Genomic DNA, 56988 nt, shown 5'->3' with positions numbered 1-56988 from the left:
GGTGGCCGCCCGGCGTATCCGACCGAAACGATGGTGCGCATCCTGGTTCTGAAGCGCCTGTACACTCTGTCGGACGAGCAGATGGAGTATCAACTGCTTGATCGCATGAGCTACAAGCGCTTCTGCGGGCTGGAGAGTGCGACGAACATCCCCGACCGCACCACGGTGTGGACCTTCGAGAACCGCATCGGCGAAGCGGGCGCGAAGGCGCTGTTCGACGGCGTCTCGGCGCAGCTGCTCCAGAAAGGCTTCATCGCCCGGGGCGGGCAGATCATCGACGCGACCCTGGTGCCGGCGCCCAGGCAGCACAACAGCCGGGGCGAGAAAGCACTCGTCGAGCAAGGCGCGATGCCGGCCGGCTGGAAGCCCGCCAAGCGGCGCCAGAAGGACCTCGACGCCACCTGGACGAAGAAACACGGCAAGAGCCACTTCGGCTACAAGCTCTCCATCAACGTCGACTCGAAGTACAAGATCATCCGCAAGATCGAGACCGACACGGCGAGCACCCACGACAGCCAGCACTTCGACAACGTGTTCGACACGGTGAACACAAGCCGGGACGTCTATGCCGACCGAGGCTATCCGTCGGCGGAGCGGGAAGCCTGGCTGAAGGAAAACGGCTTCCGCAATCAAATTCAGCGCAAGGGCCAACGCAACAAGCCCTTGTCCGACTGTCAGCAGCGGCGCAACACGCGCATCGCCAGGACGCGCGCGCGGGTCGAGCACGTGTTCGGGGCCATCGACCAGATGGGCGGCAAGCTGCTTCGCACCATCGGCCGAGCACGGGCGAACTTTGCGATGACGATGATGGCAGCCTGCTACAACCTGAAGCGGCTGGTTTATTTCCAGAAGGCGGGAGTCAAGGCTTTCTGACGCCCGAAATGGGCCGAATCGCCGCTGGCGGAGGGGATTCGAGGCAAAAACGGGGTGACACCGGCGAAGAAAGCGGTGATTTGCTGAAGAGATTGAACCGGACTCGGTCGCGATCATCGTTGCGCGACGGAATTTACTGAAAACATCGGGTTATTCGAGGCGCCCCCTTCTGGTTGTTGCCATCTCATTTTTTTCTCGGAAGATTACATCTCTCAAGATCAAGTCGAATGCCGCCTCTGTGTCGGCCGTTTTCATCGCTAGATTTGTCTGCTTTCTGATTCTGGTCGGCACCATATCTGCCACCTCAAGAATTTTCCTGTTCATTTTTGGCGAAAGCACCGAGATCTTTGTAAACAAGGCAGCCGTCACCATCTTCTCCATACTGTTCTTGATTCCAGCATTCATCTGCGCCTTCCTTGCGGTTGCCTGTGGTGTAGCCATGCACTTCTTGCTCAGTTTGAGATTGCAGAAATAGCGTTTGGCAGATGCCCGTCGAGGGCTGGTGTGGGCGGTTGGAGACACAGCACGGGGCACAGAGGACGCGCGTCCGAAAAAAGGCGCCGCTATCCACGGGCGGCCTGCTGTTCAAGATCGTTGTGGCTGCAGCCGCTATTGGCGTCGGAGTGCCGTTGAAGGTGGGCCTTTCGGCCCTGCTCGGCAAACCATTGGCGGATGCGGTGTTCGGCCTGTGGGTGCTGGTCTTCGTGTTGTGGATCGGGATCAAGGGCTGGCGCTGGGCGCAGCGGGGAGATGAGGCTTAGCCGACGGGAGCCAGTTGCATGAACAAGGCAGGACGACGCGTTCTGGTGGTCGATGACATGACATCCATACGGAGTGTCGTGATGGCGCTGCTGAAGAGCGCGGGTTACGAGGCCTTCGGTGCAGGCAACGGGCAGGCGGCGCTCGATCTGCTCTCGAAGAAGCAGTTCGATCTGGTGCTGAGTGACTGGAACATGCCAGAGATGAACGGCAGCGAGCTTGTCCAGCGCATCCGCGCCACTGACAAGAAACTGCCCATCATCATGGTGACCGCCGAGAACGACCCCGGGCGGGTGATGGAGCTGCGCGACCTGGGGGTGAATGGCTATCTCATCAAACCCTTCAAGCCGGCGGCGCTGATGGCGGTGCTGGACAAGCTGTTTCCGCCGGGCTCGAAGAACGCCGCGTAGGCGTGACAGCCAGGCACACCGGCACGCCTGATTGTCCGGGCGCTTACGGAATATTTCAGGACCAACGACTTAACTGGCTAAAATCTCAAATAACTGAGGCCACACCGATGCGGCATTTAGCTTGTGATATGCCCCATAGAGATCCCCAACGCAGCCATCCCCTTCATATCCGGGGATGTAGATGGTGTTTGGCCCCATCGCCGCGGGATCATGGGAAAAAAGTATCTTTCTAGGAAAATTAAGTTTATCGAACTCACTTGCTATTTCGGCAGAAAACCCATCCCGATCCGTCATTACTATAAGCACATTTTTTAGTGAAACGCGCGCAGCCCTTTTGCGCCATGCGGCCACTGCAGCATCGAACGAGGAGTAATGCTGAAAATAAATTCTTATTTCTTTCAAACGGCCAACAGGATAACCGAGCCGTTCCGTCTCCGCCGAATCAAAACTGATCTTTGCCCGTAAATTCTCGTCGAGATTACGACAAAACTCTATAAAATCCGATGACCTGAACCACAAGCCGACTGTGGGTGACGTATAGCGCCGCCCTTCAAGCTCGTAGAACCTTCCCCCCAAGCAGTTCTGTGAGATATAACAACGATCGCTATTACGTAACTTACGGCTGAATCGCCACTTGAGGGCTCTTCGGGAGCACGAGTTAATAAGCTTCATGATTCTTTTGTTTAGCACGGCAGCCTCAGTTATCTGAATCCACTTCAAGCACGCTGTCGTCCCACTTGGCGTGCTTCTCGAGCCCGACCAGATTGGCGACGGTGGCGGCGATGTTGGAGAGGCCGGCGGTTTCCGTCTGCTTGAGGCCCAGCTTGCCACCCGTCACCTTGTCGAACAGCACCAGCGGCACCGGGTTGAGGGTGTGCGCCGTCTTGGCCTTGAAGCTGCCGTCCTTGTTCTGGGCGGGCTGCTTGGTCTTTTTGTCCAGCTCGAACATCTCGTCGGCGTTGCCGTGGTCGGCGGTGATGAGGGCCACGCCGCCAGCCGCCTCGATGGCGGGCAGAAGACGCGCGAGGGCCAGATCGACGGCTTCGACAGCCATGGTGGCGGCGCGGAAGTTGCCGGTGTGGCCGACCATGTCGCCGTTGGCGAAGTTGCAGCGGAGCACCTTGTACTGGCCGGACTTGACCGCGGCGATCATCGCGTCGGCGATCTCGGCGGCCTTCATCCACGGGCGCTGCTCGAAGGGAACGACGTCGCTGGGGACTTCCTGCCAGGTTTCACCGTCGAACTTGCCGGAACGGTTGCCGTTCCAGAAGTAGGTAACGTGGCCGAACTTCTGGGTTTCGGAGCACGCAAACTGGGCGAGGCCCATCTTGCTGAACCATTCGCCGGACGTATCTTTGATGGCCGGCGGGGCAACGAGGAAGCGCTTGGGCAGCTGCAGGTCGCCGTCGTATTGCAGCATGCCGGCGTAGGTGACCTTGGGCGCGCGCACGCGGTCGAACTTGTCGAAGTCGTCCTCGACGAAGGCGCGGGTGATCTCGATGGCCCGGTCGCCGCGGAAGTTGTAGAAGACGACGGAATCGCCGTCTTCGATCGTGCCGATGGGCTTGCCACCGTCGGCGATCACGAACTCGGGCAGATCCTGGTCGATGGTGCCGGGGTTGCGTTCGCGCAGGCCGTTCACCGCATCGGTGGCGTTGGCGAACTGCGGGCCTTCGCCCAGCACGTGGGTCTTCCAGCCCTTCTCGACCATCGGCCAGTTGGCGTCATAGCGGTCCATGGTGATGTACTGGCGGCCGCCGCCGGAGGCGATGCGGGCGTCGAAGCCGTCGGTGCTGATCTCGGCCAGGAAGGCCTCGAAGGGCACCACGTAGTCGAGCGCGCTGGTCTCGGGCACGTCGCGGCCGTCGAGCAGGGCATGGATGCGCACCGTCTTCACGCCTTCGACCTTGGCCTGGGCGACCATCGCCTTGAGGTGGTCGATGTGGCTGTGCACGTTGCCGTCGGAGAACAGGCCGATGAAGTGGATCACGCCCCGGCCGGCCTTGGCCCCCGCCACGATCTCTTTCCACGCCTCGCCCGCCCAGATGGCGCCGTCGGCGATCGCGTTGGCCACCAGCGCAGCGCCCTGGGCATACACCTGGCCGGCGCCGATGGCGTTGTGGCCGACTTCGGAGTTGCCCATGTCGTCATCCGACGGCATGCCGACCGCGGTGCCGTGGGCTCGCAGCGTGATGTGCGGGCATTCGGCGAAGAGCTTGTCGAGGGTCGGCTTGCGGGCGGCGGCGATGGCGCTGCCGGCGTCGTTCTTGGGGATGCCGTAGCCGTCCATCACGATGACGACGACGGGGCCGGCGACGCCGGGGAAGGCGGAGAATTTCTGCAGCATGGCGGTTCCTGGAGATTGAATTCGGGGCCGGTGCGCGGACACACCCGGACGGCATCCGGCTAGCCCGTTATTTTCCCGCAAATCGCGGGGCGCTTACAGCCTTGTGTGCATGTCGGTGCGATGCGCAGCACGGCGCGGGCGGAACTGGCGGGTGTCGCGGTAGTAATCGGGCGATTCGCTGTCGGGCGTCACGCCGGGCACGCCAAGCAGCGGCAGCGGAAAGAGATCGGCCTTGCCGAAGGGTTGGCAGGTGAGGCGATCCGCCAGCCAGACGTCGGTTTCGCGCTGGCGATCGGCATCGGGCAGATCCAGCCAGCCGGGCTCGACGACGCGGTACAGCGCCTTGGCGCACAGGCCGACGAAGGGCGCGCGGAGCTGATCCCAGCTGCCGTGGCCGAAGATCAGGAAGCGGGTGGTGTCGGCGAGGCGCTGGCGGTGATGCCAGAAGGCGGCCTCCCATTCGTGCCCGGCGAGGAGCGCGGGGATGGCCGGGTCGGAGGACACGACGACGATGCCGCATTCGTCGAACTGGGTGAGCGCATCACGCAGCGGGCCGCGCCCGGGCAGGCCGGCGTCGAGTCGCGCCTGCTGCTCGCGCAGGTGCAGCCCATTGCAGGCCGCCTTGCTCGTCGGCCAGACGCACCAGGCAAGGGCGTTGAAGAAGTCGTGCCAGTCGTCGGCGCGGGTGGGCACTTGGCCGGTGGCGTGGATGTGCTGCTCGTAGGCGATGTCGCCGGCCGGCGGGAGCGTGAAGCGGATCGGCAGGCCGGAACCAGCGCGGGCGTTGGGGGCGACTTCGGCCAGCAGCGCGGAGAGCGCCGCAGCGTCGGGCAACTGCGGATACGAAAACCGGGCAAGCAGCCCGGTGATGGATTCGAACAGCGGGAGGCCGGCCAGCGCCGCCGGGCTCATTCGCCGGCAGGCTTGATCGGCGTGGCGGGCTTGTCGGCGGCGACGAACTGCAGGCGGTCGGCCTTGCGGGTGAAGGTGCCGACGAGCCGGCCCGGCGGATCGGCGGGCGCATCCTTCCAGACCTGCAGCTCGCAGCGCTCGGTGCCGGCGAGATACCAGTTCTTGCCCTGCTTGAGCGCCCACAGCATGTCGCCCGCCTCGAAGACTTCCATCTTCACGCTGCCTGCCACGCCGGGCTTGATGCTGTAGCGGCGCAGGCAGGTGGGCATCCGGGAGACGACGACGGCCTGGCTGACCTCGTCGTTCCAGAAGAACTGCTGCTCGCGGACAAGGGAGATCGACTGGTCACGACCGTCAATGAGAAAGGCGGCGCCCTCGTATTCGCAGGCCGTGAGCAACGGCAGGAGGGCAAGAATCAACAGTCGCTTCAGGGTCGGGCGCATCATCGGGTCACGGATATCGGATCAGCTCAGTTTCCAGCCAATGGTCTCGCCACCACGCAGGGGCACCAACGGATCGCCGGGCAGGTAATCGACCGCGGCCGGCACGCCCCAGCTTTCCTTGACCAGGGTGATGCGGTCGGTGTTGCGGGGCAGGCGGTAGAAATCGGGGCCGTTGAAGCTGGCGAAGGCCTCGAGCTTGTCGAGGGCACCGGCCTGCTCGAAGGCTTCGGCGTAGAGCTCGATGCCGGCGTGGGCGGTGTAACAGCCCGCGCAGCCGCAGGCGGCTTCCTTGGTGCTCTTGGCGTGGGGCGCCGAATCGGTGCCGAGGAAGAATTTGGGGCTGCCGGAGGTGGCCACGCGGACCAGCGCCTCCCGGTGGGTTTCGCGCTTGAGCACGGGCAGGCAGTAGTAATGCGGACGCACGCCACCGGTGAAGATGGCGTTGCGGTTGTAGAGCAGGTGGTGGGCGGTGATGGTGGCACCCACGTTCGGCCCCGCTTCGGTCACGAACTGCGCCGCTTCGGACGTGGTGATGTGCTCGAAGACAATGCGCAGGGACGGGTAGCGCGCTGCAACCGGCGCCAGTACGCGATCGATAAAGACGCGCTCGCGATCAAAGATATCAACGTCAGCATGGGTTACCTCGCCATGAACACAGAGAACGATGCCCCGCTCCGCCATCCGCTCTAGCACGGGGTAGATGCGGGCGATGTCGGTGACACCGGCGTCCGAGTTGGTGGTGGCGCCGGCCGGGTAGAGCTTGGCGGCGACCACGAAGCCGCTGTCGGCGGCCTTGTCGATCTCCTCGGGCTTGAGGGTGTCGGTGAGGTACAACGTCATCAGCGGGTCGAACTTGAGCCCTGCGGGCACCGCCGCGAGGATGCGATCACGGTAGGCGGCGGCCTGGTCGACGGTGGTCACCGGCGGACGCAGGTTGGGCATGATCAGCGCCCGGCCGAAGCGGCGGGCGGTATCCGGCACGACGGCGGCGAGAGCTTCGCCGTCACGCACGTGCAGATGCCAGTCGTCGGGGCGGGTGAGGGTCAGGGTCGACATGAGCTTCCGTCCAGAGAATCAATATTTAACGGTTGAAAGATTTTAGCAGCCCGACGACATCATTCCCCATCGTCAGCGCTCGATTTGACGCGCAGACCGTGGGCGTAGAGGTCGTTCTTGGGGGCGCCGGTGATTTCGGCGGCCAGGCGCGCCGCCGTCTTGAGGGGCAGCTCGGCCATCAGCAGGCCCAGCACCCGCTCGGCTTCGGGCGACAGCCCTTCCGTCGGCGGCGCAGCGGAGACCAGCAGCACGAACTCGCCGCGGGAGCGGTTCGGATCAGCCGCCAGCCAGGCGGGCGCATCGGCCAGCGGCATCCGCACGATCTGCTCGAAGAGCTTGGTGATTTCCCGGGCAACGACGATCTGGCGGGTCGGCTCGAGGGTTGCGGCGATGTCGGCGAGGGTCTCGGCGATTCGATGGGGCGCTTCGTAGAACACCAGCGTGCCGGGCACGCTGCGCAGGGCGTCCAGCGCGGCCTTGCGGCCCGCCGACTTGGTGGGCAGGAATCCATGAAAATGGAACTGCCCATCCGCCAGGCCCGAGGCCGAAAGCGCCGCGATCGCCGCGCAGGCGCCGGGCACCGGCACCACCGGATGGCCGGCCTCCTGCACCCGCGCCACGGCCCGCGCGCCGGGATCGGACACCGCCGGCGTGCCGGCATCGGTGATCAGCGCGACGTGCTTGCCCTCTTCGAGCATCCGGATGACCAGACTGGCGGCGGCCTGCTCGTTGTGCTCGTGGAGCGCGACGAGGCGGGTCGTGATGCCGAAGGCGTCGAGGAGGCGCTGGCTGTGCCGGGTGTCCTCGGCGGCGATGGCGTCGACGGCCTTGAGCACGGCCAGCGCACGCAAGCCCATGTCATTCATGTTTCCCAGCGGGGTGGCCACCACATACAATGACGGCGTCTTGGCAAGCGGAGATTCCGGCAGTGTGGGATGCATGGCGGGCGCGACGGGCGTCGCGGGAAATATCGGCGGAGGGCGATTGTGGGCGCGACGGCGCGCCGATGCAAGCCGCCCACCTGCGGGACGGCGCGGCCGCCGAGGCGCTGGCGGCCCGGCACCTGGAACGCCACGGCTTCACCATCATCGCCCGCAACGTGCGCTGCCGCGGCGGCGAGGTGGACCTGATCGCCGACGACGGCCGCAGCCTGGTGTTTGCCGAGGTACGCCTGCGCAAGAACGGCCGCTTTGGTGGCGCGGCGGCCAGCATCACCGCCAGCAAGCAGCAGCGGGTGATCCTCGCCGCGCAGCACTGGCTGGCCGGTGACGGCCGGCGCCACGCCAACCGGGCCTGCCGCTTCGACGCGATCCTCCTCGACGGCCTCGACGCAGCCCGCATCGAGTGGATTCGCGGGGCCTTCGATGCTTCGTGAAATCTTGTGTACGGCGATTCTGGCGTGCGCCCTCGCCGCCCCGGCCAGTGCCCAGCAGATGCGCATCCTGGTGCAGAGCTCGCCGCTCGCCGGCTTTCAGTATTACGGCGGCAAGATCCTGTGGGACGAGATGCGCGAAGGCGACCGCCTCGCCCTCGTCCGCGAGCCCGACAACCGCCACGACCCCTTCGCGGTGCGCGTCGAATGGCGTGGCGCCAAGCTCGGCTACCTGCCCCGCAGCGACAACCGCGACGTGGCCGAGGAGATGGACCGGGGCACGCCCATCGCCGGGCGCATCGGGCGCCTCACCACCGACCGGAACCCCTGGAAGCGGCTGCGGGTCGACGTATATGTCGGTTTGTAAGCGGATTTCTCCCGGCAACTGCGCATTTCGGCACGGATGCTAGAATCGTGCCGGCTTTCACCGTATCGCTTGCCCTGTATGCGCCGGCCTCTGGCGCGCCTTCCGGATACCCCATGGATCTCGTCGCCCGCATCGCCCAGCAATTTACCGACAGCGCCCACACCAAGCTGTCCGCCCTCGAATTCATGGCCGACCCCATCGCCCATGCCATCGAGGCGATGACCCACAGCCTGATGGCCAACGGCAAGATCCTCGCCTGCGGCAATGGCGGCTCGGCCGCCGACGCCCAGCACTTCGCCGCCGAACTGCTCAACCGTTTCGAGATGGAGCGCCCGCCGCTGGCCGCCTTTGCGCTGACCACCGACTCCTCCACCCTCACCTCCATCGCCAACGACTACGACTTCAGCCAGGTGTTCTCGAAGCAGGTGCGCGCCCTCGGCCAGCCCGGCGACGTGCTGCTGGCGATCTCCACCAGCGGCAACTCGCCCAACGTGATCGAAGCCATCCACGCCGCCCACGAGCGCGAGATGCGCGTGGTCGCCCTCACCGGCAAGGGCGGCGGCGAGATGGGCGCCCTGCTCGGCCCGGACGACATCCACCTGTGCGTGCCCGCCGACCGCACGGCGCGCATCCAGGAAGTCCACCTGCTCACCCTCCATTGCCTGTGTGACGGCATCGACTGCCTCTTTCTCGGAGTAGAAGAATGAAATTCCCCCGCAAGCTGCTCGCCTCGCTTCTCCTCGCCCTGGGCACCGCCTCGGTGATGCAGGGCTGCATTCCGGTCTTCGTTGGCGGCGCAGGCGTGGCCGTGGCGATGACAGCCGACCGCCGCAGCTCCGGCGCCTACGTGGACGACGAGAGCATCGAGTGGAAGGCCGGCAAGTGGATCAACGACCGCCTCGGCGACAAGGTCCACGTCAACGCCACCTCCTTCAACCGCAAGCTGCTCCTCACCGGCGAAGCCTTCAACGAAGCCTCCCGCGAGGAGGCCGGACGCATCGCAGCCTCTGTAGAAAACGTCCGCGAAGTCGTGAACGAACTCCGCGTGGCCCCCACCAGCACCCTCTCCGCCCGTACCAACGACACCTACATCAGCTCCAAGGTGAAGGCCCGCTTCGTGGATCAGAAGGAGTTCCACCTCCCCCACGTGAAGGTCGTCACCGAGGCCGGCACGGTTTACCTGCTGGGCCTTGTGAGCCAGCGCGAAGGCGACGCCGCCACCGAAGTAGCCCGCAGCACCAACGGCGTACAGAAGGTGGTGCGCGTGTTCGAATACATCAGCGAAGAAGAAGCCCGCCGCCTCGACGGCTCCAACCGCAGCACCGATTCCAGCACCAAATAATCTCAGGGAGAACCACCATGAACCGTCGTGAAGCCCTCTTCGCCACCGGCGCCCTGCTTGCCAGCGCCGGCGCTGCCGTCGCCGCCGACGACCACAGCCACCATCACCACGAAGGCGCCCACCCGTGGCAGGCCGTGCTCGACACCGCCGGCATCTGCATCGAGAAGGGCGAGATCTGCCTGACCCACTGCATCATGCTGCTGGGCGAAGGCGACAAGGCCATGGCCGCCTGTGCCGCCAGCGTGCGCGAGATGCTCGCCAGCTGCCGCGCGCTGATCACCCTGGCCGGCGCCGAATCGAAGTTCGCGCCCAAGCTTGCCGCCCTGTGCGTCGATGTGTGCAGGGCCTGTGAGGCCGAATGCAAGAAGCACGCGGCCAAGCACAAGCCTTGCAAGGAGTGCATGGAAAGCTGCGCAGAATGCGCCAAGGCCTGCAAGACGATGATCGTCTGACCTGCCGCGGCATCCCCACCGCCGCAACGGTGGCCGGGAAATCCATGATCCCGACCGAGACTGCCCCACTCCCATGAAGCGCCCGACGGAGCCCGACATGTCTTCACCCGCCAGGCCGGACGAGCCGTCCGCGAGCCCGATTCCGGGCTTCCCCGGCCCCATCGACGGCCTCGACATCTCCAGCGGCCTGCGGCGGATGGAGGGCGATCCCGAGCTGTATCTCGCGCTGCTGCGGGATTTCGTCGCCACCGAGCGCAACGCCGCCACGGTGATCGCCGACGCCCTTGCCGCCGACGACTGCCCTGCGGCAACGCGCTGCGCCCATACCGTGAAAGGGCTCTCGGGCACCTTTGGCGCTTACCGGCTCCAGCCCGTTGCCCAGAATCTGGAACAAGCCCTGCGTGACGCCCGCCCCCGGGCCGAGGTGGACACCCTCCTGGGGCACTTCCGCGCCGAACTGCAGGCGCTGATGGCTGCGCTCGACGCCACGCTCCCACCGGAGCCCGCCCCTACGCCGCAGCACGGCCCGGTGGACCGGGACCAGCTCACCGCCGTCTGCGCCGAACTGCTGCCGCTCCTGATCGATTGCGACATGGCGGCGATCCGGGTGGTCGAAACCCACGCGGGCCTCCTCGGCTGCGCCTTCGGCACCGACTTCCGCGCCATCGAGCACGCCCTGCGCAGCTTTGATTTCGAGATCGCCGAGGCGGCCCTGATCGCCGCCTGCCACAAGCACGGCTTTCCCGCGCCCTCCGCGTAAGCCCTCAGAAACCCGCGTCGGCCAGAAAACGCAGGCGGTCGGCCGGCTTGTCGATGTGCCCGGCCAGCGCCCGGCACAGGGCCTCGATCGAATCGACGCCCTTCGCCTCACGCTTCACCAGCACCTTCGCCATCGGCCCGATGTAGCGGGCGAAGAGCGTCTCGACCCGCGCCAGCGCCTCGTCGGCCAGCGCCGCGGCAGGCGCTTCAAGCGCGCGCTGCGCCTGCGATGCGCCCCCGGCCGGCATCGACACGGGCCGGACGGCGCTCACCGGCCGTGAGCCGGACAACACCTCGCCCGACGTCACCCCCGCCAGAAATGCCGCCCGCGGCGCCGGGTCGGGAATCATCTCGGCCAGCAGGCGGTGCAGCTCCGCCCCGTTGGCCGCCCGTGGCACGGTGCGGCGGACCAGCACCTTCGCCATCGGGCCGATATGCAGTGCCAGGCTGCGCTCCGCCGCCTCAATCACCGCCGGAGTGAGATCGGCGCCGGCCATCGGTCGCGGGATCGACGGATCGAGGGGCACACCGCCCGCCGCGCCCCCCTCGCCCGCGTAGGCAAAGACTTCGTGCTCGCGCGCCTCGGCATCCCGGCGCACCCCTAGATTCTGGAAGCACGCCGCCGCGTTGCGCTTGAGGTGGTGGATCACCTCGAAGTACGCCCGCGAAACCAGCACCCGGCCCGGCTCCGCGAGGCGCATCACGCGACAGGCGGTGGCGATGCCGTCACCCAGGATGCGCGAGCGCCCGCCGGCGTCCGACGCCACCCGCACCGGGCCCAGGTTGATCCCCATCTGCACCCCCAGGCCTTCGCCCGCCGCCGCATCGCCGATCTGGGTGGCGGCGCGCAGGGCGTCTTCCGGATCGCCCACGTAGCAGACGGCGCAGCCTTCCTTGGTGTTCAAGGCCAGCCGGCTGGTGGGCGGCAGGGGCGCGACCGCCTGGGTGAGCATCCGGGCCAGCCGGGTGCGGCCTTCGGTGCGCAGGGCGTCGTCGCCAAACGGCCCGGTGACATCGGCAAATAGCACCGCGGCGATGAAGGTGCGCGCCTCGGCCGCCGACAACCCCAGCGGAAACGGCGCCTCCGGCTGCGGCTCGGCGGGCCCTTCGCCGCCGGCCGGCGGGGCAAGACAGGCCCGGCGGAAAGCCGCCACGTCCCGCGGGCGGGCGTTCTCGTCGGGCTTCAGGGCCCAGTCGATGGCGTTGAGCAGGCCGATGCCGAACACCGCCACGTTGCCGATCCGCGCCGCCGCCGGCATGGTGTCCTCGCGCATGCGGGCGAGGGATTCCATCGGTAGGTGGCCGGTGACCATCCAGTACATCACCCCGGCCAGGGCGTAGAGATCGGTCCACGGGCCCTGCTTGCCGTGGCGGTGATACTGCTCGGCCGGCGCGAAGCCGGGGCTCACCACCGCGGTGAGCGACTGATCCACGTTGTCGGCCTCCACGCGCCGGGCGGAGCCGAAATCCAGCAGCACCGGCGAGCCGTCGTCGCGGATGTAGATGTTGCCGGGCTTGATGTCCCGGTGCAGGAAGCCGGCGCCATGCACCGCCTCGAGGCCGTCCAGCAGCGGGCGCACGATGCGCAGCAGGCTCGCCCGGTCGAGCGGCAGCCGGCCCACCAGCCAGCGCTGCAGGGGCTGGCCGGTCTCGTAGGCCATCACCATGTAGGCGGTGTCGTTGGCCAGGAAGTAGCGCAGCACCCGCACGATGCCCGAGTGGTGGAAGCTCGCCAGCGCCCGGGATTCGAGCAGGAAGCGCTGCAGGCCCCACTCGAAGGCCCGCCGGGCTTCGTCGGAGCGGGGCTCGACGCCAAAGTCGGGCCGGCGCACGGCGGCGTCCTTGGGCAGGTATTCCTTGATCGCCACCGGGCAATCCAGGTTGGTGTCGTGGGCCAGGTAGGTGACGCCGAACCCCCCGCCGCCGAGCACCCGCTCGATGCGGTACTCGTTGAGCAGGTGCCCTTCGGGCAGAACCGGCTGCTCGGTCATCGCAGCCCTCAGCCGTCGATCATCTGCATGGCCTTCTCGAGACTGCGGCGCATGCGGTTGAAGGAACTGGCCAGCACGGCCACCTCGTCACGCCCCTGCTCGGGGAACTCGGGCTGGTCGAAATCGCCGGTGCTGATCTTGTCGGCGGCCGCGGACATGCGCGACACCGGCCCCACGATGAGCCACGAGAGCATCAGGTTGAGGGCCACGAACACCGCGGCGAACACCGCCGCCAGCGACAGCATGAAGGTGCGGAAGGCCTGATCGGCGCTGGCCAGCGGCACCGACATGGGCACCGACACCACCTGGGCGCCAACCACCTCGTCGAGCTTCCAGCCGAAGCCGTTGGCCGAGCCATACACCTTGAGCATGCTGGCCGGCGCGGCGTCCGGTGTGCTGTGGCAGGTGAGGCAGGCGGCCGATTCGATGCGGATCGGGTGGGCGATGTAGAGCGCCGGGCCGGTGGGCGTGTCGCGCTGGCCGCTGATCTCGCGGTTATCGGCGCGGTTGCGGAAGACATTGACCAGATCCGCCTCCCAGTCCGCCGCCCGGTCGCGGGGGTTGGTGGGGTTGAGTGTGGCTTCCTTGTAGTCGTAGTCGGGGTACTTCTTGTGGAGCTCGGCCAGGGTTTCGGTGGCCGCGTAGGCGGGAATGGTCTGGGGCAGGAAGGTGGATTCCATGCGGTCGATCAGGTGCGGCTTGACCTGCCCGACGGTGTAACCACGGATCGCCAGCGCGGCTTCCATCACCAGCCGCGCCTCGCCGAGCACGCGCTCGCGGGCCTGGCGGTGCAGCAGATCGTGGGAGATGTAGCCGGCAACCGCAAAGCCGGCCAGAAAAACGGCGAGCAGCACCAGATTGAACTTGAAACGCAATCCCATGGGAGCCTCCCGGTCGAAGGCCCGGCGGGCCACAAATGAGTCTTATTCTTGCACAGCTCGCACCCGTTTCGGGTTATTGCCGTTGATTTCCTGGGCGGCCCCGCCGGGCGGCGGGGCCTTTGGGCTCAGTGCGGGAGCGCGGCCTTCAGGTCGCCCGTCGGATGCCAGCCCACCAGCAGCACCATCACCGCAAAACCCGCCACATAGGCCACCGGCACGAACCAGCCGTGGCGCAGCCAGTTACCCACCGACTTGGCCTCGGGGAACATGTTGGACAGGGCCACGCCGGCCGACGAGCCGAACCACAGCATCGAACCGCCGAAGCCCACCGCGTAGGCCAGAAAACCCCAGTCGTAACCGCCCTGCTTGAGGGCCAACGCGGTGAGCGGGATGTTGTCGAACACCGCCGACACGAAGCCCAGCCCGAAGGCCGTCTGCCACGACGCGGCGGGGAGCTTCTCGACCGGCATCATCGAGGCGCAGCTCACCAGCGACAGCAGGAAGATCGTGCCCATGAAGGTTTCGGGCAGCACCTCCCAGTCGGGCCGGCGGATGCCGACGGTGAGCAGGATCGCCGCCCACACCGCCACGCCCAGGAAGGGGAAGCTGTCGGCCAGCGCGGTGAAGTGAAGGTTGACCACCACGTTCATCGTGACCGCAGCGGCGAGGATCAGCACCACGATGCCGACCCGCGGGATATCCACGTGGGTGTGCTCGTGGGCGTGGCGGATGATCGGCGAGTGCCGGTGCTGGACCCGCGCGGCCGGGATGCCGAAGATCACCAGCGCCACCGCCGCACCGGCAAAGGCTTCGACCACCGCCAGCGGGCTCACGCCGGCGATCCACATCATGGTGGTGGTGGTGTCGCCCACCACGCTGCCCGAGCCGCCGGCGTTGGACGCCGCAACGATGGCCGCCAGGTAGCCCACGTGCACCTTGGCGCGGAACAGCGAATGCGCCATTGCGCCGCCGATCAGCGCCGCGGCGATGTTGTCGAGGAAGCTGGAAATCACGAAGACCATCACCAGCAGCACGAAGCCGCCTTTCCAGTCGGCCGGCAGGTAGCGCGGCAGGATCACCGGGATGCGGGTCTTCTCGAAGTGCCGCGCCAGCAGCGCAAAACCCATCAGCAGCAGGAAGAGGTTGGACAGCGTCACCCACTCGTGGGCGAAGTGGGCGGCCAGTCCGCCAAGCCCGGGGCCGGCTTGAAAGCCGGTAAACAGCAGCTTGTAGACGGAGATCACCGTCAGCCCCACCAGGCCGACCTTCAGCGTGTGGTCGTGGAACAGCGCGACACCCAGCAGGGTCAGCGCAAAGAGGATGAAATCCACCGGAATCCCGGCCACCGCCGGGCCTTCAACGCCCGCCGCCATCGCCACTCCAGACGCCAGCAACCCTGCCCCCCCCACTGCCAGACACCGGGCCAGGCTCCCCACGTTCGACTTCATACACGCATCCTCAAGACAAGATCCGGACCGTTCTGGCCCGACAATCCCGCATTGTAGGTGCGAAGACGCACTAAGGGCAGCACGTAGCTCAAACCCTTAGCCCGATTGCACTCCGCCAGCACCGGCGCGCGTGTTCTGGGGGGCGCGCAGGCCTTGAGCCAAGTCAATTTGACGCGCTGCGGAAGGCGGACAATCTGCGCTGCGCTGCAGGCAAAGAGGGAGTGTTTTGCCTGCTTCCGTTCAAGCAAACAAGAAAAGAAAGAACCCAACCGTGTCCCACGATCATTCACAAAAGCGCCTGGCCCCGGTGGTGATTGCGGCGATCGGTGTCGTCTTCGGCGACATCGGCACCAGCCCGCTCTACGCCCTGAAGGAAATCTTCAACGGCCATCACCCCATCGACGTCACCCCGGACAACATCCTCGGCATCCTGTCGATGGTGTTCTGGTCGATCATGGCGCTGGTCACCCTCAAGTACGTCACCGTGATCATGCGCGCCGACAACCGCGGCGAAGGCGGCTCCCTGGCGCTGCTCTCGCTGATCACCGAAAACTCCCGCAACCGGGTGGTGACCTGGGTGATCTCGCTGCTGGGCATCTTCGCCGCCGCGCTGTTCTACGGGGACAGCATGATCACCCCGGCGATCTCGGTGCTGTCGGCGGTCGAGGGGCTCGAGATCGTCTCGCCGGACTTCAAGACCTACGTGCTGCCGATCACCCTGGTGATCCTCACCGGGCTGTTCTTCATCCAGAGCCGCGGCACCGGCACCGTCGGGCTGTTCTTCGGCCCGGTGATGGTGGGCTGGTTCGGCGTGCTGGGGGTGCTCGGCGCCCTCGAGATCGCCCGCCACCCCGATGTGCTGGCGGCCCTCAACCCGTTCTACGCGGCGCGCTTCATCCTCAACCATCCGGGGCTCGCCTTCCTGGCGCTGGGCTCGGTGGTGCTGGCCGTCACCGGCGGCGAGGCGCTCTACACCGACATGGGCCACTTCGGCCGCTACCCGATCCGCCTCGCGTGGTTCGGTTTCGTGATGCCGGCGCTGGTGCTCAACTACTTCGGCCAGGGCGCCCTGCTCCTCAACGAGCCCGCCGCCATCGAGAGCCCGTTCTTCCACCTGGGCCCCAACTGGGCGCTGATCCCGATGGTGGTGCTGGCCACCCTGGCCACCGTCATCGCCTCCCAGGCGGTGATCTCCGGCGCCTTCTCGGTGGCCCGGCAGGCGGTGCAGATGGGCTTTCTGCCGCGGATGCTGATCATCCACACCTCCGGCAAGGAGGAAGGCCAGATCTACGTGCCCTTCACCAACTGGACGCTGTACTTCGCCGTTGTGGCGCTGGTGGTGGGCTTCGGCAACTCGTCCAACCTGGCCGCCGCCTACGGCATTGCGGTCACCGGCACGATGCTCATCGACACCATCCTGGTCGGCTTCGTGATGGTGCTGCTGTGGCGCTGGCATCCGCTGGTGGTGGCGCTGGTGGCGGGCGGTTTCCTGATCGTCGACATCGCCTTCTTCGCCGCCAACGCGATCAAGATTCCCCAGGGCGGCTGGTTCCCCATCGTGATGGCGATCGTGTCCTTCACGGTGCTCACCACCTGGCGCCGCGGGCGTCGGCTGGTGCGTCGCGAGCTGGCCAAGCAGGGCGTGCCGATGCCGGCCTTCCTCAAGATGCTCGGTTCCGACGTGCACCGGGTGAGCGGCACGGCCGTGTTCATGACCGGCTCCAAGGAAGGTGTGCCGGCCGCGCTGCTGCACAACCTCAAGCACAACCAGGTGCTCCACGAGCGCGTCGCGCTGGTGACCGTCGAGACCACCGACACGCCCTACGTGAACGACCTGCATCGCCTCTACCTGCACCGCATGGAAAAAGGCTTCCTGCGCATCGTGATCCGCTACGGCTTCATGGAAGACCCGGACGTGCCCCAGGCGCTGGAGCACTGCCGGCGCCTGGGCGAACCCTTCGAGATCATGGAGACCACCTTCTACGTCTCGCGCGAGACCGTGATCCCCGGCGTGCTGGGCCGCAAGATCCACCCGCTGCGGGCGCGCCTCTTCGCCTTCATGTCGAAGAACGCCACCAGCGCCACCGACTTCTTCAAGATCCCCAACAACCGGGTCGTCGAGCTGGGCACCCAGCTGGTGATCTGACCGCAATCCGCGACGGGCTGGCCCTCAGCCGCCCGCCGCGACGATCTGCCCGAGGCGCTTCAACGCCGCCTCGATGTTGGGGTTGAAGGGCGTCCCGCAGCTGATCCGCAAAAAGTGATCGAAGCGGCCGCTGTTGGAAAACATCAGCCCCGGCGCCACGCGGATGCCTTCCGCCAGCGCCGCGTCGAACACCTGGCCGGACGAACGCCCACCCGGCATCTCCACCCACAGCATCATCCCGCCCGACGGCATGCTGAGCCGCGTGCCGGCCGGAAAATGCGCCGCGATGGCCTCCGCCGTGGCCGCCCGCTGCGCCTTGAGCAACCGGCGCAGACGCACCAGATGGCGGTCATAGGCGTGGCTGCCCATGAACTCGGCAATCGCCAGCTGGGCCAGGGCGTCGTTGGCGCGGCTCTGGGCATGCTTGAGCATCCGGATGCGCGCCAGCCAGCGCCCGCCGAGCATCCAGCCGATGCGCATGCCCGGCGCCAGGGTCTTGTGCAGCGAGCCGCAGTGGATCACGTTGCCGGTCTTGTCCCAGGATTTGGCGGTGCGCAGCGGCAGGTCGTCGTCGCTGAGGGCGCCGTAGATGTCGTCCTCGATCAGCGCCACCTTCGCCGCGTCGCACAGGGCCACGAGGCGCGCCTTCTCCTCGTCGGGCATCACGCAGCCCAGCGGGTTCTGAAAGTTGGGCACCACCACCACCGCGCGGATCTGCGGGTGGGTGGAAAGGGCCAGCTCCAGCGCCTCGATGGACATCCCCCGGCTGGGGCTGGTGGGGATTTCCAGCGCGCGAAGGCCCAGGCTCTCGACCACCTGCAGCAGGCCAAAATACGTGGGTGATTCCACCGCCACGGTGTCGCCGGGCTGGGTGACCGCCCGCAGCGCCAGGTTGAGTGCCTCGGTGCAGCCGTGGGTGACGACGATCTCGTCCGGCGTCGGGCTCATCCCCGCCGCCATCGCCCGCCGCGCCAGCACCGCCCGGAAACCCGGATCGCCCTGGGGCGGCACCGGACTCACCAGCACCTCGGGCCGGCGCCGCAGGGCGCGCAGGGCGGCGTTCTTCAGCGCCTCCTGGGGGTAGCACTCGGGCGAGCCGAAGGCCAGCGCCAGGTTGGTGACCACCGGGTGACGCTCGCACTTCACCACGAAATCCGAGATGCGGTCGTGGATGCCCGAATACGGCGACGGCTCCAGCGCCAGCACCGTGGCGCCGGGCTCCGGCTCCTGCACCGGCTGGAGCACCGCCCGCCGGGGCGCCAGCACAAAGTAGCCGGAGCGTGGCCGAGCTTCGAGCAGGCCTTCGTCTTCAAGGCTGCGGCAGGCCTGCAGCGCGGTGGAAAGACTCACCCGGTGGGTGCGCATCAACGCCCGCACCGACGGCATCCGCGCGCCCGGCGCGAGCACGCCGCTGGCGATGGCCTGGCGGTAATGGGCGGCAAGCTGGAGATAAAGGGGGGTATCCAAGGTGGCGGCATCCATCGCGCCATGATCCCCGGGCCGGCCATCGACCCCAAGGTACAGATCGGCGCAAAACACACCATAACAGATGCGCAATATTCAATCTGTACCGATACAGGAAGCGTTTTCCTGTGCCTGTACCGATCACCCCCGCAACGCTTAGGCTGACGTCGTCCCCAGCAAGGAGCACGACCATGGACCAGCAACCCGCCGACGACGCTCGCCGCCTCGAACTTCAGCGCGGAGAACAGTGGATGAAACACCTCACGGCCGGCACCCGGCTCGTCGTGATCGACGGCGCCGCCCGGCTCGAAGGCCCGCCCTGCTGGCTGGGCGACACCTTGCACACGCCCCGCCAGCATCTCGCCGCCGGCGACGACTGGGTGGTGAGCGCTACCGGGTGGGTCAGGGTGAGCGCGGAGCGGCCGTGCGCGCTGGTGTGCATCACGCCCTCACACGCCAGCCCGGGCGGCTGGCTGAAGACGCGACTGGAGAAACTGCGGGAAAGACTGCGGGGATGGCTGCGGATCAGCGCGGCAGCAGACGGACGCCCGACGGCTCGCGGTTGCTGACCACCGGACGCGCGCCCAGCTCGGCCGGCGTGACCACCACCGGCACAACCGTGGCGCCCGCCTTGGCCGCCGGCGCCACGTAGGTGCACGGCCGGTCGGTGAACACGACATTCGCACCCTCGCCGCACTTGTAAACCGCGGCCTGGGCAGCCAGCGGCAACATCAGAACGCCCAGCACAAGCATCTTCATGATGACTCCCGAAACAGGGACGGCGAAGGACAGGAAGGAAACGGCGGAAAGACTCAGCGCTTCGGGCGGTTCAGCCCGTAGCCCCGCTCGAAATCCCATTCGGCGAGGATCTCCGCCGCCTGGCAGGCCAGCTCGGCGTTGGCAAACCCCTCGGGTGAAGGCACCCGCACGAAAGTCTGGATCGGACGGCGATCGGTCTTGTGCAGGACGTCGTACCACCCGTCCCAACGGTTCTGGCCCTGCCGCAGCACCGCGTAGGGCTTGAGGATCACATCCCGCTTGATCAACACCATCAGACTCTCCGTCCAGGAAGCGCCCTCGAAGCGGCGCGGTCACGGAACGTGATTTTAGAGAGACGGCGCGACCGGAAAGTTAAACAACATCAAAAAAGACGCCCACGAATCACATTGACACAAACCAACCCAACCATACCCATTCCGGGTCTGGACAACTCCGAAAAAGCCCAATATGGGTTGATGGATGATTCAACCATCGCTTCGGCGCACCCCGCTCCGGGCCGCCACCCGGAAGTAGATCCGGTAGGGCAGGCAGCGCAACAGCTTGAGCATCAGCGTGAAGCGCCGGGGAAAGTGGATCTCGAAGCGCCCCCGAGCCATCCCTTCGATGATCTGGCGGGCCGCGTCGGGCGCGCCGACCAGCGCCGGCATCTCGAAATCCACGCAGGCCATCAGCCGTGGCGTGGCAACGAAGCCCGGGTTGATGAGGAACACCGACACGCCGTGGGGCGCCAGCTCCAGGTACAGCGTCTCGGCAAAATTGATCAGCGCCGCCTTGCTCGGCCCGTAAGCCAGCGCCTCCGGCAGCCCCCGATAGCCCGCCACACCGCCGACAATGGCGATCGCCCCACCCCGCTGGCGCAGGAGCTGGGGCACCACCGCCGCCACGCCATCGACCACCCCGAGGAGGTTGGTGTGCACCGTCTGCCGGGCGGTGTCGACGGTGAGATCCCAGGCCCGCATCGGCATGTAGGTGCCGGCGCTCAGGATCACCACATCCACCCCGCCCCACGCATCGAGGATCTGCATCATCGCCAGGGTGAAGGCGCCGGAGTCGGTCACGTCGAGGGGTAGCACCAGCGCCTCGTCAAAGCCCTGCGCCAGCTCCCGCAGGCGGCCCCCGCTACGGGCCGACAGGGCGAGCCGCGCGCCCCGGGCGTTGAGCTCGGCAGCCAGCGCCGCACCGATGCCGCTCGAGGCACCGACGATCCACACCCGCTGGCCGCGCCAGTTGGTGATCGGCGTATTGAGGTGTCCCAACCAGCCCATGGCTCCCCCGCCCGCGCGAAACACCGGCACCCAGCCGGTGCCGGGCCGCCCTTCTTTCAGCGTAGTGCATCCGCCGACGCCTGCCAGTCGAGTTGTGTCGCGCCTGCCTCAGCCGTAACGCGGCGCCGGCACGAGCCGCTGGCGGGGCACCCGTTCCATCGACCAGTTGGCCCGTGCCCAGGCCCACAGGGCGTCGAGACTCGCGTCGACCAGCCCGTCCGGGGGCGCCTGCCCGAGAAAATCCAGCGCATCCGCCAGCACCTGCTGGGGCCGGGCGTCCTCCACCGCCCGGGCCAGGGTCTGCTTGGAGAGCTTCTCGCCCGCGGCATTGCCCGCCACCGGCAGGTGGGCGTAGCGCGGCGTGGGATAGCCCAGCGCGCGCTGGAGCAGGATCTGGCGGGGCGTGGAATCGAGCAGGTCGGCGCCGCGCACCACGTCCGTGACGCCGGCCTCGGCGTCATCCACCACCACCGCCAGCTGGTAGGCGAACAGGCCATCGGCCCGCAGCAGCACGAAATCCCCCACATCGGCCGCCACGTCCTCCTCCACGGGCCCCTGCACCGCGTCGTCGAAACTCACCACGCCGGGCGCAACCCGCAGCCGCCAGGCCCGCGCCTCGCGCCCTGCCGGCAGGCCATCGCGGCAGGTGCCGGGATAGCGCCGGGTGCCGTCCCGGGCGAGGGCCGAGTCGGCCATCTCCTTGCGGGTGCAGGCGCAGCCGAACACCCGCCCGGCAGCACGCAGGCGCTCGAAGGCCGCCTCATAGGCCGACGTCCGTGCGCTCTGCCAGACCACCGGCCCGTCCCATTCAAAACCGAAGCGCGCCAGCGTGCGCAGAATGCCGTCGGCCGCGCCGGGCACGCTGCGGGGCGCATCCACGTCCTCGATGCGCAGCAGCCACCGCCCCCCCGCAGCCCGGGCAGCCAGGCAGCTCCCCACCGCCGCAACGATGGATCCGAAGTGCAGCGGCCCGGTGGGCGAGGGCGCAAATCGTCCTACCGGCAGGCCCGCGCCGGCCGCCAGTTCATGACTGTTCACAAAAACATGCCTTAACAAATTTTGACATTGCCTTTTAAATCATCAAGTTACTGAAATAGCGCAGGAAACCTATGACTTTCGGCATATTTCACCAAACCCGCGGGCCCTTGATAATCGCGCTGGCGCTGCGTTTCGGTCTACGCCCGTTTTGCCCCACATCCCGCAGCATCTGCCCAACCCAAAGCCTCGTACCGACGCCCGCCGCATGAAACTTGGCACGCTTGCCCTTCTCCGCCAGGAATCGCCACGCAGCCCAGCTACCGGCACAGGCACATCCTCCCCCCATCGGGCGAGTCTCCCGCTGCTCCATCTGGGCATCCAGTTTGCCGCCATCGTAACCGTGCTGGCCCTGTGGCCCCACATGGGCAACCAGGACCCACTGCTCGCCTGGTGGCTCGGGCTCACACTCAGCCAGCTGCTGATGCTCGGCATGTCCCTGCCCGACGCCCAGGCCAGCCCGCAGCCCCGGCACGACGACGTTCCCCTGCGCAGCTACTTCTCTTCCGCCGGCCCGATCATCGGCGGCGCAGCCTGGGGCGCCCTCGCCCTGGTCGGCCCCTACGACGCGAGCCCCCAGTCCCAGGCGATCCTGTGCGTGGTCCTGTGCAGCGTCACGCTGGCCGGTACCGGGTTCAGCCGCAGCGTGAGCAGCTACTCGGCCTTCGCCGCCACGGTACTGCTGCCGCTGTTCATCCTGCTGGTGGCGAGCCCACCGGCGCGGGTGCCGGGCGCGGCCTTCTGGCTGCTGGCGTTCGCCGCCTTCGCACTGATCGTACGCAGCCTGCACACCGGCCGTGAAGGCCCTCCGCAGGATAGCCTGGCAGCGTTCGAAACCACCTTGATGCCCCACCAGGCCATGGTCGACAACGCCCGCGCCGCCATCGTGCTGTCCCGCGGCAACCGGGTCGAATTGTGCAACCGGCGCTTTGCCGAGATGATGCGCGTCGACGAGAGCGGCATCGCCGGCTCCCGCCTGCTGGATGGCTTCGAGAGCCGGGCCGACTGGCACCATCACGCCCGGGCCGCCGATACGGCGATCCGGCGTGGCAGCACCTATCACGCCTCGACGCGCCTCCGGCGCCGCGACGGCAGCGTGTTCTGGGCCGAGATCACCGGCCAGGCGATCGACCCGGAGAGCCACCCGCCCCAGGTGGTCTGGGTGGCCTTCGACGTGACCGAGAGGATGATGGACAGCGCCCGCGAGGAGCTGCTCGCCTCGCAGCTGCGCACGCTGATCGCCCGGAGCACCGACTGGTACTGGAAGACCGACCCCCAGCACCGCCTGATGCACGTCACCCACGAAGCGGAGCGCACCAACGACACCCTCAAGGCCAACCTGGGCCGCAAGTGGTGGCAGCTCCACCGCCAGGGCGGCAACGCGCGCCCCGGTCAATCCGACGTGCGCGCGGCCTTCGAAGGCTGCAATGGCTTTCGCGACCTGCTGGTTGAACTGCCCAACGGCAACAACCCGCCCCTGTGGCTGAGCCTGTGCGGCACACCGCGCTTCAACGAGCACGGCGCCTTCCTGGGCCACCACGGTACCGCCGTCGACGTGACCGAGCAGGTGCGCAGCACCGAACGGATCCGCCATCTGGCCTACCACGATGCGCTCACCGGCCTGCCCAACCGGCGCCTGCTGACCGACCGGCTGACCCTCGCAATCGCCCGCGCCCAGCGCTATTCCGAGCGGGTCGGGCTGCTGTTTGTCGATCTGGATGATTTCCGGCGCATCAACGACCTGGGTGGCCACGCCGCCGGCGATCAGGCCCTGCTGGAGATCGCCGACCGCCTGCGCACCTGCGTGCGCGCCTGCGACACGGTGGCGCGCCTGGGCAGCGATGAATTCGTGATCCTGCTGGCCGAGCTCGACGAAGCCGGCGACGCCAACCGGGTTGCGGCGAAGATCCTCAGCACCCTGCACGAGCCCCTCGCCGCCCACACCGCCTGCCATCCGGTCAGCACCAGCATCGGCGTGGCCACGTTCCCGGAAGACGCGACGAGCGCCGAAGATCTCATCAAGATCGCCGACACCCGGATGTACCGCGCCAAGCGGCGCGGCGGGCAGCGCATCGAAGGGCGGGACGGCGCCCATCCCGGCGTCGCCCCCAGCCTCGCCACGCTGCCCGTCTGAATCAGGCCGGCTCGGCGCGCCGCACCCGGCGCTGACGCACGGCCTCGGCCAGCACGTCGAGCACCATCAGGCTGTCTTCCCAGCCGATGCACGCGTCGGTGATGCTCTTGCCGTACTCCAGCTCCACGCCCGGCTTCAGATCCTGGCGACCTTCCTTCAGGTGGGATTCGACCATCACGCCCATGATGCGGTCGTTGCCGGCCGCCATCTGGCCCGCCACGTCCCGCGCCACCTCCACCTGCAGCTTGTGCTGCTTGCGGCTGTTGGCGTGGGAGAAATCGATCATCAGCTTGCCCTGCACGCCCGCGGCGGAAAGCTCCTTGCAGGCCGCATCGACGCTGGCCGCATCAAAGTTGGGGCCGGCGCCGCCGCGCAGGATCAGGTGACAGTCTTCGTTGCCGGCGGTGGACACGATGGCCGAGTGACCAGCCTTGGTCACCGACAGGAAGTGATGCGGCGCCTGGGCGGCCTTGATCGCATCCACGGCGATGCGCACGTTGCCATCGGTGCCGTTCTTGAAGCCCACCGGGCACGACAGGCCGGAGGCCAGCTCGCGGTGCACCTGGCTCTCGGTGGTGCGGGCACCGATGGCGCCCCAGGCGATCAGGTCGGCGATGTACTGCGGCGTGATCATGTCGAGGAATTCGGTGGCCGCCGACAGGCCCAGCTCGTTGATCTCGGCCAGCAGCTGGCGCGCCAGACGCAGGCCTTCGTTGATCGCGAAGCTGCCGTCCAGGTGCGGATCGTTGATCAGCCCCTTCCAGCCAACGGTGGTGCGCGGCTTCTCGAAGTACACCCGCATCACGATCAGCAGGTCGTCCTTCAGGCGCTCGGCCTCGACCTTCAGGCGGCGGGCGTATTCCATCGCCGCGGCGTAGTCGTGGATCGAGCACGGGCCAATCACCACCAGCAGGCGGTCGTCGGCGCCAAACAGGATGCGGTGGATCGCCGTGCGCGCCTCGAAAGTGGTCGCCGCGGCCTTGGGCGATGCCGGAAACTCGCGCAGCACATGGGCGGGCGGGGCGAGCTCCTTGATGGCCTTGATACGGACGTCGTCGATGTGGATTTTCGAGGAGGCGTGCATGGTGAATCCTGTCGGCTTTGCTTGAGGGAATCGGCAATTCTAGCCGATGCGCCCGGCCCGTAACACGACGCCCTTCCCGTCGGCATGACTTGCAGCGCATCTGGCACCGACGCGCAGCCTTGAACTGTATTTTTATATAGTCTAATCTTGGCAAGATGAAGCCCCCAAGCCTGCCCCGCGGCCGCGGCAGCCGCCTCAATCCGGGCGACCGCTTTGCCGACTGGCAGCGCGCCGCCTTCGACGACGGCTGGGCCGACGACGTAGCGGATGAGCCCGATCACGGCCCGGCCACCACCCTGCTTCTCGACAAGGCCCGCTCAGTGATCGTCCGCAACGCCTCGCCCGACGTGCCCTTCGCCCAGTCGATCAACCCCTACAAGGGTTGCGAGCACGGCTGCGCCTACTGTTTCGCGCGCCCGGGCCATGCCTATCTGGGCCTCTCGCCGGGGCTGGATTTCGAGACGAAGATCGCCTGGAAACCCGACGCGCCGGCGGTGCTGCGGCGGGAGCTCGCCGCCCCCGGCTACCGCTGCCAGCCCGTCGCGCTGGGCATCAACACCGACGGCTGGCAGCCTGTCGAGCGGCGCCTGGGCCTGACCCGCCAGCTGCTGGCGATCCTCGCCGAAACCCGCCACCCGGTGTCCATCGTCACCAAGTCGGCGCTGATCGAGCGGGACATCGACCTCCTCGCCGATCTCGCCCGGGACGGGCTGGTGCAGGTGATGTTTTCGGTCACCACCCTCGATCCGCGCCTCGCCCGCCAGCTCGAACCCCGCGCCGCCAGCCCGGCCCGGCGTCTGGCCGCCATGGCCCGGCTGCACGGCGCCGGCGTGCCGGTGGGCGTGCTCTTCGCGCCGCTGATCCCGGCGATCAACGATCATGAGATGGAAAAGGTGCTCGAAGCGGCACAGGCAGCCGGCGCCGAGACGGCCGGCTACGTGCTGCTGCGCCTGCCACGGGAGCTGCGGGAATTGTTCGAGGACTGGCTCGTCACCCATTACCCGGACCGGGCGGGCCATGTGCTGAGCCTGCTGCGCCAGCTTCGGGGTGGGGAACTCAACGACAGCCGCTTCGGCCACCGGATGCGCGGCGAGGGCGTGTTTGCCGATCTGTACAGCCAGCGCCTGCGGCGCTGCTGCGAGCGGCTCGGGCTCAATCGCAACCGCCGTCAGCTGGTCACTACGGCCTTCCGGCCGCCGGGGCGAGACGACGGTCAACTCGCGCTGTTCTGATCAGCGCGTCAAACAGCCGGAGCAACAACCTTTAGCGGCGGATCTGCACGCCCCACCCGAAGCCGCCGCCGTAGCCACGGCGCCCAGGGTAGCCGTAGGGCCACATGGGGTCGGCGTAGGGCGAGTAGTAAGGAGAGTAGGCCGGGCCATAGTAGGCGCGACGGCGGCGCTCCTCTTCGGCCCGGGCGCGGTCTGCCGCCTCGATCCGGGCGGTGTCGGCACGCACCTTGTCGGCGGTGGCCTGGTCTTGCGCCCAGCGCGCCTGGGCGGCGGCAAGCTCGTCCAGCACCGCCGGGGCCACGCCCTGGCCGGCAAAGCGGGCACGCTCTTCGGGCGTCACCGCAAGATGAGTGCCGGTGCGGCGGATGTCCTCGATCAGCGCGGCGGGCGATTCGCCCGCCCTGGAGCGCTGGATGATCTGCTCGACCGTCAGCGGCCCGGCGCGTCTTGCTGCGGCGATGGTCTCCAGCTCGCCCGGGCTCAATCGATCGGCGGAAGGCGCCACCCGCGGCGCAGCACACCCGGCCAGCACCGCCACCGATGCCGCAGCCGCCGCAAGCCATCCAAGACGCTTCATGGGCTCAGCTGGCGATCTTTTCATAGAGCGACACGACCGCGTCCATCTGCTCCAGGATGCGCTCGCTGGTCGTCGCCACATCGGCCGCGGCTTTCTTCAGATCGCCGGATGCGCGCAGGCTCAGGGCATTCTGGAAGAAGAACCACTGCTGCTCCACCAGCCCCAGCTCGGACTTGATCTGAGCGGTGTTCTGGGGCGCGGTCTTGAGCTCGTCCAGGGCCTTGGCGAACTCCTTCATCGCTCCGTCAAGCATCTCCCGGGCGGGCTCGGGATTGACGCCCACCTGTCGGAAGAAATAGGCCTTCGCCATCCGCTGGGACAGCATGCGCTGCCGGCCCGAGAGGTTGACCAGCCGGCCGGCCGGCGTGCCAGCCACTCTTTCGTAGGCGACGGTGAGTTTCTGCGCCGCGCCGAGCACCGCGTCGCTGCCGCCCCACACCAGCTTGGCGTCGGAGCGGATGTCCGCCAGCAGCGGCCGATAACGGCCCCACTCGGATTCGAGGAGCAAATACGCGGAGCGGACTTCGTCGTTGGGCTGCAGGCCACGCAGCTCGACAAGCTGCTGATCGAAGAGCCGCACCGAGTGGTCGAGGATGCTCTTTGCCCGATCGGGCAGCACGCCTTCGACCAGCATCAGCCACGCCTTGGCGCTGCGCTGGGACAGCATCCGCTGGCGGCCGGCGCGGTTGATCGCACCTGGCAGCGACAGGCCCGCAGGCGCGGGGGGCGTCGGAGCGGCCTGAAGTGCCGACGCCAGCGGCACGAGGGTGGCAGCAGCAAGAAACTCACGACGCTTCATTTCAACCTCCAGTTCCGCCAACGGTCAGGCCGTCGATGCGCAGGGTCGGCTGACCAACGCCCACCGGCACGCTCTGGCCATCCTTGCCGCAGGTGCCGACCCCCGGGTCGAGCGCCAGGTCGTTGCCGATCATCGAGACGCGGGTCAGGCAGTCGGGGCCGTTGCCGATGAGCGTGGCGCCCTTCACCGGGCGGGTGACCTTGCCGTCCTCGATGAGATAGCACTCGGAGGTGGAGAACACGAACTTGCCGGAGGTGATGTCCACCTGACCGCCACCGAAGTTGGCGGCGTAGAGGCCGTTCTTCACCGACGCGATGATCTCCGCCGGCTCGTGCTGGCCGGCCAGCATGATGGTGTTGGTCATCCGCGGCAGGGGCAGGTGGGCGAAGGATTCGCGGCGGCCGTTGCCGGTGGGCGCGACGCCCATCAGGCGGGCGTTGAGCATGTCCTGCATGTAGCCGGTGAGGATGCCGTCCTCGATCAGCACGGTGCGCTGGGTGGGGTTGCCCTCGTCGTCGATGGTGAGCGAGCCGCGGCGGTCCGGCAGGGTGCCGTCATCCACCACCGTCACGCCCTTGGCCGCCACCTGCTGGCCGATGCGGCCGCAGAAAGCCGAGCTCTCCTTGCGGTTGAAGTCGCCCTCCAGCCCGTGGCCGATGGCCTCGTGGAGCAGGATGCCGGGCCAGCCGTTGCCGAGCACCACGGTCATCAGGCCGGCCGGCGCCGGGCCGGCGCCCAGGTTGACCCGCGCCTGATGCACCGCAGCCTTGGCAAAGCCCGACAGCACCTCGTCGCTGAAATAACCGTAGTCGTAGCGCCCGCCGCCACCGCCGGAGCCCTGCTCGCGGCGGCCGTTCTCTTCCATGATGACGCTGACCGACACCCGCACCAGCGGGCGCACGTCGGCGGCCAGATGGCCGTCGCTGCGCGCCACCAGCACGACTTCCCACGAACCGACCAGGCTCGCCATGACTTCCTTGACGCGCGGGTCTTCGGCCCGGGCCATGGCTTCGAGGCGCTCCAGCAGCTTGACCTTGGCCACGTCGTCCAGCGAGCCGTGGGGGTTGTCGGCCCGGTACAGGGCCGGCGGGCCTTTCTTGACGGCCTCGATCTTGTGAGCCTTGCGGCGGCCACTGTCGGCGATCGCGCGGGTGGCCGCGGCGGCATCCTTCAGGGCCTTCAGGCTGATGTCGTCGGAGTAGGCGAAGGCGGTCTTCTCGCCGGTGATGGCGCGCACGCCGACGCCCTGCTCGATGTTGAAGCTGCCCGACTTGACGATGCCCTCCTCCAGGCTCCAGGCCTCGGAGCGGTGGTACTGGAAGTACAGGTCGGCGTAGTCGAGCTTGTGCCGGAAGAGCTTGCCAAAGACCTTGTCGAGATCCTCGAAGTCGAGGTCGTAGGGCTTGAGCAGCAGCTTGCTGGCGATCTTCAGGGGGTTCTGCGGGGGATTCTTGCTCATGTTCGGGTGCGGCTTTCAGCTGATCTTGCGGTGTTTGAGGGCCGGCAGGCTGGCGCGGACTTCGGCGATGCGGGCCGGGTCGAGGTCGGCGACGACCACGCCGGGGCCTTCCGGCAGGCGGGCGACGACTTCGCCCCATGGATCGATGATGAGGCTGTCGCCCCAGGTGCGCCGGCCGCCCGGGTGGACGCCGCCCTGGGCGCTGGCGAGCACGTAGCACTGGTTCTCGATGGCCCGGGCGCGCAGCAGGACTTCCCAGTGGGCCCGTCCGGTGGTGTAGGTGAAGGCGGCGGGCAGGACGATCAGATCGACCTCGCCCATCGCCCGGAAGAGCTCGGGAAAGCGCAGGTCGTAGCAGATCGACAGGCCGACGGTGCCGCACGGGCCGTCGAAGGTGACCACGTCGCTGCCCGGCTCGATGGTGGCGGATTCGTCGTAGCGCTCGCTGCCCCGCACGAAGCCAAAGAGATGCACCTTGTCGTAGCGGGCCACGCGCCGGCCGGTGTCGTCGAAGACCATGGTGGTATTGCGCACCTTGTCCGGCACATCGGCCTCGAGCGGGCACGAGCCGCCCACCAGCCACACCTTGTGGCGGCGCGCGGCGTCTTTCATGAAGGCCTGGATCGGGCCGTCGCTGTCCCGTTCGCGAATGCGCACCTTGGCGGATTCGTCAGGGGTGATGAGCGGAAAATACTCGGGCAGCACGACGAGGCACGCGCCGGCGGCGGCAGCCTCGCCGATCAGCCGGTCGGCCTCGGCGAGGTTGGCGTCCACATCGGGGCCCGACACCATCTGGACGGCGGCGATACGGCAGGAAGGGCGGTCGCTCATTGTTTATCCTCACGGGATGGATCGGCGCGGTCCGGGGCCCGGCGCAGCACCGGGGCGGGCGCGGCGGAGATCTTTTCAACCTTGGGATCGGACCATCCCCCGGTCACGGCGTATTCGAAGCTGAACAGTTTTTCCACCGGGTCGCGCAGCACCTTCTGGACAAGGTAGGCCGCAAGACCGACCGCCGGATTGATCACCCCGGTGGTCGCAATGGCAGAACCGAAGGCGACGGACTCGGACAGCGTCGGCTGGACGCGCACCCGCAAGTTCTGGGTTTCGCGGCTGGCGTCGGCCTCGCCGCTCATGAACACCCGCGCCGCGGGGCCGAGGATCTCGAGGTCGTCAGTCCGGAGCACGCCCTGGTTCATCTGGATGCTACCGGAAATGCGGTCGAAGGCGAATCCTTCGGAAAACACGTCCCGGAAGTCCAGGGTGATGCGCCGCGGCAGCGCCTGCAGGCTGAGCACCCCGAGCAGACGTCCGACGCCCGGCTCGAGCTGGGCGAACTGTCCGTTCTCTGCCTGCACGCGCATCTTGCCTCCGAGACTGGCGATGTGCAGCGCGGTCGGCGGGCCGCGCCACACCACTTCGCCTTCGAGTTCGCCCTTGCCGCGCCGCACGGCCTCGGGGTAGCCAAGCCGGGCGAGCATCCTTTCCACATTGCTCACGTCGAGCTTGAAGCCGAGCCGGGTTTCCTCCCGGGCGCCCGGCCGCCACACACCCTTGCCCGACAGGCTGCCGTCCGGGTTGGTGATGGTGAGCTGGTCGAGCCGCCACAGGTCGCCCCGGTTGGCGGCCTTGAGTTCGAGCCGGCCGAGCTGGTGGCCACGCAGCACGAAGCTGTCGGCGGTCACGTCGAGCCCAGGCAGCTCGGACAGGCGTTCCTCGTCGGGCCGGGAAGTGTCGGCCGCGCCATCCTTGGCGCCGCTTCCCAGCGCCAGCTGGCGGAAACGGGCCTGGAGCCGGCCACGGCCCTGGTCGCGCCACATGATGTCGCCGGTGGCCTCCTTGCTCGACATCCGCGCCTGCCAGCCGCCTTCCTCCATCACCGCCCGGAGATTCACATCGCTGAGACGCTGACCGAGGATGCGAAGTTCGCCGGCCCGGAGCGCCAGCCCGGAAAGCGGAAAGCCCGCGTCGCCGGTGCCCGTCGGGTCGGCCGGGCGCTGCTGCCGCTCGGGGTTGCCCTCCAGCGCCTTGCGCCAGGCGTCGGCATCCAGCCGGTCGGCGGTGGCGGCCACCAGCACGCCCTTGTCGGCCAGCCGCACCGGCTCGTTGAGGGCGATCCCGCCGCGGGTGATGATCGCCTTGCCGTGCTCGAAGCGCCGCTGGAACTGGGCCTGGAAGACCGACCCGGCGGCCAGCTTGAGCACGTCGCCCGTCACCCCGCCGCTACCCGGCGGCACGCTGATCTCGAAGCGGAAGGGCAGGCTGCCGGCGGCCGACTTGTTGAGCGGGTCGGGCAGGCTCGACACCACGCCCTGCAGGTTGCTGTCGAGCACGAACTCGACGCCGCCCTTCTTGGGCACCGTCACCGCGCCCTTCCAGGCGGCGCTGCCGGAAAGGTGGTCGAGGAGCGGCAGATCGAGCTCCTGGCGCAGCGCGGCGACGCTCAGGCTGCCCTGGGCGTTGAGCACCACGCTGCCGTCCGGGCGGGTGCCGCCGGCCACGCTCACCGCGTCGCCCAGCACCTTCGCGACGCCGTTCTTCACCGTCAGCTGGCTCTCGGTGAAGCCGATCCGCCCGCCCGCATCGGCAAAAACCGGCAGGGCCGGATCGACCTGCAGCCGGTTGCGGGCAAAGACGTATTCGCCGCGCACCTTCGATTCGTGCATGTGGTGCAGCGGCAGCACCAGCTGCAGGCTCAGGTTGCCGGCGCCCTCGACCCGGAAGGGATCGGTGAAGTGGTTGATGCTGTCGCCCACCGGGCTCTGGGCGATGAAGCGCAGGAAATCCTGGCTCGGGCCGCTCGCCGCGCCGTTGATGGTGAGCACCGCGTCGTGCTCGAAATCCGGCAGCGCCACGCTCACGTCCTTCAGCTCGGCACCGAAGATGCGGCCGCGGTGGGCCTTGATGTTCATCCCTGCGCCTTCGAAGAGGAGTTCGCCGGAGATGCCGTCGATCTTCGGCCAGCCCTGGGCGTAGTCGAGCTGGCCGTCGGTCACCCGGGCGGTGACACGGAAGGTGCCGTCCTTGGGGTTGCGGAAGGGGAACTTCGCCAGATCACCCTTCAACACCAGCCGCGCGTCCTGCGCCTTGCCGCCGACGAGGCTGTGCTGCAGCCAGTCGCGGGCGCCGGCGCCGACCACCGCCGGCATGTAGCGCCACACGGCGCGGGCGTCGGCCTCGGAGAGGCGCGCCTGCAGGTCGATCTCGCCCGGCGTATCGGCGTGGGCGCGGTAACGCCCGGCGGCAGAACCGCGGGTGTCGCGGTTGGCAAAGTTGGCGCTGGCGAGGCTCACCTCCAGCTGGCCGCCCGGATGGCTCCAGCTGCCTTCGGCCGAGATCTCGGCCAGGGCCAGCTGTGGCTGGGGAAAGATCTGCGGCAGCTCAAGCGTGGCGTCGCGGCCGGTGAGGTTGAAGCGCCCACCTCGCTCGTTGCCATCCACCCGCCCCGACAGCCCGGAGAACCCCGGCCACGCACCCACTGGCTCGATGCCCAGCCCGGCGAAGCGCGCATCCACCGAATAGCTGAGCAGCCGCCCCGCGTCGCTGCTCCATTTGAGATTGACCGGCGCGACGCTACCCTGAGGCGCCAGACTGGCCAGCCGGGCGCGGACGGCCGGGTCGAGGGGCAGGCGCTCCGCCAGCCGCGACAGCACGCCCAGGTCGAGCCGGTTGGCGACGAACTCGCCGCGGGCCGGCGTGGCGCCGGATTTGTCGCGCAGGGAGAGGAAGAAATCGGTGGGCGCGAGGCTCAGGCCATCCTTGCTCTCGAGGCTGAGCTGGCGGCCGCTGGCTTCGGTGACGCCACCCTCGTCGTGATAGCGCAGCCGGCCGGACGCCCGCACCAGCGGGATGGGCTCCAGCTCCTTCGCCAGCCGGGCGCGGGCGTTGCTGAGGGCGAAGTCGGCGGTGACGCCGGTGGCGCGGCCGTCGGCGAACTCGAACCACACCCGCAGCCCGCCGGCGCCTTCGACCGCCAGCGGGTAATCCACCCACTGGCGCCACGCGCCCAGATCGGCGTAATCGAGCCCGGCGTAGAGCTCGCCACGCCATTCGGCGGGCTTGGCCGGATCGCGCCCGCGCAGGTCGCCGCGCAGGTCGAGGGTGGCCGCCAGGCGGCTGGGCGGCTGGGCGGTGAGGCCGAACCGGTGGTGGCTGCCGCTGTTGTCGAGGCGGAACTCCAGCTTGTCGAGCACCAGCTCGTCAGCCCCGCGCAGGGCGTCGCGCCAGCTGAGGCGAGCGTTGCGGATCTGGATGCGGCGCTGGTCGAACAGCCATTGGGCGAAGTCGCCCTTCTCGCCATCGGTCTTCACGGCCAGCCCGGCGACGAAGATCTGCCCGTCGGCGTCGCGGCGGATGGCCAGATCGGGGGAATCGATCTCCAGCCGGTTGAGGCGCAGCCGCATCAGCAGCAGCGACACCCAGGCCGGCTCGGCCTCCACGTGGTCGAGGGTCAGGGCCGGCTGGCCGGCGGCATCCTTGATGGTGAGCCCGCCGATGCGGAAGGTGGGATGCAGGCCGACCCAGTCGGCGGTGAGGCTGGCGATCTCCACCGGTCGGCCGAGGGAGCGGGACAGCAGGTCGGCCACTTCGCCCCGGTAGGCCGGCACGTTGGGCAGCACCCCGTGGCGCACACCGAGGAAAGCCACACCGCCGACGAAATACGCCACCAGCGCCAGCACCGCCAGGCGATGCAGGCAGAAGCGCGGCAGGTGCAGCAGGGACGACAGGGAGAATCGCCGTTCGGTCACTCGGAAGGCAGGCGCGGGCCGCAGGTGGGATCAACAGCGCACCGCCGCGCACCGACGCATCCGGCATCAGGCTTGACGAAAATCAGTCCGGCAGACATAACTCGGGGCGAACATAGACAATCGCCCATTCTACCAATCGGCCCACGCCATGTCCGAACAGCCCAAAGATCCGGCAGCCAGCCTGCCCAAGCCCATCGAAGACGCCCTCGCCTGCTCGCGTTTCCTGCGCCGCCAGCTTGATAGCCGCAGCTGGCTCGGCCCGCGCCTGGCGGCCAGCATCGGCCAGCCCCTCGACGCCGCAGCCCTGCGGGATTTCCTGCGCGACGAAAAGGTGGACGACAACACCCTCAAGCCCGTGCTGCGCCGGCTGCGGGCCTGGGTGATCTGCCATGTGCTGGTGCGCGACATCGCCCGCCTGGCCGATCTCACCGAGGTCACCGAGACGATGACGCTGCTGGCCGACATCGCCGTCGAGGCCGCCCACGACATCCTGCGCGAACAGCTCGTCGCCCGCCACGGCGTACCCCTGTCGGCCGACGGCCGGGAGCAGGAGTTCATCATCATCGGGATGGGCAAGCTCGGCGGCCGCGAGCTCAACGTCTCGTCGGACATCGACCTGATCTACGTCTACCCCGAGGACGGCAGCACCGCCGGCCCCAAGATCATCGACAACTTCGAGTTCTTCACCAAGCTCGGCCGCGGCATCATCCAGGCCCTCAACGACCTCACCGGCGACGGCCAGGTGTTCCGAGTCGACATGCGCCTGCGCCCCAACGGCGATTCCGGCCCGCTGGTGGCGAGCTTCGACATGCTCGAAAACTACTTCATCACCCAGGGCCGCGAGTGGGAACGCTACGCCTGGATCAAGGCCCGGGTGATGACCGGCATCCGCGGCGCCGAGCTCAACGCCATCGCCCGCCCCTTCATCTTCCGCAAGTACCTGGATTTCGGCGCCATCAACGCCATGCGCGACCTGCACGCCCAGATCCGCCGCGAAGTGGCCCGCAAGGACATGGCCAACAACGTCAAGCTGGGCCCCGGCGGCATCCGCGAGATCGAGTTCCTGGCCCAGGTGTTCCAGCTCATCCGCGGCGGCCGCGACACCGCGCTCCAGATCAAGCCCACCGTCAAGGTGCTGGCGCGGCTGGCCGAACGCGGCATCGTCACCCGCGAAGCCGAGCGCGAGCTGGCCGCCGCCTACGACTTCCTGCGCCGGGTCGAGCATCGCCTTCAGTACATGGACGACGCCCAGACCCACAATCTGCCCACCAACCCGGCCGACCAGGCGATCCTCGCCCGCTCGATGGGCTTTGCCTCCTACGAGGCCCTGCTCACCGAACTCGACGACCACCGGGAAGCCGTCGGCCGCCACTTCAACAGCGTCTTCGGCAACCCCACCGAGGCCGGCCACAACCTCGACACCCTGTGGGCCTCCGCCTGTGACGAAGCCCGCGGCACCGAGGAATTCCAGCGCCTCGGCTACCCCGACCCGGCCGCCGCCGCCCGCCGCCTGTCCACCCTGCGCAGCGGCAACCGCTACCAGCAGATGCCGCCATCCATCAAGCAGCGCTTCGACCCGTTGATCCCGCGGGTCATCGAGGCCGCCGCCGAAACCGCCCTCCCCAACGCCACCTTCGAGCGCCTGCTCGACCTCCTCGACGCCATCAGCCGCCGGGGTGCCTACCTGGCGCTGCTCCAGCAGTATCCGCAAACCGTGCACAAGATCGCCGAGCTGGTGAGCGCCTCCGCCTGGGCCGCCCAGTTCCTCAACCAGCACCCGATCCTGCTCGACGAAGCCATCGACCCGCGGATGCTCGAGGAAGAGCTCGACCTGCCCGCCTTCCGCGCCGATCTGGCCCGCCAGCTCGACGAGCTCGAGCCCGACATGGAACGCCAGATGGACCTGATGCGCGAGCAGCACCACGCCCAGGTCTTCCGCCTGCTCACCAAGGACATCGCCGGCAAGCTCACCGTCGAGCGCCACGCCGACTTCCTCTCGGCGCTGGCCGACATCATGGTGGATCTGGCCGTCACCTGCTCCTGGCGCAAGATCAAGAACCGCCACCGGGACGCGCCGCAGTTTGCGGTGCTCGCCTACGGCAAGCTGGGCGGCAAGGAGCTCGGCTACGCATCCGACCTCGACATGGTCTTCGTCCATGACGACGACGCCCCCGAGGCCGCCGAGATCTACACCCGCCTCGGCCAGCGCACCAACACCTGGCTGTCCACCCAGACCCCCGCCGGCCAGCTCTTCGAGACCGACCTGCGCCTGCGCCCCAACGGCGATTCGGGCCTGATGGTGGTGTCACTCGACGCCTTCCGCCAGTACCAGCTCGAAAACGCCTGGGTGTGGGAACACCAGGCCCTCACCCGCGCCCGCTTCTGCGCCGGCGACCCGACCATCGGCCGCAAGTTCGAGGCGATCCGCATCGAGGTGCTCCGCCAGCAGCGGGATCTCGCCAAGCTGCGCGAAGACGTCATGGCCATGCGTCTGAAGATGTTCGATGGCCACCCCAACAAGACCAGCCTCTTCGACCTCAAGCACGACCGCGGCGGGCTGGTGGATGTGGAGTTCATCGTCCAGTATCTGGTGCTCGGCTATTCCCACGCCCACCCCAGCCTCACCGGCAATCTGGGCAACATCGCGCTGCTCGGGATGGCCGGCGAGCTGGGCCTGATCCCCGCAGATCAAGCCGCCGTCGCCGCCGACAGCTACCGCGAGTACCGCCGCCTGCAGCACGGCCTGCGCCTCAACAACCAGGCCTCGCGGGTCGATCCCGACCTCGTCGCCGACATGGCCGCCGGTGTGCGCGCCCTCTGGAACCAGGTCTTCGACGACACCCTGCCGGTCTGACCGGCCGGCCACGTAGCCACGCGGATGGCGCGACGGGGAGGACGAACTCCACGCCGCGCCATAACAATCCGCAAAAAAAGTCAACACGAGCACCGCCAAAGCCGTACAATCCGCCGTCCGTACGCCAACCAATCAGCGTACCGGCCTCCCATCATTCGTTTCGTCCGATCCAAACGCGATCACGAACACTCGTTGCGCCCGCCCCGATTGGTGCCGCTCATCTCAAGCGGTCAGGCCGTCGCAGGAGCACACAATCCAATGACCCAACCCCAGCCCGCCACGCAAGTGGCAGGGACGATCGGCTTTGCCGATCTGGCCCTCAGCGCCCCCATTCAGCAAGCCATCGCCGAAACCGGCTACACCACCCCCACCCCGATCCAGGCCCAGGCGATTCCGCAAGTGCTCGCCGGCGGTGACCTGATGGCCGCAGCCCAGACCGGCACCGGCAAGACCGCCGGCTTCACGCTGCCGATCCTGCACCTGCTCTCCGAAGCCCACGCCCACAACCAGAAGCCCGGCCGCCCCCGCTGCCTGATCCTCACCCCGACGCGCGAACTCGCCGCCCAGGTCGAGGAATCGGTCCAGACCTACGGCAAGCACCTGCCCCTCACCTCGATGGTGATGTTCGGCGGCGTGGCCATCAACCCGCAGATCACCCGCCTCAAGAAGCGTATCGACATCCTCGTCGCCACGCCGGGCCGCCTGCTCGACCACAACACCCAGGGCACCATCGACCTCTCCGGCGTCGAGATCCTGGTGCTGGACGAAGCCGACCGCATGCTCGACATGGGCTTCATCCGCGACATCAAGAAGATCCTCGCCCTGCTGCCCAAGAAGCGCCAGAACCTGCTGTTCTCGGCCACCTTCTCCGACGAGATCAAGGCCCTGGCCGACGGCCTGCTGCACAACCCCGGCTTCGTCGAGGTTGCCCGCCGCAACACCGCCTCCGAGCTCGTCCAGCAGTCGGTGCACCTGTGCCCGCAGAAGCAGAAGCGCGAGCTGCTGGCCTTCCTGATCAAGAAGCACCAGTGGTTCCAGGTGCTGGTGTTCACCCGCACCAAGCACGGCGCCAACAAGCTGGCCGAATACCTGGCCAAGCACGACATTCCGTCCGCCGCCATCCACGGCAACAAGAGCCAGTCGGCCCGCACCCGCGCGCTGGCCGACTTCAAGGACGCCAAGCTACAGGTGCTCGTCGCCACCGACATCGCCGCCCGTGGCCTCGACATCGACCAGCTGCCCCAGGTGGTCAACTTCGAGCTGCCCAACGTGCCCGAAGACTACGTCCACCGCATCGGCCGCACCGGCCGCGCCGGCTCCAGCGGCGCCGCGGTGTCGCTGGTCGACCGCGACGAGCTGCCGCTCCTGAAGGACATCGAGCGCCTCATGAAGCGCCTGATCGACAAGGTCGAGGTGCCCGACTTCGTGCCCTCCGCCGCACCGGCCGAATCCGACGAGCGTCCGCCCCGCGAACCCCAGGGCCCCCGTCAGGGCCAGGGCAAGCGCGGCAGCAACCGCGACCGCCAGGGCCAGCCGCAAGGCCAGGGCGCCAAGCAGGGCGAAGGCCCGCGCCAGGGACAAGGGCAAGGACAGGCCAAGCCCAAGGCTCAGGGGCAGGCCCAGGCTCAAGGCCAGGGCCAGGCCCGTGGCCCGAAGCAGGGCGACGGCCAGCCCCGCCAGGGCGCCAAGCCCCAGGGCCAGAGCCCGCGCGCCCGCCCGGCCCAGGCTCAGGGTGAAGGCCGCGGCAACCAGCAGGCTCCGCGTCCCGCCCGCAAGGCCGACGGCTCGCAGGTGGATGACGATTTCGGCAACCGCGTCGACTACCAGCCCCGCGCCCGCAACAACTACCGCGACCCCGAAGCCAACATGGGCGGTCACCGCCACGGCAACGGCTTTGGCGGCAAGGGCAACGGCGGCAACCCCAACCGCGGCACCCCCGCCGCGCTGGACGAAGCCCGTCGCTCGCCGGTCACCCTCACCGGCCGCAAGCCCGGCGAGGTGAAGCCGCCCGCGCTGTTCACCAGCCCCCGCGGCGGTGGCAACGGCGGCAACAACCGCTGATCGCCGCCCTCGGCACCCAGAAAAAGGCACCCTCGCGGTGCCTTTTTCCTTTTTGACGCCCCATCGGCCGGCAACGCGCCTTGAACCCGGCCGAACCGGCCTCATCTAATCGAAACCTGTCTCATCCGGCCCTGCCATGGAAAAGAAAACCCAGTTCAGCCTCTGGTACTTCGTGTTCGCCCTGTTTGCCGTGTTCACCCTGCACGACCTGTGGGTGCAGGTGCGCACCGTCGAGCCCCTGCCCTACAGCGAGTTCCAGCGGCTGGTGAAGGCCGGCGAAGTCACCGAGATCAGCATCGCCGACAACACCATCCAGGGCAGCCTCAAGACCCCGCTGCAGGACGGCCGCCAGAAGTTCGTGACCACCCGGGTCGACCCGGCGCTGGCCAAGGATCTCGCCCAGTACGACGTGAAGTTCACCGGCGTGGTGGAAAACACCCTGCTGAAGGACGTGATCGGCTGGGTGCTGCCGGCGGTGATCTTCGTGGGCATCTGGATGTTCGCCATGCGCAAGTTCGCCGACAAGCAGGGCATGGGCGGTGGCGGCTTCATGAACCTCGGCAAGAGCAAGGCCAAGGTGTACGTGGAAGCCAACACCGGCGTCACCTTCGACGACGTGGCCGGCGTGGATGAGGCCAAGGACGAACTGAAGGAAGTCGTCGGCTTCCTGAAGGACCCGAAATCCTACGGCCGGCTGGGCGGCCGCGTGCCCAAGGGCGTGCTGCTGGTCGGCCCGCCGGGCACCGGCAAGACGCTGCTCGCCAAGGCCGTGGCCGGCGAGGCCGGCGTGCCCTTCTTCTCGATCTCCGGCTCCGAGTTCGTCGAGATGTTCGTCGGCGTGGGCGCCGCCCGCGTGCGCGACCTCTTCGAGCAGGCCCGCGCCAAGGCCCCGGCGATCATCTTCATCGACGAACTCGACGCCATGGGCCGCGCCCGCGGCGCCTTCGCGATGGGCGGCCACGACGAGAAGGAGCAGACCCTCAACCAGTTGCTGGTCGAGCTTGACGGTTTCGACTCGTCCTCCGGCCTCGTGCTGCTGGCCGCCACCAACCGCCCCGAAGTGCTCGACCCGGCGCTGCTGCGCGCCGGCCGCTTCGACCGCCAGGTGCTGGTGGATCGCCCCGACAAGAAAGGCCGCATCGCCATCCTCGCGGTGCACATGAAGAAGATCACCCTCGCCCCGGACGTGGACGCCGAGAAGGTCGCCGCCCTCACCCCGGGTTTCTCCGGCGCCGACCTCGCCAACCTGTGCAACGAAGCCGCGCTGGTGGCCACCCGCCGCAACGGCACGGGCGTGACGGTGGAAGACTTCACCGTGGCGGTCGAGCGCATCGTCGCCGGCCTCGAGAAGAAGAACCGCGTGCTCAACGAGCACGAGCGCACCGTCGTCGCCTACCACGAGATGGGCCATGCGCTGGTGGCGATGGGCCTGCCCGGCACCGACCCGGTGCACAAGATCAGCATCATCCCGCGGGGCGTGGGCGCCCTCGGCTACACCATCCAGCGCCCCACCGAGGACCGCTTCCTGATGACCCGCGCCGAGCTGGAGAACAAGATGGCCGTGCTGCTGGGCGGCCGCGCCGCCGAGCAGATCGTCTTCGGCGAAGTCTCCACCGGCGCCTCCGACGACCTGCAGAAGGTCACCAGCATCGCCCGCTCCATCGTGATGCGCTTCGGCATGCACGCCGGGCTCGGCAACGTGGCCTACGACACCGAGAAGAGCAACTTCCTCGGCCAGAACGCCAACCCGCCCCAGGAGCGCAGCTACTCCGAGGAGACCGCCCGGGAGATCGACTGCGCGGTGCGCGAGATCGTCGCCCACGCCTTCGAGCGCAGCGTGGCGATCCTCACCGAACGCAAGGCCATCCTCGAAGAAACCGCCCGCGACCTGCTGGCCCGCGAAACCCTCGACGAAGCCGACCTCAAGACGATCCACGCGCGGGTGACGGCGGCATAATCGGGGCTTTGCCGCTTCCGGAGCCCGCCATGCGCCCCACTGTCTTCATCGCCCTGCTTGCCAGCCTCGCCGCCAGCGCCCCCGCGCTGGCGGCCCCCGACAGCCACGCGAAGCCGGCCGGCGTGCAGACCGGCATCTTCGTGTACTTCGCCGATGCCGGCCTATTCACCCGCTGCAGTGACGGCCGCCGGCTGCCGGTCGCCCAGGAAGGCGCCAATCTGGCGCTGGAGCGGGCCTACGCCGTCCATCGCAACCAGCCCGCCGCCCCGCTGGCGGTGAGTCTCGCCGGCCACCTGGAAACCCGCCCGGGCCCTGACGGCGGCCGCGTCGAGATGCTGGTCGTCGATCGCTTCGACCGCGCCCTGCCCGGCCAGGGCTGCCCCAGCACGGCCGACCTGCCCACCACGCGCTGGACCCTTGAAAGCCTGCCCGGCAGCAGCGTCACGCTGCCAGACGGCCCGCGCACCCCATCGATCCAGTTCGACGCCGAGCGGCGCCGGGTCACCGGCACCACCGGCTGCAACCGGATGAGCGGCGAATACCGTAGCTGGGGCGGCACCGGCCTCAGCATCCTGCCGCTGGCCACCACCCGCATGGCCTGCCCGGAGATGGCGGTCGAATCGGCCTTCCTCCAGGCGCTTTCCCGGGCGACCCACCGCGTCCAGGCCGCCGATCAGCTCGACCTGCTCGCAAACGGCGTGCCCGTGGCCCGCTTCGTCGCCCACTGAATGCCGCGCCCCGCCTGCAATTGACGCCCACAGCGGGCGCCGGCTGGGGCACAATCGGTGCGAACGAGCCTGTCGAACCCTCGATCCCGAACCGGAGGAACTGCCCATGTCCCGTCTTTCCAAACTCGCCCTTGTCACCACCGCAGTCCTGCTGGCCCAACCGGTGCTGGCTCAGGAGTCGCCGACCCTCAAGAAGATCAAGGAAACCGGCACCATCGCCCTCGGCCACCGGGAATCCTCGATCCCCTTCTCGTACTACGACGACAAGCAGCAGGTGGTGGGCTACAGCCAGGAGCTGATGCTGAAGGTGGTCGACGCCGTGAAGACCGAACTCAAGCTCGCCAGCATCCAGACCAAGCTCACGCCGGTCACCTCCCAGAACCGCATCCCCCTCGTCCAGAACGGCACCATCGACATCGAGTGCGGCTCGACCACCAACAACACCGAACGCGCCCGCCAGGTGGCCTTCTCCAACACCATCTTCATCATCGGCACGCGCCTGATGACCAAGAAGGATTCCGGCGTGAAGGACTTCCCGGATCTCGCCGGCAAGAACGTGGTGACCACCGCCGGCACCACTTCCGAGCGCCTCATCCGCAAGATGAACGAGGACAAGAAGCTCGGCATGAACATCATCTCCGCCAAGGATCACGGCGAAGCCTTCCTCACGCTGGAGACCGGCCGCGCCGTCGCCTTCATGATGGACGACGCCCTGCTCTACGGCGAGCTTGCCAAGGCCAAGAAGCCCGGCGACTGGGCCGTGGTCGGTACGCCCCAGAGCTTCGAAGCCTACGGCTGCATGATGCGCAAGGATGATCCGGGCTTCAAGAAAGTGGTCGACACCGCGCTGGCCAAGGCCATGACCTCCGGCGAAGCCGAAGCCATCTACAAGAAGTGGTTCACCCAGCCCATCCCGCCCAAGGGCCTGAACCTCAACTTCCCGCTCTCCGACGCCATGCTCAAGCTCTACAAGACGCCCAACGACAAGCCGTTCGAGTAAAGGGAAATGGGTAGAGGGTGATGGGAAGTAGGGAGTAGGGCAGAGCCCCCTTCCCGACCTCCCACCGCCCACTCCCCATTACCCACTTTCCACCTCCCACTTCCCACCAAGCCATGAGCTACAACTGGAACTGGAGCATCTTCTCGAGCCCGGTGCCGACCGGTGAGACCACCTATCTCGGGTGGATGCTCGCCGGGCTGCAGACCACCGTGGCCCTGTCCCTCTCGGCGTGGGTGATCGCCCTGTTGCTGGGCAGCCTGATGGGGGTGCTGCGCACCGTGCCCCACAAGGGTCTGTCCCGGTTCGCCGGCGCTTACGTGGAGGTCTTCCGCAACATCCCGCTGCTGGTGCAGCTCTTCATCTGGTATTTCGTGCTGCCCGAGCTGCTGCCCTTCGGGCTGGGCGATGCCTTCAAGCAGAAGCTCAATCCCGTCACCCAGCAGTTCGTCGCGGCGATGGTGTGCCTGGCCTTCTTCACCAGCGCGCGGGTGTGCGAGCAGGTGCGCTCGGGCATCGACGCCCTGCCCCGCGGCCAGAAGAACGCCGGGCTCGCGCTGGGCTTCACCCTCGGCCAGACCTACCGCCACGTGCTGCTGCCGATGGCCTTCCGGCTGATCGTGCCGCCGCTCACCTCCGAGTTCCTCAACATCTTCAAGAACTCCGCGGTGTGCTCCACCATCGGCCTGCTCGAGCTCGCCGCCCAGGGCCGCCAGCTGGTGGATTACACCGCCCAGCCCTACGAATCCTTCATCGCTGTCACGGTGCTCTACCTCCTCATCAACGTGGTGGTGATGAGCCTGATGCGAGTGGTCGAGGCGCGGACCCGCGTGCCCGGCTATATCGGTGGAAAATGAGGAGGCACATGCGATGAACTACGAATTCGACTGGTCCTCCATCCCCGGCGCCCTGCCCTTCCTGTGGGAGGGCATGAAGGTGTCGCTGGAGATCACCGTCACCGCGGTGATCGTCGGCATCGTGTGGGGCACCCTGCTGGCGCTGATGCGGCTCGGCACCATCAAGCCGCTGGCGTGGTTCGCCGCCGGCTACGTCAACCTGTTCCGGGCGATCCCGCTGGTGATGGTGCTGCTGTGGTTCTTCCTGATCGTGCCGCAGCTGCTCAAGGGTTTCCTGAACCTCGACCCCAACACCGACGTGCGGCTCACCTCGGCGATGGTGGGTTTTGCGCTGTTCGAGTCGGCCTATTACTCCGAGATCATCCGCGCCGGCATCCAGAGCGTGCCCAAGGGCCAGGTGTCGGCGGCCTCGGCGCTGGGCATGACCTACGCCCAGGCGATGCGCCTGGTGGTGCTGCCCCAGGCCTTCCGCAACATGGTGCCGCTGCTGCTCACCCAGGCCATCGTGCTGTTCCAGGACACCTCGCTGGTGTATGTGTCGGCGCTGGCCGATTTCTTCGGCGCGGCCTACAAGGTGGGCGACCGGGACGGCCGGCTGGTGGAGCTGCTGCTCTTTGCGGGCGCGGTGTATTTCGTGTTGTGCTTCTCCCTGTCGCAGGTGGTGCGGCGGCTGCAGAAGCGGATGGCGACGGTTTAGGACTCAATCCAGATGATCACGATCGACAAGGTTTCCAAGCACTACGGCAGCTTCCAGGTGCTCACCGACTGCAGCACCCGGGTCGCCAAGGGCGAGGTGGTGGTGGTCTGCGGGCCGTCCGGCTCGGGCAAATCCACCCTCATCAAGTGCGTCAATGGCCTCGAACCCTTCCAGTCCGGCACCATCCACGTGGACGGCATCTCGGTGGGCGACCCGAAAACCAACCTGCCCAAGCTGCGCAGCCGGGTGGGCATGGTCTTCCAGCACTTCGAGCTGTTCCCCCACATGAGCATCACCGAGAACCTCACCATCGCCCAGGAGAAGGTGCTCGGCCGCAGCAAGGAAGAAGCCCGCGCCAAGGGCGTGGGGCTGCTCGACCGGGTCGGCCTCAAGGCCCACGCCGACAAGTTCCCCGGCCAGCTCTCGGGTGGCCAGCAGCAGCGCGTGGCAATCGCCCGCGCCCTGTCGATGGACCCGATCTGCATGCTCTTCGACGAGCCCACTTCGGCCCTCGACCCGGAGATGATCAACGAGGTGCTCGACGTGATGGTCGAGCTCGCCCAGGAAGGCATGACCATGATGTGCGTGACCCACGAGATGGGCTTTGCGCGCAAGGTGGCCAACCGGGTGATCTTCATGGACCGCGGCCGCATCGTCGAGGACGACACCAAGGAAGCCTTCTTCGCCAACCCGCGCTCCGAGCGCGCCCAGCAGTTCCTGGCGAAGATCCTGCAACACTGACCCAAGGGGCGCGCGTACCCCTCGAAGGTCCGGCCATGCCCCTCAGCGGTGCACCGTCGAACCTCCAGGCTGCACCCACGGACCTCGGACATCCGAGGTCGGACCGCTGAGGTGCAGGCGCGCATCTTTTTTGGGCACGCCTGCACCCTGGAGGTCCGATGCCGGACCTCAGACCTGCACACATGCAGCTCAGACCCGCAAGGTCGGACCTCCAAGGTCCACGCTTGCACCTTTTAGGTGCAGCATCGGACCTCAGACCTGCAAACGCCGACCTCAAAGGTCCACTCGTCCCCCTGAGGTCCAGACACGCAGGTCCGGGCTTCAAACCCGCCGCATCCAGTGGCATGCTCGGCGCCATCCCCCGCACCCCTGCCCCACGACCATGATCCATCTCATCGCCACCGGCGGCACCATCGCCGGCGAAGCTGATCCGGAATCCGGCGGCGCCCGCTACCGGGCCGGCGTGCGCCCCGTGGGCGCGCTGCTGGCCGCGGTGCCGGGCCTCGACGCCTTCGATCTCTCCGCCGAGCAGGTGCTCGCCCTCGACAGCAAGGACATGACGCCCGAGGGCTGGCTGACGATCCTCGCCGCGGTGCGCCGCGCGCTGGGTGATCCGGCAACGGATGGGGTGGTGATCCTCCACGGCACCGATACGCTCGAAGAAACCGCGTATTTCCTGCAGCTCACCGTGCCCGGCGGCAAGCCGGTAGTGCTCACCGGCGCCATGCGCCCGGCAGACCACCCCCAGGCCGACGGCCCGGCCAACCTGCTCGCCGCGGTGCGCCTCGCCGCCCGCCCGGATGCGCGGGACAAGGGCGTGCTGGTGGTGATGAACGCCATCATCCACACCGCCCGCCACCTGCAGAAAGCCCGCACCAGCGGGCTGGATGCCTTCGAATCGTCCGCCGACTGGACCACCGCCCGCCCGGACGGCCGCTTTGCCGATCTCGCTGCCGACGCCCTGCCGCGGGTGGACATCCTGCCCGGCTACGCCGGCGCGCCGGCCGGGCTGATCGACGCCTGCGTGGCCGAGGGCGCAAGGGGGCTGGTGCTGGCCCTCACCGGCCACGGCAGCGTGCCGTCGGCATGGTTGCCGGCGCTACGCCGGGCCAGGGAGAAAGGGGTGGTGATCGTCCGGGCCAGCCGCTGCGCCGGCCCGGTGATCCGCAACGCCAACGCCGACGACGACGCCGAAGGCTGGCTCACCGCCAGCAGCCTGCCGCCGCCCAAGGCCCGCATCGCGCTGATGCTGGCCCTCGCCAGCAAACGCCCCTTCGAGGCGGACTGACTCAGGCCCTGCCGGCCGTCTTGGCCGGACGCTCCTTCTTCGCAAAGGCCTCGCGGGCTTCCTCGAGGATCTGCACGAGCTCGTCGCGGGCCTCCTTGGACGACTGGATGAGCTTGCCCTCGTCGTGGTCGATGGCCTGCTGACGGGCCAGCACCTCGGCGTCGTGGCGGGCAAAGCGGGTCACCATCTGATCCACCAGCGCCGGCGGCTCGTGGAGGAGCTCCAGCGTCCACCGGGCCATCTCGAGGCTGGACGGCAGGGCCTCGCGGATCTGCCGCTCGATCCCCATGTCCATCAGCCGGCTGGCGTGGAAGCGGTTGCGGGCCCGGGCCACGATCTGCACATGGGGGAAATGCTTCTTCACCAGCTCGGCGGTGCGCAGGGACGCCTCCACGTCGTCGATGGCCAGCACGAAGACCTTGGCCTCACCCACCTGGGCGGCATGGAGCAGATCGAGATGGGCCGCGTCGCCGTAGAACACCTTGAAGCCGAACTTGCGCACGGTCTCCACCTGCCCGGCGTCGGCATCCAGCGCGGTGAAGCCGATACCTCGCGCCAGCAGCAGCCGGCCCACCACCTGGCCGACCCGGCCGAAACCGGCGATCACCACGTCGCTCGCCTCGGAAGGCATCTGGTCGTAAGCCTTGGGCGGCCGCCGGCCCGCCTCGCGCCGGGCCAGCCAGTCGCCAAACATCAGCAGCAGCGGCGACACCGCCATCGACAGGGCCACCACCAAAGTCAGCTTGTCGGCCTGCACCTCGCCCAGCACCTTGAACGACTGGGCCGCATCAAACAGCACGAAGGCAAACTCGCCGCCCTGGGCCAGCGCCAGCGCCAGCATCCGCGAACCCAGCTTGGGCCCACCCACCAGCCGGCGCAGGCCGTACAGCACCAGAATCTTGATCATCACCAGCCCGGCGGTGAGGCCGATGATCTGCCACGGAAACTTCACCAGCAGGGTGAGGTTGGTGGACATCCCCACCGCCATGAAGAACAGCCCCAGCAGCAAGCCCTGGAAGGGCGCGATGGACGCCTCCAGCTCGTGGCGGAACTCCGAATCGGCCAGCAGCACGCCGGCGATGAACGCGCCCAGCGACATGGACAGCCCGCCCGCCTGCATCAGCAGCGCCAGCCCCAGCACGGTCACCAGCGCCGCGGCGGTGAACATCTCCCGGCTATTGACCCGCGCCACATGGCGGAACAGCAGATCGAGGAGCGGCCGCCCCACCACCACCACCGCCACCAGCAGCCCCAGGCCCACCGCCGGATGGGTGAGCGCGGTGGGCTTGCCGGTGCCGAAGAGCGGGATCAGCGCCAGCAGCGGAATCACCGACAGATCCTGGAACAGCAGGATCGCAAAGGCCTCCCGCCCGTAGCGGGTGGATAGCTCGCGCCGCTCGGCGAGGGTGGGCAGCACGAAAGCCGTGGACGACAGGGCCAGGATGATCCCCACCAGCGCCGCCGCCGACAGCGACAGACCCGTGTACCAGCCCGCCGCCGCCAACGCCGCCGCCACCCCGAAGAGCTGCATCGCCCCCAGCCCGAACACCGACTTGCGCAGCGCCCACAGCCGCGACGGCTTGAGTTCCAGCCCGATCACGAAGAGCAGCAGCACCACGCCCAGTTCGGCGGTGTGGAGCAGGTTGTCCGGATCGCGCACGAGCTTCACGCCGTAGGGGCCGATCAGCATGCCCACCGCCAGGTAGCCCAGCACCGTGCCCAGCCCGGCGCGCTTGAACAAAGGCACGAAAAGCACGGAAGCCAGCAACAGGGCGGCGAAGGTCGTCAGGGATTGCATGATGGAAAAACGGAGGGCGGCGTGGAGCGTTCAAGTCTCTCACAAAGCGCCGCGGCAATTCGAAATGGAAGGATCCGGAAACAATCGGGCCACCGGCTGCCAACTCCGTCACGCAAATCCGGCCCGCCCCGCCCGGGGCCGTGTCGCCCGGTTTTACACCGCCCATCTGGCCGCCTACGCCGAGCGAATCGACAAACGTCAAAAACGAAACAAAAACGACGACCTACCGAAAAACTCTAAATTCGGCACGGTTTATGCGTAAATTTTGGTGTCTTGTTTGGTTTTTCCCGAATTCCCACGGAGCATCCAGGAGGAAAAAATGAAAATCAGCAAAAACAAGGCCCTGACAGCAGCCGCGATCGTTTCAGCATTTCTGTCACCCCTTGCCAGCGCCACGCCCCTCGCCGTTTACGCCGGCCCCGCCATCGACAAGAGCTCACCGGCCTGCGCCACTTTTGGCGACATGCTCAGCTGCTCAGCCCCGATGCTCAACTACATCGCCGGCCTCGCCCAGAGCACCGGCACCGACAGCGGCGGCTACCTGCTCGCCACGCCCCAAGGGCTACTCAAGGAGACCGTGGTCGTCCAGGCCGGCGGCGCGGCGCCCCTCGACAACAGCGACACCAACCCGACCAATCCGCCCACCGCCGACGGCAGCCGGGTGGAGAACGGCTTCAAGACCAACCGTGGTGGCGACAACTTCCTCGCCACCGGACGGGCCACCGGCACCACGATGGAAGCCGGCAACATGAGTGACCCCGCCAACAACCAGCTCGCCGCCGGCGCCGACAACATCGGCACCTGGGACGTGAACGCCATGTGGTTGCGTGATGCGCTCACCATCGGCGGCGTGCGCCACGAACTGATGCTGGGCTTCGACTACAACCAGCCCCAGAGCGCCACCACCTCGGTGGATTACTGGGGGCTGATCACCGTCCGCGACACCGACGGCGCCCTGGCCGACATCCACTACGAAGTCGGGCGCGACACCGGCCTGTCGTACGGGGCCTTCAGCACGACCAAGCAGTTTTACGATGCACCGGCCTCGACCGACTTCGCGACGGTCTACGGCACGATCTGCATCTACGAGCACACCACCCTGCGCAACCCGGGCGGCAGCTGCCCGTCCGCCACCGGCTCGACCGGCGCCCTGATCGAGAGCATCGACAACTCCCAGGGCACCGAGAACGCCGAATTCCTGGCCTTCCTGCCCGAGCTCAACGCGAGCCTGGAGAGCTACATCGGCGCCGGTTACGACACCATCTCGGTGCGCCTGCTGTTCGGCTGCTTCGGCGGCACGACGAAAGGCAATGGCGCCGGCTACCTGAGCGACGGTGGCGAGACCACCAACTGCGACAGCGGCGGTTTCGGCGACGTCTTCATCCTCGCCGGCAGCGCGATGTACGAAACGCCCGAACCTGCCACCCTCACCCTCGCCGCCCTCGGCCTGATCGGCGCCGTCGTCCTCCGCCGCCGGCGCCGTTGAGGCTCTCGACGGCCGGGCTCACAGCCCCGGGTCTTCGCCGCCCCCCGCCAGCGCCGCGTCCACCACGTGGCGCGACAGGTGGGGGGCGAACAGTTCGATGAAGGCGTACACGTAACCGCGCAGCCACGCGTTGCGGCGCACGCCGATGCGGGTCGTGCTCGACTCGAAGAGATGAGCGGCGTCGAGCATGCCCAGATCCTTGTCCACCGCAGCGTCGTAGGCCATCCTGGCCAGGATGCCGATCCCCAGCCCCATGCCCACGTAAGTCTTGATGATGTCCGAGTCGATGGCAGTGAGCACCACATTGGGCTTCAGCCCCCGGCCGATGAAGGCCTTGTTGATCTGGTTGCGACCGGTGAAGGCAAAGTCGTAGGTGATGATCGGATAGCGGGCGATACCCTCGAGCGTGAGCGGCTGGGTGCTCAGGATGGGATGGCGCACCGGCGCGATCACGCAGCGGTTCCACTGGTAGCAGGGCAGCATCACCAGCTCGTGCTCCTCGGCGATGGCCTCGGTGGCGATGGCGATGTCTGCCTCGCCCGACAGCACGTATTCGCACACCTGGCGCGGATTGCCCTGATGCAGCGACAGGCGCACGTTGGGGTAGCGCGTCATGAAGGCCCGGATCACCGGCGGCAGCGCGTAGCGGGCCTGGGTGTGGGTGGTGGCGATCGACAGGCTGCCGCTCGCCTCGTTGCTGAACTCGGCCCCCACCTGACGCAGGTTGTCGACATCGAGCAGCATCCGCTCGGCGATGGCCAGCACCTGCTGCCCCGGTTCGGTAACCGCCACCAGGCGCTTGCCGTGGCGCACGAAAATCTCGATGCCCAACTCGTCCTCAAGCTGACGGATCTGCTTCGACACCCCCGGCTGGGACGTAAATAGCGCCTCGGCCGCCTCCGACACGTTGAGGCGATGGCGGACCACCTCGAAAACGTAGCGCAATTGCTGGATGTTCATACCTGCTCCCGCCGCCGCTGCGCGGCCTATATAACTTTTTGTTCTTATAGTTTAACTCAAACCGACTTCTACCCTCTAACCGCTCCGTTTACGATGCACCGCACAAGACATTGGGGCTCATCATGGACATCGCTTACACCATTGCAGGTTTCTCCGTCGGCGCCATCGTCGGCCTTACGGGCGTGGGCGGTGGTTCGCTGATGACGCCGCTGCTGGTGTTGCTGTTCGGCGTGCCGGCCTCGGTCGCGGTGGGCACCGACCTGCTTTACGCCGCCATCACCAAGGCCGGAGGCACCCTCGCCCACGGCCTCAAGGGCACGGTGGACTGGAGCGTCACCCGGCGCCTCGCCACCGGCAGCATCCCGGCCTCGGCGATCACCCTGCTGGTGGTCGGCAACTTCTTTCCCGGTGGCATCGGCGGCGCGATCGGCCTGATCAAGGTCGCCCTGGGCATCGCCCTGCTGCTCACCGCGGTGGCCATCATCTTCCGCAAGAAGATCCAGGATTTCGCCCTGAAGCATTCCGAAGGCCGCGAGAACCCGCGCCGCACCGCCATCCTCACCGTCGCCACCGGCGCCGTGCTGGGCGTGCTGGTGTCGATCTCGTCGGTGGGCGCCGGCGCTCTGGGGGTGAGCGCGCTGTTCTTCCTGTATCCTCGCCTCCCCACGCTGCGCATTGTCGGCAGCGACATCGCCCACGCGGTGCCGCTGACGCTGGTGGCCGGCATCGGCCACTGGTTTCTCGGCAGCGTGGACTGGGCCCTGCTCGGCAGCCTGCTGATCGGCTCCCTGCCCGGCATCTGGCTGGGGAGCCACATTTCCACCCGGGTGCCCGACCGGGTGCTGCGTCCGATTCTGGCAACCATGCTGGTCTTGGTGGGCAGCAAGTTGATCGCGGCCTGACCAGGCAGCGCGCCCCTGACAACCAGGACACATCACAAAATCATGTACCGTTACGACCCCTACGACCAGAAGATCGTCGACGAACGCGTCGCCCAGTTCCGCGACCAGACCCGCCGCTACCTGGCCGGCGAGCTCACCGACGACGAGTTCCGCCCCCTGCGCCTGCAGAACGGCCTGTACATCCAGCGCCACGCGCCGATGCTGCGCGTGGCCGTGCCCTACGGCCTGCTGTCGTCCACGCAGGTGCGCAAGCTCGCGCACATCGCGCGCACCCACGACAAGGGCTACGCCCACGTCACCACGCGCCAGAACTTCCAGTTCAACTGGCCTGAGCTGAAGGTCGTGCCGGAGATCCTGGCCGAGCTCGCCACCGTCGAGATGCACGCCATCCAGACCTCCGGCGCGTGCATCCGCAACATCACCTCCGACCCCTTCGCGGGCGTCGCCGGCGACGAATACATCGACCCGCGCCCGTGGTGCGAGGTGCTGCGCCAGTGGAGCACCTTCCACCCCGAATTCGCGTTCCTGCCGCGCAAGTTCAAGATTGCCGTGAATGGCGCCGGGCAGGACCGCGCGGTCATCCAGTGCCACGACATCGGCCTCGAGCTCAAGCGCGATGCGGCCGGCGAGATCGGCTTCCGCGTGCTGGTCGGCGGCGGCATGGGCCGCACCCCGATCATCGGCGAAGAGATCACCGATTTCGTGCCGTGGCAGCACATCATCACCTACTGCGAAGCCATCCTGCGCGTCTATAACCGCTATGGCCGCCGCGACAACCTCTACAAGGCGCGCATCAAGATTCTGGTGAAGGCCCTGGGCATCGCCGAGTTCAAGCGGCAGGTGGAAGCGGAATGGGAGTTCGGCAAGAACGGCCCGAACACCCTCACCGAAGCCGAAGTCGCCCGCGTTGCCGGCCACTTCACCACCCCGGCCTACGAAACCCTGCCCGCCGAAGACGCCGGCTACGCCGCCCAGCGCAGCGCCAACCCGGCCTTCGCCGCCTGGGCCCGCCGCAACGTGCTGGCCCACAAGGTGCCCGGCTACGCCATCGTGGTGCTGTCGCTGAAAGACCCGAAGCGCGCCCCTGGCGACATCACCGCCGAGCAGCTCGATCTGGTGGCCGACTGGGCCGACGCCTACAGCTTCGGCGAGATCCGCGCCACCCACGAGCAGAACCTCGTGCTCGCCGACGTCAGGCAGTCCGATCTTTTCGCGGTGTGGGAAAAGGCCCGCGCCACCGGCCTCGCCACGCCCACGTTCGGCCTCCTGACCGACATCATCTGCTGCCCGGGCGGCGATTTCTGCGCCCTGGCCAACGCCAAGTCGATCCCCATCGCCAACGCCATCCAGGCCCGCTTCGATGACCTGGATCACCTCTACGACATCGGCGACATCGAGCTCAACATCTCGGGCTGCATGAACTCCTGCGGCCACCACCACGTGGGCCACATCGGCATCCTCGGCGTCGATAAGAACGGCGAGGAGTGGTATCAGGTCAGCCTCGGCGGCAGCCAGGGCAACAACACCAGCATCGGCAAGGTCATCGGCCGCTCGTTTGCCGCCGCCGAAATGCCCGATGTGATCAGCAAGATCATCGACGTCTACCTGGCCCAGCGTCAGGCAGGCGAGCGCTTCATCGAAACCGTCCGCCGCACCGGCCTCGACCCGTTCAAGCTCGGCGTGTATGGCGAAGCCGCCGTCAAGGAAAGGAAGCACAATGCCTAAGCTCATCAAGAACGGCCAGGTCATCGACGACGCGGCCCAGATCCTCGTCCTGGACGAAACCCAGGCGCCCGAAGCCCTGACCCTGCCCGAAGGCCCGCTGTTCGTGCCGCTGGCCGTGTGGCAGGCCCACAAGGGCCAGATCTCCGGCCGCGCCAGCGTCGGCGTGTGGCTCGACAGCCACGAGAACGTGGACGAGATCGCCGACGACCTGGAAGGCATCACCGCCATCGCCCTCAACTTCCCCAAGTTCACCGACGGCCGCGCCTACTCCGCCGCTGCACTGCTGCGCAGCCGCTACGGCTTCAAGGGCGAGATCCGCGCCATCGGCGACGTGCTGCGCGACCAGTTCTTCTTCATGCAGCGCTGCGGCTTCGACGCCATCCAGCCCAAGGCCGGCAAGTACTCCGATGCCCAACTCGAAGAAGCCCTGGCCAGCCTGAAGGATTTCTCGACCCCCTACCAGGCCGCCATCGACCAGCCGGAACCGCTGTTCCGCCGCACCCAGCGCGCCGCCTGAGCCCGGAGACGCCATGCATCCGAACCAGAATCCCAAGCTCGACGATCCGGCGCTGCTCGCCAGCCTCGAGGCCAAGGTCGCCCAACTCAAGGCCGATCTGGCCGCCTGGGCTGCCGAACTGCCGGCCATCACCATGGCCAACAGCCTCGGCGCCGAGGACATGGTCCTCACCGACGTGATCGCCACCGGCAAGCTGCCCATCGAGATCTTCTCGCTGGATACCGGCCGCCTGCCGCTGGAAACCTACGACCTGATGGCCAAGGTGCAGCACCACTACGGCCTCAAGCTCAAATTTTTCTACCCCAACCACGACGCCATCGAGGCCTACACCCGCGAGCACGGCATCAACGCCTTCTACGACAGCGTCGAGCTGCGCAAGGCCTGCTGCCACGCCCGCAAGGTCGAGCCCCTCGGCCGCGCCCTGGCCGGCAAGCAGGCGTGGATCACCGGCCTGCGCGCCCAGCAATCCACCACCCGCACCGATCTGCCCAAGCGCGAGTTCGATGCAGGCAACGGCCTCATCAAGTTCAACCCGCTGTCCGAATGGACCGAAAAGGAAGTCTGGGCCTACATCCGCCTGAACAAGGTTCCGTACAACGCCCTGCACGACAAGTTCTACCCGAGCATCGGCTGTGCGCCTTGTACCCGCCCGGTCTCGATTGGCGAAGACGTGCGCGCCGGGCGCTGGTGGTGGGAGAATCCGGAAACCAAGGAATGCGGCCTGCACGTCAAGAAGTGACGCGCACCGAAGAACCCTCAAACGAGTAAAGCAATGTCGACGCTCACCAAACAAACCCTGAGCCACCTGGACTGGCTCGAATCCGAAGCCATCCACATCATGCGTGAGGTGGCCGGCCAGTGCAGCAACCCCGTGCTGCTGTTCTCCGGCGGCAAGGACTCCATCTGCATGCTGCGGATCGCCGAAAAGGCCTTCCGCCCGGGCAAGTTCCCCTTCCCGCTGATGCACATCGACACCGGCCACAACTACCGCGAAGTGGTCGAGTTTCGCGACAAGCGCGCGGCCGAACTCGGCGAGCGCCTCATCGTGCGCTCCGTCGAAGACTCCATGAAGCGCGGCACGGTCGTCCTCAAGCACGAGAACGAATCCCGCAACAAGCACCAGTCGGTCACCCTACTGGAGGCCATCGAGGAATTCGGCTTCGACGCCTGCATCGGCGGCGCCCGTCGTGACGAAGAGAAGGCCCGCGCCAAGGAGCGGATCATGAGCTTCCGCGACGAGTTCGGCCAATGGGACCCGAAGAACCAGCGCCCCGAGCTGTGGAACCTCTACAACGCCCGCAGCCACAAGGGCGAGAACATCCGCGCCTTCCCGATCTCCAACTGGACCGAGATGGACGTGTGGCAGTACATCGAGCGCGAGCAGCTCGAGCTGCCGTCGATCTACTTCGCCCACACCCGCCCGGTGGTGATGCGCCAGGGCAGCATCGTCCCGGTCAACGTGCCGCTGATGACCGGCGAGCTCACCAACCTGCCCAAGGCCGGCGAACAGATCATCGACCTGCAGGTACGCTTCCGCACCGTGGGTGACATCTCCTGCACTGCGCCGGTCGAATCCGACGCCGATACGGTCGAGAAGATCGTCATCGAAACCGCTACCACCACGATTACCGAGCGCGGCGCCACCCGCCTCGACGACCAGACTTCCGACGCCTCCATGGAGCAGCGCAAGAAGGAAGGCTACTTCTAATCGCCGCCCCGGAATCCAAGGAATACAGAACCATGTCCGCACCCGAAAAACTGCCCGACGTCGACAACGGCCTGCTGCGCTTCCTCACCTGCGGCTCCGTCGATGACGGCAAGAGCACCCTGATCGGCCGCCTGCTGTTCGACACCAAGGCCATCCTCGCCGACACCCTCACCGCCATCGAGAAGACCTCCAACAAGCGCGGCCTCACCGCCGTCGATCTGTCGCTCCTCACCGACGGCCTGCAGGCCGAGCGCGAGCAGGGCATCACCATCGACGTCGCCTACCGCTACTTCTCCACCGGCACCCGCAAGTACATCATCGCCGACGCCCCGGGCCACGAGCAGTACACCCGCAACATGGTGACCGCCGCCTCCACCGCCAACGTCGCCATCATCCTGATCGACGCGCGCAAGGGCGTACTCACCCAGACCCGCCGCCACAGCTACCTCGCCAAGCTGGTGGGCATCCCCCACGTCGTCGTCGCGGTGAACAAGATGGACCTGGTGGATTACGACCAGGCCACCTACGACAGGATCGTCGCCGAATACAAAGCCTTCGCCGAACAGATCGGCCTCACCGACGTGCGCTTCATCCCCCTGTCAGCCCTCGTCGGCGACATGATCGTGGATCGCGGTGAAAGCCTGAACTGGTACGACGGCCCGACGCTGATCGAGATCCTCGAAGCCGCCCCTGCCGCCCACACCGAAAAAGCCGAGAGCTTCCGCTTCCCGGTGCAGTACGTGTGCCGCCCGCAGGCCTCCGACAACCCCGAGCTCCACGACTACCGCGGCTTCATGGGGCGCGTCGAATCCGGCGAGATCAAGGTTGGCGACAGCGTCACCGTGCTGCCCAACGGCCTCACCACCAAGGTCAAGGACATCCAGCTCTACGGCGAATCCCTGCCCAAGGCGATCCACGAGCAATCCGTGACGCTGCTGCTCGAAGATGAGATCGACATCTCCCGCGGCGACATGATCGTCAACAGCGAAGAACTGCCGGCCCAGACCAAGCAGATCGACGCGGTGGTGTGCTGGCTCTCCGAGACCCCGCTGTCCCCGGCACGCACCTACTGGCTGCGCCACACGACCCGCGAGGTCAAGGCCAAGGTCGCCGCCATCGCCCACCGCGTGGATATCAATACGCTCTCGAAGGATGCCGCAAGCACCCTCGCGATGAACGACATCGCCCAACTGAGCCTCAAACTGGCCCAGCCGATCTTCGCCGACAACTACACCGACTCCCGCGCCACCGGCGCCTTCATCCTCATCGACGAATCGACGAACAACACCGTCGGCGCCGGGATGATCATCGGTTGATGTAGCACGCGGCACAGCACCCTACGGTGCAGCCTTCGCAAAAATGCAAATCCCCAGGTCGCGGCAACGCTCCTGGGGATTTTGTTTTGGCAGGTCAAGCTGTCTCGAGCCAACGGTAGGCTGATAAGTGCAGTTTGTAGTGGTCTAATTTCCTCGGACACCTCGATAGGTGGATCATCCACCCGTAGAGGAGAACTTAATGAAACAGAAACGCCGGGCGTTCGATGCGAGCTTCAAGCTGCAAGTCGTCCAGATGATCAG

General features: G+C 67.5%; 52 protein-coding genes (1 of these 52 only partly in view). 29 read left to right on the top strand and 23 right to left on the bottom strand.

The genetic code is table 11. The features are described 5' to 3' along the window. Nucleotides 1-873, top strand: the 3' portion of a protein-coding gene (locus GH681_RS19595; RefSeq protein WP_153163232.1) for an IS5 family transposase. The gene continues 165 nt to the left of window position 1, outside the view; 873 of the gene's 1038 nt are visible here — the last part of the coding sequence; its start codon lies off the left edge, out of view; it ends in the stop codon at nt 871-873. A gap of 150 nt (nt 874-1023) precedes the next feature. Here GH681_RS19595 and GH681_RS19590 read toward each other — a convergent pair whose 3' ends face one another. Continuing rightward, entirely contained in the window at nt 1024-1314 is a 291-nt protein-coding gene (locus GH681_RS19590) for a hypothetical protein (RefSeq protein WP_153163231.1), read from the bottom strand. A gap of 188 nt (nt 1315-1502) precedes the next feature. On the opposite strand from GH681_RS19590, the gene GH681_RS23995 reads away from it, so the two are divergent. Beyond that, nucleotides 1503-1634 (top strand): hypothetical protein, encoded by a 132-nt coding sequence (locus GH681_RS23995; protein WP_255425197.1) that lies wholly within the window; start codon nt 1503-1505, stop codon nt 1632-1634. An 18-nt stretch (nt 1635-1652) separates the two neighbouring features. Beyond that, entirely contained in the window at nt 1653-2042 is a 390-nt protein-coding gene (locus GH681_RS19585) for a response regulator (RefSeq protein ID WP_153163230.1), read from the top strand. 69 nt (nt 2043-2111) lie between these two features. Here the strand turns inward: GH681_RS19585 and GH681_RS19580 are convergent, their stop codons facing one another. The 6 genes from GH681_RS19580 to rsmI all read right to left on the bottom strand — a co-directional run bounded on the left by GH681_RS19580 (nt 2112) and on the right by rsmI (nt 7741). Continuing rightward, complete coding sequence (locus tag GH681_RS19580; RefSeq protein ID WP_153163229.1) at nt 2112-2714, bottom strand: DUF1919 domain-containing protein; 603 nt, start codon at nt 2712-2714, stop codon at nt 2112-2114. 25 nt (nt 2715-2739) lie between these two features. Further along, nucleotides 2740-4389: a 2,3-bisphosphoglycerate-independent phosphoglycerate mutase gene (gene gpmI / locus GH681_RS19575; RefSeq protein WP_153163228.1), complete on the bottom strand. Its 1650-nt coding sequence runs from the start codon at nt 4387-4389 to the stop codon at nt 2740-2742. A gap of 93 nt (nt 4390-4482) precedes the next feature. Beyond that, complete coding sequence (locus tag GH681_RS19570) at nt 4483-5301, bottom strand: DUF3025 domain-containing protein (RefSeq protein ID WP_153163227.1); 819 nt, start codon at nt 5299-5301, stop codon at nt 4483-4485. Next, nucleotides 5298-5747 (bottom strand): hypothetical protein, encoded by a 450-nt coding sequence (locus GH681_RS19565; RefSeq protein ID WP_228112000.1) that lies wholly within the window; start codon nt 5745-5747, stop codon nt 5298-5300. The genes GH681_RS19570 and GH681_RS19565 overlap by 4 nt, the downstream gene beginning before the upstream one ends. An 18-nt stretch (nt 5748-5765) precedes the next feature. Then, nucleotides 5766-6800, bottom strand: coding sequence for a dihydroorotase (gene pyrC, locus GH681_RS19560; protein ID WP_153163226.1), 1035 nt, complete (start codon nt 6798-6800; stop codon nt 5766-5768). 59 nt (nt 6801-6859) lie between these two features. Continuing rightward, nucleotides 6860-7741, bottom strand: a complete 882-nt coding sequence (gene rsmI / locus GH681_RS19555) for a 16S rRNA (cytidine(1402)-2'-O)-methyltransferase (RefSeq protein WP_153163225.1) — start codon at nt 7739-7741, stop codon at nt 6860-6862. Between the two features lie 65 nt (nt 7742-7806). Between rsmI and GH681_RS19550 the strand changes: the two genes are divergently transcribed. The 6 genes from GH681_RS19550 to GH681_RS19525 all read left to right on the top strand — a co-directional run bounded on the left by GH681_RS19550 (nt 7807) and on the right by GH681_RS19525 (nt 11093). Continuing rightward, nucleotides 7807-8175: a YraN family protein gene (locus GH681_RS19550; RefSeq protein ID WP_153163224.1), complete on the top strand. Its 369-nt coding sequence runs from the start codon at nt 7807-7809 to the stop codon at nt 8173-8175. Then, entirely contained in the window at nt 8165-8539 is a 375-nt protein-coding gene (locus GH681_RS19545; protein WP_153163223.1) for an HIRAN domain-containing protein, read from the top strand. The genes GH681_RS19550 and GH681_RS19545 overlap by 11 nt, the downstream gene beginning before the upstream one ends. A 113-nt stretch (nt 8540-8652) precedes the next feature. Further along, a complete protein-coding gene (locus tag GH681_RS19540; RefSeq protein ID WP_153163222.1) occupies nt 8653-9246 on the top strand; it encodes a phosphoheptose isomerase in 594 nt (197 codons plus the stop codon). After that, on the top strand, nt 9243-9881 hold the full coding sequence (locus GH681_RS19535) for a BON domain-containing protein (protein ID WP_153163221.1): 639 nt from the start codon (nt 9243-9245) through the stop codon (nt 9879-9881). The genes GH681_RS19540 and GH681_RS19535 overlap by 4 nt, the downstream gene beginning before the upstream one ends. 17 nt (nt 9882-9898) lie before the next feature. Beyond that, entirely contained in the window at nt 9899-10333 is a 435-nt protein-coding gene (locus GH681_RS19530) for a four-helix bundle copper-binding protein (protein ID WP_153163220.1), read from the top strand. Nucleotides 10334-10406: 73 nt separating this feature from the next. After that, nucleotides 10407-11093, top strand: a complete 687-nt coding sequence (locus GH681_RS19525; RefSeq protein ID WP_153163219.1) for an Hpt domain-containing protein — start codon at nt 10407-10409, stop codon at nt 11091-11093. Between the two features lie 4 nt (nt 11094-11097). On the opposite strand, the gene GH681_RS19520 is transcribed toward GH681_RS19525, so the two are convergent. The 3 genes from GH681_RS19520 to GH681_RS19510 all read right to left on the bottom strand — a co-directional run bounded on the left by GH681_RS19520 (nt 11098) and on the right by GH681_RS19510 (nt 15412). Beyond that, nucleotides 11098-13083: a protein kinase gene (locus GH681_RS19520; protein WP_153163218.1), complete on the bottom strand. Its 1986-nt coding sequence runs from the start codon at nt 13081-13083 to the stop codon at nt 11098-11100. 8 nt (nt 13084-13091) lie between these two features. Continuing rightward, nucleotides 13092-13964, bottom strand: a complete 873-nt coding sequence (locus tag GH681_RS19515) for a DUF3365 domain-containing protein (RefSeq protein ID WP_153163217.1) — start codon at nt 13962-13964, stop codon at nt 13092-13094. A gap of 125 nt (nt 13965-14089) precedes the next feature. Continuing rightward, on the bottom strand, nt 14090-15412 hold the full coding sequence (locus GH681_RS19510; RefSeq protein ID WP_228111999.1) for a citrate transporter: 1323 nt from the start codon (nt 15410-15412) through the stop codon (nt 14090-14092). Nucleotides 15413-15683: 271 nt separating this feature from the next. On the opposite strand from GH681_RS19510, the gene GH681_RS19505 reads away from it, so the two are divergent. After that, nucleotides 15684-17558 carry a potassium transporter Kup gene (locus GH681_RS19505; protein WP_228111998.1) on the top strand — a complete coding sequence of 625 codons (1875 nt, stop codon included), beginning with the start codon at nt 15684-15686 and terminating at the stop codon, nt 17556-17558. 24 nt (nt 17559-17582) lie between these two features. On the opposite strand, the gene GH681_RS19500 is transcribed toward GH681_RS19505, so the two are convergent. After that, entirely contained in the window at nt 17583-19025 is a 1443-nt protein-coding gene (locus GH681_RS19500; protein ID WP_153163216.1) for a PLP-dependent aminotransferase family protein, read from the bottom strand. Between the two features lie 188 nt (nt 19026-19213). Between GH681_RS19500 and GH681_RS19495 the strand changes: the two genes are divergently transcribed. Then, the gene (locus GH681_RS19495; protein ID WP_153163215.1) at nt 19214-19591 is read left to right on the top strand and encodes a hypothetical protein; all 378 of its coding nucleotides are present in this window, start codon (nt 19214-19216) and stop codon (nt 19589-19591) included. On the opposite strand, the gene GH681_RS19490 is transcribed toward GH681_RS19495, so the two are convergent. The 4 genes from GH681_RS19490 to gluQRS form a co-directional block, all read right to left on the bottom strand. Then, nucleotides 19548-19781, bottom strand: coding sequence for a DUF4124 domain-containing protein (locus tag GH681_RS19490; RefSeq protein ID WP_153163214.1), 234 nt, complete (start codon nt 19779-19781; stop codon nt 19548-19550). The genes GH681_RS19495 and GH681_RS19490 overlap by 44 nt on opposite strands. A gap of 53 nt (nt 19782-19834) precedes the next feature. After that, entirely contained in the window at nt 19835-20074 is a 240-nt protein-coding gene (locus tag GH681_RS19485; protein WP_153163213.1) for a hypothetical protein, read from the bottom strand. A gap of 192 nt (nt 20075-20266) precedes the next feature. Next, nucleotides 20267-21067 carry an SDR family oxidoreductase gene (locus GH681_RS19480; protein WP_153163212.1) on the bottom strand — a complete coding sequence of 267 codons (801 nt, stop codon included), beginning with the start codon at nt 21065-21067 and terminating at the stop codon, nt 20267-20269. A gap of 108 nt (nt 21068-21175) precedes the next feature. After that, the gene (gluQRS, locus tag GH681_RS19475) at nt 21176-22105 is read right to left on the bottom strand and encodes a tRNA glutamyl-Q(34) synthetase GluQRS (RefSeq protein ID WP_228111997.1); all 930 of its coding nucleotides are present in this window, start codon (nt 22103-22105) and stop codon (nt 21176-21178) included. A gap of 205 nt (nt 22106-22310) precedes the next feature. Here gluQRS and GH681_RS19470 point away from each other — a divergent pair, with 205 nt between their 5' ends. Continuing rightward, a complete protein-coding gene (locus GH681_RS19470) occupies nt 22311-24236 on the top strand; it encodes a diguanylate cyclase (RefSeq protein ID WP_153163211.1) in 1926 nt (641 codons plus the stop codon). 1 nt (nt 24237) lies between these two features. Here GH681_RS19470 and aroG read toward each other — a convergent pair whose 3' ends face one another. After that, complete coding sequence (aroG, locus tag GH681_RS19465; protein ID WP_153163210.1) at nt 24238-25320, bottom strand: 3-deoxy-7-phosphoheptulonate synthase AroG; 1083 nt, start codon at nt 25318-25320, stop codon at nt 24238-24240. 155 nt (nt 25321-25475) lie between these two features. On the opposite strand from aroG, the gene GH681_RS19460 reads away from it, so the two are divergent. Beyond that, nucleotides 25476-26552: a PA0069 family radical SAM protein gene (locus tag GH681_RS19460; protein WP_153163209.1), complete on the top strand. Its 1077-nt coding sequence runs from the start codon at nt 25476-25478 to the stop codon at nt 26550-26552. A 31-nt stretch (nt 26553-26583) separates the two neighbouring features. Here GH681_RS19460 and GH681_RS19455 read toward each other — a convergent pair whose 3' ends face one another. The 5 genes from GH681_RS19455 to GH681_RS19435 are packed head-to-tail and all read right to left on the bottom strand — an operon-like array spanning nt 26584 to nt 34135. Further along, a complete protein-coding gene (locus GH681_RS19455) occupies nt 26584-27129 on the bottom strand; it encodes a hypothetical protein (RefSeq protein ID WP_153163208.1) in 546 nt (181 codons plus the stop codon). A gap of 4 nt (nt 27130-27133) precedes the next feature. After that, nucleotides 27134-27928 (bottom strand): type IV pili methyl-accepting chemotaxis transducer N-terminal domain-containing protein, encoded by a 795-nt coding sequence (locus GH681_RS19450; RefSeq protein WP_153163207.1) that lies wholly within the window; start codon nt 27926-27928, stop codon nt 27134-27136. A 1-nt stretch (nt 27929) separates the two neighbouring features. After that, nucleotides 27930-29387 (bottom strand): metalloprotease TldD, encoded by a 1458-nt coding sequence (gene tldD, locus GH681_RS19445; RefSeq protein WP_153163206.1) that lies wholly within the window; start codon nt 29385-29387, stop codon nt 27930-27932. 15 nt (nt 29388-29402) lie between these two features. Further along, the gene (locus tag GH681_RS19440; RefSeq protein WP_153163205.1) at nt 29403-30218 is read right to left on the bottom strand and encodes a carbon-nitrogen hydrolase family protein; all 816 of its coding nucleotides are present in this window, start codon (nt 30216-30218) and stop codon (nt 29403-29405) included. After that, complete coding sequence (locus tag GH681_RS19435) at nt 30215-34135, bottom strand: YhdP family protein (protein WP_194271284.1); 3921 nt, start codon at nt 34133-34135, stop codon at nt 30215-30217. The genes GH681_RS19440 and GH681_RS19435 overlap by 4 nt, the downstream gene beginning before the upstream one ends. A gap of 148 nt (nt 34136-34283) precedes the next feature. On the opposite strand from GH681_RS19435, the gene glnE reads away from it, so the two are divergent. The 9 genes from glnE to GH681_RS19390 all read left to right on the top strand — a co-directional run bounded on the left by glnE (nt 34284) and on the right by GH681_RS19390 (nt 46315). Then, nucleotides 34284-36989, top strand: a complete 2706-nt coding sequence (gene glnE, locus GH681_RS19430; RefSeq protein WP_153163203.1) for a bifunctional [glutamate--ammonia ligase]-adenylyl-L-tyrosine phosphorylase/[glutamate--ammonia-ligase] adenylyltransferase — start codon at nt 34284-34286, stop codon at nt 36987-36989. Nucleotides 36990-37247: 258 nt separating this feature from the next. Beyond that, the gene (locus GH681_RS19425; RefSeq protein ID WP_153163202.1) at nt 37248-39050 is read left to right on the top strand and encodes a DEAD/DEAH box helicase; all 1803 of its coding nucleotides are present in this window, start codon (nt 37248-37250) and stop codon (nt 39048-39050) included. Nucleotides 39051-39186: 136 nt separating this feature from the next. Then, nucleotides 39187-41007, top strand: coding sequence for an ATP-dependent zinc metalloprotease FtsH (gene ftsH, locus GH681_RS19420; RefSeq protein ID WP_153163201.1), 1821 nt, complete (start codon nt 39187-39189; stop codon nt 41005-41007). Nucleotides 41008-41036: 29 nt separating this feature from the next. Then, nucleotides 41037-41735, top strand: coding sequence for an META domain-containing protein (locus GH681_RS19415; protein WP_153163200.1), 699 nt, complete (start codon nt 41037-41039; stop codon nt 41733-41735). 106 nt (nt 41736-41841) lie between these two features. After that, nucleotides 41842-42735 (top strand): glutamate/aspartate ABC transporter substrate-binding protein, encoded by an 894-nt coding sequence (locus GH681_RS19410; RefSeq protein ID WP_153163199.1) that lies wholly within the window; start codon nt 41842-41844, stop codon nt 42733-42735. 113 nt (nt 42736-42848) lie between these two features. After that, entirely contained in the window at nt 42849-43589 is a 741-nt protein-coding gene (locus tag GH681_RS19405) for an amino acid ABC transporter permease (protein ID WP_153163198.1), read from the top strand. A 13-nt stretch (nt 43590-43602) separates the two neighbouring features. Continuing rightward, nucleotides 43603-44286, top strand: a complete 684-nt coding sequence (gene gltK, locus GH681_RS19400; protein ID WP_153163197.1) for a glutamate/aspartate ABC transporter permease GltK — start codon at nt 43603-43605, stop codon at nt 44284-44286. A 12-nt stretch (nt 44287-44298) separates the two neighbouring features. Further along, a complete protein-coding gene (locus GH681_RS19395) occupies nt 44299-45027 on the top strand; it encodes an amino acid ABC transporter ATP-binding protein (protein ID WP_153163196.1) in 729 nt (242 codons plus the stop codon). Nucleotides 45028-45409: 382 nt separating this feature from the next. Continuing rightward, the gene (locus GH681_RS19390; RefSeq protein ID WP_153163195.1) at nt 45410-46315 is read left to right on the top strand and encodes an asparaginase; all 906 of its coding nucleotides are present in this window, start codon (nt 45410-45412) and stop codon (nt 46313-46315) included. A gap of 1 nt (nt 46316) precedes the next feature. On the opposite strand, the gene GH681_RS19385 is transcribed toward GH681_RS19390, so the two are convergent. After that, complete coding sequence (locus GH681_RS19385) at nt 46317-48113, bottom strand: monovalent cation:proton antiporter-2 (CPA2) family protein (protein ID WP_153163194.1); 1797 nt, start codon at nt 48111-48113, stop codon at nt 46317-46319. Nucleotides 48114-48432: 319 nt separating this feature from the next. Between GH681_RS19385 and GH681_RS19380 the strand changes: the two genes are divergently transcribed. Beyond that, a complete protein-coding gene (locus GH681_RS19380) occupies nt 48433-49599 on the top strand; it encodes a PEP-CTERM sorting domain-containing protein (protein WP_153163193.1) in 1167 nt (388 codons plus the stop codon). Nucleotides 49600-49617: 18 nt separating this feature from the next. Here the strand turns inward: GH681_RS19380 and cysB are convergent, their stop codons facing one another. Beyond that, nucleotides 49618-50559, bottom strand: a complete 942-nt coding sequence (cysB, locus tag GH681_RS19375) for an HTH-type transcriptional regulator CysB (RefSeq protein ID WP_153163192.1) — start codon at nt 50557-50559, stop codon at nt 49618-49620. A 122-nt stretch (nt 50560-50681) separates the two neighbouring features. Between cysB and GH681_RS19370 the strand changes: the two genes are divergently transcribed. The 6 genes from GH681_RS19370 to cysN are packed head-to-tail and all read left to right on the top strand — an operon-like array spanning nt 50682 to nt 56727. After that, nucleotides 50682-51461, top strand: coding sequence for a sulfite exporter TauE/SafE family protein (locus GH681_RS19370; RefSeq protein ID WP_153163191.1), 780 nt, complete (start codon nt 50682-50684; stop codon nt 51459-51461). Between the two features lie 42 nt (nt 51462-51503). After that, entirely contained in the window at nt 51504-53186 is a 1683-nt protein-coding gene (locus GH681_RS19365) for a nitrite/sulfite reductase (protein ID WP_153163190.1), read from the top strand. After that, a complete protein-coding gene (locus GH681_RS19360; protein WP_153163189.1) occupies nt 53179-53703 on the top strand; it encodes a DUF934 domain-containing protein in 525 nt (174 codons plus the stop codon). The genes GH681_RS19365 and GH681_RS19360 overlap by 8 nt, the downstream gene beginning before the upstream one ends. Nucleotides 53704-53716: 13 nt before the next feature. Beyond that, nucleotides 53717-54442 (top strand): phosphoadenylyl-sulfate reductase, encoded by a 726-nt coding sequence (locus GH681_RS19355; protein WP_153163188.1) that lies wholly within the window; start codon nt 53717-53719, stop codon nt 54440-54442. Between the two features lie 33 nt (nt 54443-54475). After that, a complete protein-coding gene (gene cysD, locus GH681_RS19350) occupies nt 54476-55411 on the top strand; it encodes a sulfate adenylyltransferase subunit CysD (RefSeq protein ID WP_153163187.1) in 936 nt (311 codons plus the stop codon). Between the two features lie 32 nt (nt 55412-55443). Then, on the top strand, nt 55444-56727 hold the full coding sequence (gene cysN / locus GH681_RS19345) for a sulfate adenylyltransferase subunit CysN (RefSeq protein WP_153163186.1): 1284 nt from the start codon (nt 55444-55446) through the stop codon (nt 56725-56727). The last annotated feature ends 261 nt before the right edge of the window (nt 56728-56988 follow it).

The organism is Zoogloea sp. 1C4 (genome assembly GCF_009469605.1).
Lineage (GTDB): Bacteria > Pseudomonadota > Gammaproteobacteria > Burkholderiales > Rhodocyclaceae > Zoogloea > Zoogloea oryzae.
This window is presented reverse-complemented; position numbering and strand designations above follow the sequence as displayed.

Bases quoted from the DNA above. Each gene is read 5' to 3' on its own strand.
- GH681_RS19470 (WP_153163211.1), top strand. From the start codon at position 22,311: ATGAAACTTGGCACGCTTGCCCTTCTCCGCCAGGAATCGCCACGCAGC.
- GH681_RS19410 (WP_153163199.1), top strand. From the start codon at position 41,842: ATGTCCCGTCTTTCCAAACTCGCCCTTGTCACCACCGCAGTCCTGCTG.
- aroG (WP_153163210.1), bottom strand. From the start codon at position 25,320: ATGCACGCCTCCTCGAAAATCCACATCGACGACGTCCGTATCAAGGCC.
- GH681_RS19395 (WP_153163196.1), top strand. From the start codon at position 44,299: ATGATCACGATCGACAAGGTTTCCAAGCACTACGGCAGCTTCCAGGTG.
- GH681_RS19370 (WP_153163191.1), top strand. From the start codon at position 50,682: ATGGACATCGCTTACACCATTGCAGGTTTCTCCGTCGGCGCCATCGTC.
- GH681_RS19510 (WP_228111999.1), bottom strand. From the start codon at position 15,412: ATGAAGTCGAACGTGGGGAGCCTGGCCCGGTGTCTGGCAGTGGGGGGG.
- ftsH (WP_153163201.1), top strand. From the start codon at position 39,187: ATGGAAAAGAAAACCCAGTTCAGCCTCTGGTACTTCGTGTTCGCCCTG.
- GH681_RS19515 (WP_153163217.1), bottom strand. From the start codon at position 13,964: ATGGGATTGCGTTTCAAGTTCAATCTGGTGCTGCTCGCCGTTTTTCTG.
- tldD (WP_153163206.1), bottom strand. From the start codon at position 29,387: ATGAGCAAGAATCCCCCGCAGAACCCCCTGAAGATCGCCAGCAAGCTG.
- GH681_RS19360 (WP_153163189.1), top strand. From the start codon at position 53,179: ATGCCTAAGCTCATCAAGAACGGCCAGGTCATCGACGACGCGGCCCAG.
- GH681_RS19455 (WP_153163208.1), bottom strand. From the start codon at position 27,129: ATGAAGCGTCTTGGATGGCTTGCGGCGGCTGCGGCATCGGTGGCGGTG.
- cysD (WP_153163187.1), top strand. From the start codon at position 54,476: ATGTCGACGCTCACCAAACAAACCCTGAGCCACCTGGACTGGCTCGAA.
- GH681_RS19365 (WP_153163190.1), top strand. From the start codon at position 51,504: ATGTACCGTTACGACCCCTACGACCAGAAGATCGTCGACGAACGCGTC.
- GH681_RS19380 (WP_153163193.1), top strand. From the start codon at position 48,433: ATGAAAATCAGCAAAAACAAGGCCCTGACAGCAGCCGCGATCGTTTCA.
- GH681_RS19520 (WP_153163218.1), bottom strand. From the start codon at position 13,083: ATGACCGAGCAGCCGGTTCTGCCCGAAGGGCACCTGCTCAACGAGTAC.
- rsmI (WP_153163225.1), bottom strand. From the start codon at position 7,741: ATGCATCCCACACTGCCGGAATCTCCGCTTGCCAAGACGCCGTCATTG.
- GH681_RS19390 (WP_153163195.1), top strand. From the start codon at position 45,410: ATGATCCATCTCATCGCCACCGGCGGCACCATCGCCGGCGAAGCTGAT.
- gltK (WP_153163197.1), top strand. From the start codon at position 43,603: ATGAACTACGAATTCGACTGGTCCTCCATCCCCGGCGCCCTGCCCTTC.
- GH681_RS19585 (WP_153163230.1), top strand. From the start codon at position 1,653: ATGAACAAGGCAGGACGACGCGTTCTGGTGGTCGATGACATGACATCC.
- GH681_RS19490 (WP_153163214.1), bottom strand. From the start codon at position 19,781: ATGAAGATGCTTGTGCTGGGCGTTCTGATGTTGCCGCTGGCTGCCCAG.
- GH681_RS19580 (WP_153163229.1), bottom strand. From the start codon at position 2,714: ATGAAGCTTATTAACTCGTGCTCCCGAAGAGCCCTCAAGTGGCGATTC.
- gpmI (WP_153163228.1), bottom strand. From the start codon at position 4,389: ATGCTGCAGAAATTCTCCGCCTTCCCCGGCGTCGCCGGCCCCGTCGTC.
- GH681_RS19550 (WP_153163224.1), top strand. From the start codon at position 7,807: ATGCAAGCCGCCCACCTGCGGGACGGCGCGGCCGCCGAGGCGCTGGCG.
- GH681_RS19525 (WP_153163219.1), top strand. From the start codon at position 10,407: ATGAAGCGCCCGACGGAGCCCGACATGTCTTCACCCGCCAGGCCGGAC.
- GH681_RS19495 (WP_153163215.1), top strand. From the start codon at position 19,214: ATGGACCAGCAACCCGCCGACGACGCTCGCCGCCTCGAACTTCAGCGC.
- GH681_RS19545 (WP_153163223.1), top strand. From the start codon at position 8,165: ATGCTTCGTGAAATCTTGTGTACGGCGATTCTGGCGTGCGCCCTCGCC.
- GH681_RS19405 (WP_153163198.1), top strand. From the start codon at position 42,849: ATGAGCTACAACTGGAACTGGAGCATCTTCTCGAGCCCGGTGCCGACC.
- GH681_RS19485 (WP_153163213.1), bottom strand. From the start codon at position 20,074: ATGGTGTTGATCAAGCGGGATGTGATCCTCAAGCCCTACGCGGTGCTG.
- GH681_RS19440 (WP_153163205.1), bottom strand. From the start codon at position 30,218: ATGAGCGACCGCCCTTCCTGCCGTATCGCCGCCGTCCAGATGGTGTCG.
- GH681_RS19415 (WP_153163200.1), top strand. From the start codon at position 41,037: ATGCGCCCCACTGTCTTCATCGCCCTGCTTGCCAGCCTCGCCGCCAGC.
- GH681_RS19565 (WP_228112000.1), bottom strand. From the start codon at position 5,747: ATGATGCGCCCGACCCTGAAGCGACTGTTGATTCTTGCCCTCCTGCCG.
- cysB (WP_153163192.1), bottom strand. From the start codon at position 50,559: ATGAACATCCAGCAATTGCGCTACGTTTTCGAGGTGGTCCGCCATCGC.
- pyrC (WP_153163226.1), bottom strand. From the start codon at position 6,800: ATGTCGACCCTGACCCTCACCCGCCCCGACGACTGGCATCTGCACGTG.
- GH681_RS19385 (WP_153163194.1), bottom strand. From the start codon at position 48,113: ATGCAATCCCTGACGACCTTCGCCGCCCTGTTGCTGGCTTCCGTGCTT.
- GH681_RS19480 (WP_153163212.1), bottom strand. From the start codon at position 21,067: ATGGGCTGGTTGGGACACCTCAATACGCCGATCACCAACTGGCGCGGC.
- GH681_RS19570 (WP_153163227.1), bottom strand. From the start codon at position 5,301: ATGAGCCCGGCGGCGCTGGCCGGCCTCCCGCTGTTCGAATCCATCACC.
- GH681_RS19450 (WP_153163207.1), bottom strand. From the start codon at position 27,928: ATGAAGCGTCGTGAGTTTCTTGCTGCTGCCACCCTCGTGCCGCTGGCG.
- GH681_RS19590 (WP_153163231.1), bottom strand. From the start codon at position 1,314: ATGGCTACACCACAGGCAACCGCAAGGAAGGCGCAGATGAATGCTGGA.
- GH681_RS19460 (WP_153163209.1), top strand. From the start codon at position 25,476: ATGAAGCCCCCAAGCCTGCCCCGCGGCCGCGGCAGCCGCCTCAATCCG.
- GH681_RS19535 (WP_153163221.1), top strand. From the start codon at position 9,243: ATGAAATTCCCCCGCAAGCTGCTCGCCTCGCTTCTCCTCGCCCTGGGC.
- GH681_RS19530 (WP_153163220.1), top strand. From the start codon at position 9,899: ATGAACCGTCGTGAAGCCCTCTTCGCCACCGGCGCCCTGCTTGCCAGC.
- cysN (WP_153163186.1), top strand. From the start codon at position 55,444: ATGTCCGCACCCGAAAAACTGCCCGACGTCGACAACGGCCTGCTGCGC.
- GH681_RS19355 (WP_153163188.1), top strand. From the start codon at position 53,717: ATGCATCCGAACCAGAATCCCAAGCTCGACGATCCGGCGCTGCTCGCC.
- glnE (WP_153163203.1), top strand. From the start codon at position 34,284: ATGTCCGAACAGCCCAAAGATCCGGCAGCCAGCCTGCCCAAGCCCATC.
- GH681_RS19425 (WP_153163202.1), top strand. From the start codon at position 37,248: ATGACCCAACCCCAGCCCGCCACGCAAGTGGCAGGGACGATCGGCTTT.
- GH681_RS19540 (WP_153163222.1), top strand. From the start codon at position 8,653: ATGGATCTCGTCGCCCGCATCGCCCAGCAATTTACCGACAGCGCCCAC.